This window comes from Thalassospira profundimaris WP0211 (assembly GCF_000300275.1).
GTDB classification, from domain to species: Bacteria; Pseudomonadota; Alphaproteobacteria; order Rhodospirillales; family Thalassospiraceae; genus Thalassospira; species Thalassospira profundimaris.
In genome coordinates this window covers 1-57,671 of sequence record NZ_AMRN01000005.1, presented here as the reverse complement: position 1 = coordinate 57,671, position 57,671 = coordinate 1, and the positions used below count along the sequence as shown (strand labels likewise).

Sequence of the window (57,671 nt, the reverse complement as noted above, 5' to 3'; positions counted from 1 at the left end):
ATGGGTCTGACCGTTAAGCACCGCATCTTCGACCGACCAATAGGCGTTTTCGGTCGCCTGATCATGCGATGAAATTTCAAGAATGTGGCCGGGTTTCAGCATCTTGGCATGGGCATAGATCGAAAGCCCGGACGGCACATAGCCAAAGCGCAAATAGGCATCAAGGCCGGTCTGGTTGACCTCGCGCGAAATCGCATCACCTGCCAACAATCCTTTGACCTCGGACGCGAAACCGATATGGCCATCATAGCGCGACCAGTAAAGCGGCTTGATGCCCAGTCGGTCACGCACAAGGAACAGTTTTTTCTTCTGGCGGTCCCAAAGGGCGATGGCAAACATGCCAATCAGGCGCTTGATGGTATCGCGCAGCCCCCAATGGGCAATGCATTCAAGGATGACTTCGGTATCGGAATGGCCGCGCCACGTGATGTTGGCCGAGGCAAGCTTTTCACGCAGTTCCGGGGCGTTATAGATCTCGCCGTTATAGACCATGACATAACGGCCATTGGCGGAATGCATCGGCTGTTTGCCGGCATCGGAAAGATCAATGATGGCAAGGCGGCGCTGCCCAAGGGCAATACCCTCTTGCTCATCAAGCCAGACATCACCGCCATCCGGGCCACGGTGATACAGCGCATCATTCATGCGCGACACACGATCGCCCAAGCGCGTTGCATCAGCTTGTTCAGACAGCCATAAACCGGCAATTCCACACATGAAAATATCCTGTAAAGCCCTGCCGTTACTTAAAACAATAACGGTGTGCCCTACAATGAAAACATTCGCAAAAGCCGGGTAATTCGACGATTTTTAACGCCGATTGATCCCAAGCCGCGCCATCCGGCGATAAAGCGTGTTGCGCCCAATGCCCAGCGCCTTGGCGGTGTTGCTGATGTGCCATTGCTGATCATCAAGGACTTGGCGCAGGGCGTCGGCCTCCGCCCGTGCGATGGTCTGGCCCGGCGATGGCGGTGCAACATCCTGCATCGCAACGAAATCATCAGGCAGATGATGGGGTCCAATCACCCCGTCTTCGGCAAAGACCGCGGCATATTGCAAAACATTGATCAGTTCGCGCACATTGCCCGGCCAGCGGTGAGCCGTCAAAAGCGTCAGAACATCATCACTGCATGCGACATACTCATCGGACAACGCCGCCAATAGCCGCCCGATCAGATCAGCCAGATCACTGCGTTCACGTAACGGCGGCACCGCAAGGCGCGCCCCCTTGATGCGATAAAGCAGGTCTTCGCGGAATTTGCCCTCAGCCACCGCCGCATTCAGATCGACATTGCTGGCACAGATCAGGCGGAAATCGACCGGCACAGATTTGGTGCTGCCAAGCGGCTCGACCGTGCGGCTTTCAAGGACACGCAGCAATCGGCCTTGGGCGGCCAGCGGCATATCGCCGATTTCATCGAGAAACAGCGTGCCGCCATTGGCCTCGCGGATGCGGCCGCCAAAACCATCGCGTGCCGCGCCGGTAAAGGCACCACCGGCATGGCCAAACAGTTCGTTTTCAATCAACCCTTCGGGAAGGGCGGCACAGTTGATCGCAACAAATGCCTTTGATTTGCCGAGGGTGGCATCATGAATGTGGCGGGCCAGATATTCCTTGCCGCTGCCAGTTTCGCCCGACATCAGAACATTGATGTCCTTGGCGTGCAGACGTGTACCGATTTCAAAAATACGCCGAAGGGCGGCGTCCGTATCGGGGATATCAGTCGTGCGTCGGGCTGGCAGGGTTGGTGCCTTGCGCGCCACCGGCGTTGAACGCCCGACATAACGGCGGCGCATCCGTTGCGGGATGGTGACACTGCCAAACAGAACACCACCACCCGCGATATTAAGCGGGGTTGCAGATGGTCCCTGCCCGTCCGGGCTTGCCAGTTTGGCAATCAGATTATCAACATCCATCTCGAACATATCGGCGATATCGGCGGAATTATCACACGCCGCCAGAATGCGCCGCGCAGTCGATGTCGCCCCACTGATTGTGCCATCTGGCGCAATCGAAATCATCGCATCACGGGTTGATCCTACATGGCGGGCATCGGGATGCAGATGGACAATCACATCACCGGCGCGTTCATCAAAAAACAGGATACGCTCAAGCGCATCGGCATAATCGGCCACCATGCCGCGCACGCGCAGGCAATCGGGGCGTTTGATATCTTCGCGCACAGCCGACACATCCAAGACCGAGCACACCTTGCCATCGGGATCAAACACCGGGGCCGCTGTGCAGGTCAGAACAGAATGCTGGGCCAGGAAATGTTCATCCTTGTGGATGGTGATCGGGCGGCCTTCGACAATACAGGTACCAATGCCGTTCGTACCTTCGCGTTCCTCGCTCCAGACCGCGCCGGGCAAAAGGCCGTTGGTGCGAAATGACGGCAAAAGCGAATGGGCCGCGACACTGTCAAGGATCACACCGCTATTATCGGTCAGAAACACCGCATAGCCGGATGCATCGATCTTGCGATACAGCGTGCGCACAAGGTCATGGGCATGATGATAAAGCCGCCCGTTGCGATCACGCAATTGCCGGGTCTGGCTTTCAGATATGACTTCGGGACGGCGCAAGGTGTCATGAGCCAGACCAAAGCGTTGTTCACACCGTTGCCAGCTTTCAAGCACCGCACGATTTTGCGCCCCGCCGCTCAGCTGCAGGGCTGCTTCTATCCGTCCGCCGGGAATGTTTCCTGACATAGACGCTATCTCCCTTGTGTCGGTGTTTTTGCCATTGTTTTGGCCCGGATTTTTCCGGTGCGTGACTTTTGCCACAGCCGATCACAGGCCAAATCGTAACACATTTGACGTCCCCCACGCCAAACAGTTTCGCCCGCCAAATCCGGCAAAACCGTGAGTGTTCCATTTTTGGAACAATTTGTCCCAATCGCCCTGTTCCAGTCATGCCGATGGCACAAAACCCGCGGCTCAACCGGGAACGCGCAACCATCTGAAAAACAGGTTCTTTCTGACAAAGCGCCATCGAAATCGGCAAGTGGCACGACCTTTGCGGGTAACGGATCGTCATAATCAAAAATGCGGGCGGCAAATCGCCCGTTATCTCGGAGGAACCCAAATGATCTACAAGAATCCAAATGACTCTGGCAGCAAGGTCAGCTTCAAAAGCCGTTATGAAAACTTCATTGGCGGTGAATGGGTGGCCCCAGCCAAGGGTCAGTATTTTGAAAATGTCTCGCCGGTGAATGGCAAGCCGTTCTGCGAAGTCGCCCGATCGAGCTCTGCAGACATTGAAAAGGCACTTGATGCCGCCCATGCCGCCTTCCCGGCCTGGGGCAAGACCTCGGTCACGGAACGGGCCAATATGCTCAACAAGATTGCTGATCGTATGGAAGCCAATCTTGAAATGCTGGCAGTTGCCGAAACCTGGGACAATGGCAAGGCCGTGCGTGAAACGCTGGCAGCCGACATTCCACTAGCCATTGACCATTTCCGCTATTTCGCGGGCGCCATTCGCGCACAGGAAGGCTCGCTTGGCGAGATTGACGACAACACGGTCGCCTATCACTTCCATGAACCGCTTGGTGTGGTCGGTCAGATCATTCCTTGGAACTTCCCGATCCTGATGGCGGTCTGGAAACTGGCCCCGGCCCTTGCCGCAGGGAACTGTGTTGTTCTGAAACCGGCCGAACAGACCCCGGCATCGATCTGTGTTCTGATGGAACTGATTTCCGATCTGATCCCGGCGGGTGTGGTCAACGTTGTGCAGGGCTTTGGCGTGGAAGCCGGCAAGCCGCTGGCACAAAGCAACCGTGTGGCCAAGGTTGCCTTCACGGGTGAGACCACCACCGGTCGCCTGATCATGCAATATGCATCGGAAAACATCATTCCGGTCACCTTGGAGCTTGGTGGCAAGTCGCCAAACATCTTCTTTGAAGACATCATGGCGGCGGACGATGATTTCCGCCAAAAGGCCGCCGAAGGCATGGCAATGTTTGCCCTGAACCAAGGTGAAGTTTGCACCTGCCCGTCGCGCGCGATCATTCAGGAAAGCATCTATGACAAGTTCATGGACAGCGTGCTATCGCGCATTGCCAACATCAAACAGGGCAACCCGCTTGATACCGACACCATGATGGGTGCGCAGGCCTCGACCGAGCAGATGGAAAAAATCATGTCCTATCTGGATATCGGCAAACAGGAAGGTGCCGAAGTCCTGTGTGGCGGTGACAAGGCCGATCTTGGTGGCGATCTTTCGGACGGTTTCTATATCCAGCCGACCATCTTCAAGGGCCACAACCGCATGCGGATTTTCCAGGAGGAAATCTTTGGCCCGGTCGTATCGGCCACCACGTTCAAGGACGATGCCGAGGCGCTGCATATCGCCAATGACACGCTGTATGGCCTTGGCGCTGGTGTCTGGACGCGGGATGCCAACCGTTCATATCGCTTTGGCCGCGAGATCAAGGCCGGTCGTGTGTGGACCAACTGCTATCACCTCTATCCGGCGCATGCGGCCTTTGGCGGTTACAAGCAGTCGGGCATCGGGCGTGAAAACCACAAGATGATGCTGAACCACTATCAGCAGACCAAGAACCTTCTGGTTTCCTACGATCCGAAACCGATGGGCTTCTTCTGATCCGATCCTCTTCACAGCCGGACGCGAGGCCAACCTTGCGTCCGGTCGCCTTTCGCAAAGAAGGAGGTGACATTGAACGGATCAGAAAACGCGCCTGACAGGGTGGTTGCGACAGATGCCGCGATTGAGCTGATCAGGAAACTAAAAGACATCCACGGGCCGGTGATGTTTCACCAGTCGGGCGGCTGTTGCGATGGCAGTGCGCCGATGTGCTTTCCCGACGGGGAATTCAAAACCGGTGATCAGGATGTATTGCTGGGCGAGATTGAAGGCAGCCCGTTCTATATCGGGCGCGCCCAGTTCGAATATTGGCGTCATACCCAACTGATCATTGATGTGGTCGACGGGCGTGGCGGCATGTTTTCGCTGGAGGGACCGGAAGGCAAACGCTTCCTGACCCGATCACGCATCTTTAGCGACGATGAATGGAACGCCCTTAAGGCGCATGAAGAAAAGGCACCAATCACGGTTTAGCAAAGCCAACGCTTTTTGATCCTGGATCTACCCGGGCGTTTCGTTTCCGACATCTCCTCCCATGGTGTCCACCCCCAGCGAAACGCCATAAGAAGCTGCCAGCTTATCCGGCGCATGTGCGGCTTCTTCCCCCTTGCCCGCTGCTTCCCCATTTGGGCAGCGGGCATTTTTTATGCCAGAACCACAAGCACCACCCCCGAAAGGGCACAGAGAAACATCAGGGACAACAGGGCCGCCATCACCACCCGCCCGCCAACATGCAAGACATTGCGGATATCAACACTCAATCCAAGGGCAGCCATGGCAAGGATGGTCAGAAATGACGAGGTCGTTTTGATCGGCGCGCGGGCAATATCGGGGATCAGATCAAACGAACAGGCCACCATCATGGCGATAAAGCCTATGATGAACCATGGCACGACCTGCGCAATCGGAAGCTTCGTCTCACGCGCCCGTCCGCCAATCACAGCCAGCGCAAAGATCACCGGCCCCAGCATCAAAACCCGGATCAGCTTGACCAGTGTGCCGACCTGAACCGCAAGGGTGCCGGCCGGTGCGGTTGCCGCCAGAACCTGCGGCACGGCATAAACCGTAAGGCCTGAAAAAATCCCATATTGGGTTGCTGATAATCCAAGTCCGGCATGAAGCATCGGCAGGACAAAAACAAACAAGACACCCAAAACCGCCGTAAAGGAGATTGAGGCCGCCACATCATCTGATTGTGCCTCAATCACCGGGGCGGTTGCCGCAATTGCCGAATTGCCACAGATCGAATTGCCGCATGCGACGAGCATCGAAAGATGGTTGGAAAGACCAAGCGCACGGCCAATGTGATAGCTGACAAACAGGCTGATACAGACGACCGCGATGATGGCCGCAACCAACCCGCCCCCGGCCGACCCGATGGCCTGCGCGCTGATCGATGCGCCCAGCAGTACAATGGCAATTTCAAGCACCGTCTTGGCACAAAACCGAACCCCGGCAAAATAGCGCGGCGCCAATCCAAACACCGATCGCACCACCACCCCGATCAGAATGGCAAAAACCAGACTTTCCACCCAGCCACGCCCGAACAACACACGCTCGGCATGTTCGGCCAGTTTGGCGGCAAGTGCGACCAAGATGGTCACGGCAAGCCCGGGCAGGATCGGTTTGAGGTGGCTGTAAAAAAACATGGTTTTCCTGTGTTTTGATCACAGGCAGAAAATCTCACGCCCAACCATTTACTTCCATCGAATAAAAACTCATATTTCATTCGATTAAATTGAACAGTTGAGCATAACCATGATGACACTCGAACAGCTTCAGATCTTTGTCGCGGTTGCCGAACGCGAACATCTGACCCGCGCGGCCGAGGCGATTGGGCTTACACCATCGGCCGTCAGCTCCGCGATCAAGAACCTTGAAGGCTTTTATGGTGTGGCGCTGTTTAACCGGGTGGGACGGCGGATTGAGCTGACCCAGACCGGGCGGCTGTTCCTTGATGAAGCCAAATCAACGCTGGCCCGCGCGCGGGCGGCCGAACTGACGCTGGCTGAACTGGGCGGCATGCAACGCGGGGAGCTTAATGTTTATGCCAGTCAGACGATTGCCAGTTACTGGTTGCCGCCGTTTCTGATGAAGTTCCATGACCAGTATCCCGGCATCGAAATCCGCCTGACGATTGGCAACACCAAAACCGTATCCGATGCGGTACGCGGCGGGGCTGCCGATATCGGCTTTATCGAAGGCGACATTGATGAACCGGCCCTGGCCAAACGCGAAGTCGCCGAAGACGCCCTGGTGATTGTTGTGTCGCCCAATCACCCTTGGGCCAATGGCCGGGCGCTGAACCCGCAGGCCCTTGTTACCCAGACCAACTGGATCCTGCGCGAAGCCGGTTCAGGCACCAGATCGGAATTTGAAACCGCCTTGCGCGATCTGGGCGTTGATCCCGCGCGCCTACGCACCGCACTTGTCTTACCCAGCAACGAGGCCGTCATTACCGCGGTTGAAAACGGCATCGCCGCCACCGCCGTTTCGCAGTTCGCCGTCAGCTCGCTGATCGCGCAAGGCCGCCTTGCGCGCGCAAACTTCCCGATCCCACCACGTAAATTCATGGTACTCCGCCACAAGGAACGCCAGCAGACGCAAAGTTCGCTGGCGCTGGAGAAGCTGTGCCTTTCGCCCCTGAATACCTAGATCGCAACAATCGAATTTAAAAATATTCCAAGTGTAAATTGCGCATTCGCAATGCAGCATTTTGGTGTCGGTTCTAATGGTCGGTCTGACAGGGCAACCTGTGCATGCGCCACCCGAAACCGACACATGCATCCGTCAAAGGGCACTTCCGTTTGCGGAAGATGCAGAGTTGTCCCGAGGCTTCGCCACCTTAGAGGACCCTGCCAATGCTTGATGCAGAACTATTGGCGCGCATACAGTTTGCCTTCACCGTCTCGTTCCACATTATCTTCCCGTCCTTTACCATCGGACTGGCAAGCTTCCTGTTTGTGCTCGAAGCCCTTTGGCTGCGCACCAGGGACGAGACCTATCTTTCGCTTTACAAATTCTGGATGAAAATCTTTGCCCTGGCCTTTGGCATGGGCGTCGTATCCGGGATTGTGATGTCCTATCAGTTCGGCACGAACTGGGGACCGTTTTCCGAATTTACCGGCGGTGTGATCGGCCCGCTTCTGGCCTATGAGGTGCTGAGCGCCTTCTTCCTTGAGGCCGGTTTCCTTGGCATCATGCTGTTTGGCTTGAACCGTGTCGGGCCGAAGCTGCACTTTACCGCCACCACCATGGTTGCGGTTGGCACGCTTTTCTCGGCCTTCTGGATTTTGTCGGCCAATAGCTGGATGCAAACACCGGACGGCTATGTGATTGAAAATGGCCGGGCGGTTGTTTCAAGCTGGATCGACGCGATTTTCAATCCAAGCTTCCCGTATCGTCTGGTGCATATGGTGCTGGCCGCCTACCTCACCACAGCCCTTGTGGTTGGTGCGGTTGGTGCATGGCATCTGATGCGTGATCGCGAAAACCGGGCGGCCAAAATCATGTTTTCCATGGCAATGTGGATGGCGGCCATCCTTGGCCCGATCCAGATTTTTGCCGGTGATTTGCACGGGCTTAATACCCTTGAACATCAGCCCGCCAAAGTGGCCGCGATGGAGGGGCATTTTGAAACCCGCGAAGGTGCGCCCCTGATCCTGTTTGGCATGCCCGACATGGAAGAGGAAGAAACCAAATACGCGCTCGAAATCCCCAAGCTGGGGTCGATGATCCTGACCCATGAATGGGATGGCAAGATCACCGGTCTTAAGGACTTCGCACCCGAAGATCGCCCGAATGCGGCGATTGTATTCTGGACGTTCCGCATCATGGTCGGGTTGGGTGTTTTGATGGCACTTCTGGGCATTGCCAGCGTCATCGCACGTCTGCGCAAGAAACTTTATAGCTGTGGCTATTTGCATCGCTTTGCCCTTCTGATGGGACCAAGTGGCTTTGTTGCCATTCTGGCCGGCTGGTTTACCACCGAAGTCGGGCGGCAGCCCTGGGTGGTCTATGGCCTGATGCGAACGTCCGAGGCCGGGTCGCCCGTCGCCCCGACCGCCATTGCCGGATCGCTGATCGCCTTTGTGGTGGTTTATGCCATCGTGTTCGGGGTCGGCACGGCCTATATCCTGCGCGCCATGATCAAGGACCCGCGCTCGGCCCACATCCCTGAAGAAACCGAAATCTTGCGGGCCGGTGGCCGCCAGTCCACCGCTGCACATCCGCCTGTGGCAGGAGAATGATCATGGATTATCAACTGATCTGGGTTCTGCTGATTGCTGTTGCCGTCTTTGCCTATGTCACGCTGGATGGCTTTGACCTTGGAATCGGCATCCTGTTCCCGTTCATCAAGAACCCGAAAAATCGCGGCCGGATGATGAATACCGTGGCCCCGGTTTGGGATGGCAATGAAACCTGGCTGATCCTGGGCGGGGGTGGGCTTTATGCCGCCTTCCCGCAGGCCTATTCATTGCTGATGACAGCGTTTTATATTCCGGTCTTTACCATGTTGCTCGCCCTTGTTTTCCGTGGTGTGGCGTTTGAATTCCGGTTCAAAAGCAAGAACCACCAGAAACACTGGGACTTTGCCTTTTCCGCCGGATCGATCATCGCAGCCGCGATGCAAGGCGCAATGCTGGGCGGCTTTATCGAAGGCATTGCGGTTGAAAACGGGCGTTTTGTTGGCGATGCATTTGATTGGCTGAGCCCGTTTTCGGTGTTCTGTGCAACGGCGGTTGTCGTCGGCTATGCCCTGCTCGGTACCGGCTGGCTGATCATGAAGATGGAAGGCGACTTTCAGGGCAACTTGCGCCGTCTCGCCAAACCGGCCGTGATCTGGATGGCGGCCAATCTTGGCGTGGTGTCGCTGATGACGACCTATGTTAATCCGGCCTATGCCCAGCGCTGGTTTGAATTGCCAAACATGCTTTACCTCGCCCCGATCCCGATTGTGACGGTTGGTCTGCTCTATTGGTTGTGGCATGCGGTCAAGAAGCGTGAAAAGACCGTGTTTGGCATCACGCTGGGTATTTTCTTCCTGAGTTATCTTGGCTTCGGGATCACGCTTTATCCCAATATCGTGCCGCCGATGATCACCTTCCGCGATGCGGCCGCGCCGGAAAACAGCCTTGCCTTCATGCTGGTGGGGGCTGTGGTTCTGCTGCCGATCATTCTGGCTTACACCGCCTATGCCTATTGGGTGTTCCGCGGCAAAACCGGGGATGAGGGGTATCACTGATGGCCAGTCTCAAATCACCTCTCAAATCCCCAAAAGCCCGCAGATGGCTATGGTTTGTCGGCCTTTATGTCGGCGGGATTGTCGTCCTTGGCGCAGCATCCTTGTTGCTGCGCGCCCTGATGGGGCAGGCATGACCATGCACATACCCTGACCTCTGACCTGACCCATGCAAACTCCCGTGACCTGCTTCATACCCCCGACAGCAGGTCTTTACCCGGCAGCATTCCCCACCCGCTGCCGGGTTCTTTTTTTCTTACTGGTTATCCTTGCGCCGGATCAGCAGGGCCAAACGTTCAATACCATCGCGGATACGTTCGCTGCTTTCGGTGGCAAAGCTCAGGCGCGCGGTATTGATCCCGCTTTGATCACAGAAGAATGCCTGACCGGGAACAAAGGCGACCTTGGCATCCTCCATCGCATCGATCAGAAGTTCGCGGCTGTTGATTTTGTCGGGCAATGTTAACCAGACAAACATGCCCCCTTGCGGGCGCGACCAACTGACACCTTCGGGCATGAAGTCCTCAAGCGCGCCCAGCATCACATCGCGTTTGGCGCGATAGGCATCCTGCAGGGTTTCCAGATGGCTTGGGAACAGTTTCGATGCGACACGCAGTGCGATTTCCTGATTGATGGTTGATACATGCAGATCCCCTGCCTGCTTCATCAGAACAAGCTGTTTGATCACTGGCCGCGGTGCCGTGATCCAGCCAATGCGAAGGGCCGGTGCCAGCGTTTTGGAAAAGGTGCCCAGTTGGATAACTGTTCCGAAATCCGGATCGCCATGGGCGTCATCAAGTGCTAGAAGCGACGGCAGGCTTTCACCTTCATAGGCAAGCTTGCAATAGGCCGCGTCTTCAAGGATCACCGCGCCGTATTTGCGGGCAATCTCCAGCACCGCCAAACGGCGATCAAGCGAATAGGATCGTCCCGTCGGGTTCTGGAAATCTGGCGACAGATAGGCAATCCGCGCGCCCTTGGTAAAGGCGGCATCAAGTTCGGCAATCACCGGACCTTCATCATCCATGGCAATGCCGACATAGCTTGGCCGACGCATTGAAAAGGCCTGCATCGCGCCGAGATAGCTTGGCTTTTCCAGAACGATCTCGCGCCCCGGCTCCAGCAACAGGCGGGCGAGCATATCCAGCCCCTGCTGCGCACCACAGGTGATCAGGATATTATCAATATCGCGCACGGCCCCCGTCGCCGCCAGATCATCCGCAATCCATTGCCGCAACCCGGGCAGGCCTTCACTGATGGAATATTGCAGGCTGCGACGCCCGGCCTGCTCATCGCCGGTCAGATCGCCATAAACATTGTTAAAGGTCGCAAGCGGGAAAAGCTTGGGATCGGGCACGCCACCGGCAAATGAAATAATCTCTGGCCGTTCAGCCACTTTCAGCAGGTCACGAATTTCAGACGCCCGCAGGGCACGGGCATCGGGGACGATCATTTCATTCCATTGAACAGACATGGCAGCACTCTTTAGGTCAGCAACATTGCCGTTATTTGGCAAGCAACACTGACCTAAATCAAGTTTATTTTATCAGACAATCAAAATTTGAAATAAAATTACAATGGGTTCTATCGTCAAGCTTATAACAGCCCCATGCGATTTTGCTCTGTGCCCTTTATTTTGCCAGCAGCCAGGCCCGACAAAAGACCACGGAAACCAGTACAACAGCGAAACAGCCGATCAACGCGGAAAATGCAGCACTGACGATCAGAAATGCCGGATCGGCGGGGATGCCAACGGCAACCAGTATCGCCACCACCTGCCCCATGACTGGCAACACCAAGGCTGAGAGAATGGGCAGGAACAGAACCACCGCCAAGAGTCGCACAAACAGATAGAAGAAGCATCGCCGTCCGACGGCCAGAACATCGCCAAACCTTGTCTGCCCCGTTTGAAGACTTACCGCCCCCCACGCGCCCAACAGCACAAACGGCGCAAAGACCAGAAGGGCCATCACTGCCCCCGCACCAAGACGCAACGCCGCCGACGCATCAACGCGGCCTGTACTCATCAATAGAAGGTCGGACACGAAAACAAGCTGATAGAGCGTGCCCAAAACCGCCACCACCAATGCAGCAGCCATCATGCCCCGCGCAAAATTCAGCACCCCGGTCAAATCTTGCACGCGCATGGCCGCAACCCCGACCTCGCCCCTCAGGACAGCGATATGGCTGACATAGGCAACAGGGATCAGCGGAATGGCATAAATCGCAAACCAGATGACTTGCCAGATCGCACCGATCAGACTTGGCGTACCCTCAACGTCCAGCAATGCCGGGCGGGGCATGACAGCGCCAAGCCCGCTGATCAGAACCGTCAGCAGCACCGAAATGGCAACAATGCCCCGCCCCTGCCACATCAGGGCCATACCATCCTGAATAATCCAGGTCTTGAATGGCTGTGCGTTTCCGTTCATCGCCCCCACATATCGCCGCCGCAATTGCGTGTGATTGATATGGCGATGAATGGGGTATCTGGTCAATGCATCTGGCTTACTCTGGCTTGGAAGGTAAAATTTAGGTCTTCCTCCCCGAACAGAGGCCCTGCGATGCAAATAAACTTGCCCTGCCACGCCTTTCAAATTAAACACTATTAAAAGTGTTAATAATCATTCGACTACAAAATTTTGTGTAAAAATAGAAATCACACTTGCGTTGCGGTGCGTTCCATATTACCCATCAAAGCTAAGTGAAATACTTTTATAAACACTAAATTATGTGTTGATTGCCACAGTTATGATTGATCGGCAGGAAAGAGAATGCAGCCTAATCTGACCCATCTCCGCCAGCTTGAGGCAGAGAGTATCCACATCATCCGCGAGGTGGCGGCATCGTTCGAGCGGCCGGTGATGCTTTATTCCATCGGTAAGGATTCATCAGTTCTGCTGCATCTGGCGCGCAAGGCGTTTTATCCGGCCCCGCCGCCCTTTCCATTGATGCATGTCGATACCACCTGGAAATTCCGCGAAATGATCGAATTTCGCGACCGGATGGCGGCTGAATACGGCTTTGATCTGATTGTCCATATCAATCAGGACGGTGTGGAGCGCGGCATTGGCCCGTTCACCCATGGATCCAGCCTGCATACCGATGTCATGAAGACGGAATCGCTTAAACAGGCGCTGAACAAATACAAGTTCGATGCGGCCTTTGGCGGCGCACGCCGTGACGAGGAAAAGGCACGTGCCAAGGAACGTGTATTCTCCTTCCGGACCGAAACCCACCGCTGGGATCCGAAAAACCAGCGCCCGGAATTGTGGGATATCTATAACGCCCGGATCAACAAGGGCGAAAGCATCCGTGCTTTCCCGATCTCGAACTGGACCGAGCTTGATATCTGGCAATATATCTATCGTGAGCAGATCCCGATTGTGCCGCTGTATTATTCCGCCAAACGCCCGGTGGTCGAACGCGACGGCATGCTGATCATGGTCGATGACGACCGCATGCCGCTGAACCCGGGCGAGACCCCGGAAATGAAATCGGTGCGTTTCAGGACCCTTGGCTGCTATCCGCTGACGGGTGCCGTTGAGTCCGAGGCAGCCACCCTGCCCGACATTATTCAGGAAATGCTTCTGACCCGCTCAAGCGAACGTCAGGGCCGCATGATTGACCACGACCAGGCCGGGTCGATGGAGAAGAAGAAGCAGGAAGGTTATTTCTGATGTCCCATAAATCTGACCTGATTGCTGAAGACATTCTTGGTTACCTCAAAGCCCAGGAAGAAAAAAGCCTTCTGCGTTTCATCACCTGCGGCAGCGTGGATGACGGCAAATCGACCCTGATCGGGCGTCTGCTTTGGGATTCCAAACTGATCTTTGAAGATCAGCTGGCCGCCCTTGAATCAGATAGCCGCAAGGTCGGGACGCAAGGTGGCGAAATTGATTTCGCCCTGCTGCTTGATGGCCTGCAAGCCGAACGTGAACAGGGCATCACCATTGATGTGGCCTATCGCTTCTTCTCGACCGACAAGCGTAAATTCATCGTCGCCGATACCCCCGGCCACGAACAATATACCCGTAACATGGCGACCGGTGCATCGACCGCCGATGTTGCCGTCATCCTGATTGATGCGCGTAAGGGCATTCTGACCCAGACCCGCCGCCACAGCTTCATCACATCCCTTCTGGGCATCAAGCATGTGGTGCTGGCGGTCAACAAGATGGATTTGATCGACTATGACCAATCCAAGTTTGATCAGATCGTTGCCGAGTATCTGAAATTCGCTGAACAGCTGAACTATAGCTCGATCACCGCGATCCCGCTTTCGGCCCTGCGTGGCGACAACATGATCGAGCCGAGCGCGAATACGCCCTGGTATTCCGGCCCGACGCTTCTGGCCCATCTTGAAGATGTGCAGGTCGAACAGGATGCGATTGAAAAGCCGTTCCGTTTGCCGGTGCAGTGGGTCAACCGCCCGAACCTTGATTTTCGGGGCTTTTCCGGCACCATTTCATCAGGCCGCGTCAAACCGGGTGACGAGGTTGTCGTGACCGCATCGGGCCTGACCAGCAAGGTCAAGGACATCGTCACCTTTGATGGTAACCTTTACGAAGCCATTGCCGGTCAGGCGATTACCCTGACCCTTGAAGATGAAATCGACATTTCGCGTGGCGACGTTTTGGCGCATGCGGATGCCAAGCCCGACTTTGCCGATCAGTTCGAAGCCCGCATCATCTGGATGCATGAAGATCACCTTCTGCCCGGCCGCCCCTATCTGATCAAGATGGGCGCACAGGTTGCCAATGCACAGATCAGCGACCTTAAATACAAGGTCAATGTGAACACGCTTGAACATGTGGCGGGCAAAACGCTTGAGCTTAACGAAGTCGGGATTGCCAATATCTCGGCCGACAAGGCGCTGGCGTTTGATCCCTATGATCAGAACCGTCATTCGGGCCGCTTCATCATCATTGACCGCTTTACCAACGCCACCGTTGGGGCGGGCATGGTCAACCATTCTCTGCGCCGTGCGACCAACATCAAATGGCAGGAAATGGACATCAACAAGGGCGCGCGTGCCTATCAGAAAGGCCAGAAATCGGTCATTCTGTGGTTCACCGGCCTGTCGGGTGCGGGTAAATCGACCGTCGCCAACCTGGTTGAGAAGAAGCTCCATGCCCTTGGCAAACATACCTACACCCTTGATGGCGACAATGTCCGTCATGGCCTGAACAAGGATCTTGGCTTTACCGATGCTGACCGGGTGGAAAACATCCGCCGGGTTGGTGAAACCGCCAAGCTGTTTGTCGATGCGGGCGTGATCACGCTGGTATCCTTCATCTCGCCGTTCAAAAGCGAACGCCAACTGGCGCGCAGCCTTGTTGAGAAAGACGAGTTCATCGAGGTGTTTATCGACACCCCGCTTGAAGTCTGTGAACAGCGCGATGTGAAGGGTCTTTATAAAAAGGCCCGTGCAGGCGAGATCGCAAACTTCACCGGGATCGACAGCCCCTATGAACGGCCAGAAAACGCCGAGATCACGGTCAATACATCCGATCAGACCGCCGAAGAAGCAGCAGAGGCGATTGTCTCCAAGCTTGAAGAATTCGGTGTTCTCGGGGCCTGGTTCCCGGAAATCTGATCTGCACTCAGACATGTATTCAGGAAAACCCGGCATTTGCGAATGCCGGGTTTTCTTTTGCTTCAACCACATATTCCCCGATCCTGAAAAACCCGATTGGATACGCCTTGACTCCTGTTCCGCTTTGACCACATAAAATAGAACAAAACAGGAACACTAAAATGTCAGACAGACGCATTCATCAGGCACGCGCGGCTTTGGCGCGGGCTGAGCAGCAATGGAAAGTTCAGGTTTCCTGTCTGTCCGGTGGGCCAGATCGGGCAGACGGGGTGATTGCGCGTGCCTTTGGCGGCACGTTCCTGCGCGATCATATCAGTATCGGCGGCCTTGCCCCGATTGGCCTGCATGAAGTGTTGTGCGGCCATGATGATTGCGCGGCATCCCTTTTGGCGTGGTATCTGGCGACATTGTCTGTGGAGGCACCCTCTGATGCCTCTAATCACCCATCTGCCCCGCCACCCGGCAAGGGCATCTTCTGGATCCGGCAGCGTCGGGCCCTTGATCAGGGCGGGTTTTATGCCCTGTCCCTGCCGATGACGGCGCTTGAACCCGAACCGTTGATGATGACGGTCGATCAACAGGCCACCGCCCTTTGGACCTGCGAGGAAGTGGCAAAATCCGGTCAGGTCCGTGCGGTGATCATTGAAACCACCGACTATGACCTGACCACGGCAAGGCGCCTGCAACTGGCCTGTGAAAGTGGCGGCACACGCATCATTGTTTTGCGCCCGCTTGCCAGAAACGGGCGCATTCCAACCTCAAGCGCGTGGACACGCTGGCAAATAACACCTGTAAACGCCTTGGAACCAACAGAACGACCAACAGGAAACGACCATCATCTCAGCCTGATCGGGGGACGCGGGGTCCGACCGGGAAGCTGGAAAGTCAAAACCGATGCAACAACGTTTTCTTTATCTGTGGCTGACCCACTGGAAAACCGACTGTCAGAAGCCTCAACACAAGACAGGCACGCTCACGCCTGATCAGCCCCGCGATGCTGACAGTCCGAAAACTGTCCCACAGGCCTCAAAGCCACAAGACACCTCGCACGTGATCACGCGCAGCGATCACAAGGGCGTGCTCGTCTGCGGCCTGAATGCAGCGGCACAAAAGGCCGGACTTCATGGCGGCATGCGCCTTTCTGATGCGCGCAGCATCCTGCCCGATCTTCAGGACAGCCTCGAGGACACTGATCTCTGCGATGGTAAATTTGTCCGACTGGTGCGCTTCATGGACCGCTATAGCCCGTGGATTGCGCCGGATCGGGACTTGCATGCGCATGGGCTTAATGGCGATGCCGGCATGTGGCTTGAAATCACTGGCGGCAGTCATTTGTTTGGCGGCGAAAGTGCGATGATCAAACAAATCCTGCGCGACATGAAAGCCCAGGGCATTGCAGCCCGCGCCGCCATTGCCGATACCGCCGGGGCGGCATGGGCGGCGGCCCGTTGCCATACAGGGGGCCATCCGGGCGCGTCAGATGAGCGCATTTTATCCCTGCCGCGGGATCACGGGGTTGCGGCCGGGTTTCCGGTATCGTGCCTGCGGCTGTCTGATGACATTATCGCGGTTCTGGCCCGTCTTGGCCTGAAACAACTGGGTGATATCACGCCCCTGCCGCGTGCCAATATCACCACCCGCCTTGGCCCGGATGTGTTGCATCGCCTTGATCAGTTTTATGGCCGCCTGCCCGAACATCTGAATTTTGAACTGCCCGATGCGCCGTGGCTGATCAAACAAAGTTTTGGTGAACCATTGGGGAGTGCTGACACGCTGGCACATGCGATTGAAAGCATGGTGGCCGAGCTTTGCGCCAAACTGCGTGATGAAAACCTTGGTCTTAGGCGCCTGATCGTCCGGTCCATCCGGGTCGATGGCCATGCCCATACCATCACGACCACAACCGGCACACCCTGCCAGTCCGAAAGCCATATTTTGCGATTGCTCGCGGAAAAGATGCCCGGGGTGGATACCGGCTTTGGCATCGAACAGGTGATTGTCTATGCCCCGTGGGTCGAACATGTTGCCTTTCGTCAGGTCCGCCTTGACCGCAAGCAGGATGACAGCAGCGATGCCATCGCACTGGCGCAGCTTCTTGATCGCATTGCCCATCATCTGGGGCCAAAGGATATTTTGTACCGCCCCGCCCACCACGCCAGCCACCTGCCCGAACGGGCCGCCATCCGGCAATCGCCGACCGGGGCTGCCAAACCGGCACGTCTTGCGGATGCGCCGCTGCCCAAGCGTCCGGTCCGTCTGATTGATCCGCCCGAACCGGTCGATGTCATGGAACGCGGCGCCAACGGCGCGCCAACAAAACTGCGCTGGCGCAAGATGATGATTGATGTTCTGCGTACGGACGGGCCAGAGCGCATCTGCCCGGAATGGTGGACCCATCTGGACCGGGATAATTACACCCTGTCGCATATGACACGCGATTATTTCCGCATCTGCGATCAGAAAGGACGCTTGATCTGGCTGTTTCGCAGCGGCCATGCCGGACAGGATATCTGGTCGGTGCATGGTTTGTTTGCCGGGTGATGTGATTTGATGCCATGACCAAGCAAACCAACAGTACAGCCGACCCGGCCTATGCCGAACTGCATGTCAGCAGCAATTTTTCATTTCTGCGCGGGGCATCGCATGCGGAGGAACTGGTGCTGACCGCTGCCACCAAGGGCCTGCATGCAATTGCGATCACCGATCACAACACGCTGGCCGGGGTGGTGCGCGGCCATACCGCCCATCGCAATTATGCCGACCGGTTGAACTACATTGTTGGCTGTCGGCTTGATCCGATGGACGGTCCATCCTTGCTGAGTTATCCGACGGATCGGCAGGCTTACGCGCGGCTGTGCCGGCTGCTGACCCTTGGCAAACGGCGCGCGCCCAAGGGATCGTGCGAGATTTATCTTGCCGATATCGTCACCCATGGCGAAGGCCTGCTGTTTATCGCCGTGCCGCCACAGGTGCCGGGTGACGCCTTTCGCTCTGAGCTGATCAGTTTGAAAGCGCATTTCGAAGATCGCCTTTGGCTGGCCATCGGGCGGTTCATGGACGGGTTTGACAGCGAACGTCTTGAGTTTACCGAAATGGTCGAGGCCGAGCTTGGCATTCCGGCCGTGGTGACCAATGACGTGCATATGCATTTACGATCGCGCAAACCATTGCAGGATGTCCTGACTTGCATTCGCCATCACTGCACGATTGAGGATGCCGGATACCGTTTATTCCCCAATGGCGAACGCCATATCAAATCGCCGCGTGAAATGGCGCGTCTGTTTCCGGGTCACCCGCACTGGTTGGCCCGCACCGTCGAGATTGCCGATCAATGCACCTTCAGCCTTGATGAGTTGCGCTATGAATACCCCGACGAAAATGACGGATCGGGCGAAGGCACCCAGGAACGTTTGACCCGCCTGACCTGGGAAGGTGCGCATAAACGCTATCCCGATGGTGTGCCCGACAAGGTCAAAAACCTGATCGAGACAGAGCTTAAACTGATCGACGAGTTGGGCTATGCCCCCTATTTCCTGACCGTGCATGACATTGTCGCCTTTGCCCGGTCCCGTGGCATTTTGTGTCAGGGGCGCGGGTCGGCTGCCAATTCATCGGTGTGTTTTTGTTTGCATGTCACCTCGGTCGATCCCAACAAGGTGGAATTGCTGTTTTCGCGCTTCATCAGCAATGCCCGCAACGAACCGCCTGATATCGATGTCGATTTTGAACATGAACGCCGCGAAGAGGTTATTCAGTTCATCTATGAACGCTATGGCCGCGACCGGGCCGGGTTGACCGCCACGGTGATTTCATACCGATCACGTAGCGCCATTCGCGATGTTGGCAAGGTGTTTGGTCTGTCGGAAGACACCATTGTCAAACTGACCAAAACCATTTGGGGATCAAGCAGCAAGGGCGCGCATGACAATATGATGCGCCAATCCGGCATTCATCCCGATGAACCGCGCCTGAAGGCGGTGCTTGATATCGCGGGCGAGTTAACCGGCTTTCCGCGCCATCTGTCGCAACATGTTGGCGGTTTTGTCATCACGCGCGGGCCGCTTTGTGAACTCTCCCCGATTGCCAACGCCGCGATGGCGGACCGCACCACCATTGAATGGGACAAGGATGACATTGATGCGCTGGGCATCCTTAAGGTCGATATCTTGGCCCTTGGCATGCTGACCTGCATCCGAAAAGCGCTTGATGAGCTGCGCAATCACAAGAACATTGATTATGATCTGGCGACCCTTCCCAAGGAAGATCGGGCGACCTATCGCATGCTGGAAAAGGCCGACAGCATCGGCACCTTTCAGGTAGAATCGCGCGCACAAATGAGCATGCTGCCCCGCCTTAAACCGCGAAGCATTTATGATCTGACCATTCAGGTCGCCATCGTCCGGCCCGGCCCGATCCAGGGCGGCATGGTCCACCCCTTTTTGCAGCGGCGCATGGGCCGCGAAAAGGTCGACTACCCGTCCCCGGAACTCGAAGCGGTATTGAAACGCACCTGCGGTGTGCCGCTGTTTCAGGAACAGGCAATGCAGATCGCCATTGTCGCCGCTGGCTATTCCGGCGGAGAGGCCGATAACCTCAGGCGTGCCATGGCGACGTTCAAGCGCACCGGCACCATTGGCGAACATCGCACCAAGTTCATCAATGGCATGCTGGGTAACGGCTATGACATGGACTTTGCCGAACGCTGCTTCAAACAGATCGAAGGCTTTGCTGATTATGGCTTCCCCGAAAGCCATGCCGCGAGTTTTGCCATTCTGGCCTATGCGTCGTCCTGGCTGAAATGCCATCATCCGGATGTGTTTTTATGCGCGCTTTTGAATTCCCAGCCGATGGGGTTTTATGCCCCGGCACAGTTGGTTAATGATGCGCGCAATCACGGGGTGCGCGTGCTTGAAATCGATATCAATCACAGCTTCTGGGACAATCAGCTGGAACGCGAATTGGGCCGCACGGCGGGATATCATTCGGTGCGGCTTGGTTTTCGCCAGATCAAGGGATTTGGCGAGCTTGATGCCCTTGCCCTGATTTCCAACCGGCCCGCTGGCGGGTTTCAGGATGTCTATCTGATGGCGCGCCAGACAGGACTATCCCCGGCCGCGCTTGAAAAACTGGCTGAGGCCGATGCGTTCGGATCGCTTGGCTTATCAAGGCGCGAAGCGCTTTGGGCTGTGCGACGGTTTGGCAAGGGGCGCAAGGCCCCAGCAAGCCTGCCGCTGTTTGAGGCGGCCCAGAACTTTAACCACAATATGGGGGTCTCGGCCGAATTTGGCGCCGAAGCCCCGGTCGATCTGCCGATCATGGGCCCGGGCGAAGAGATCATCGAAGATTACGCCAGCCTGCGCTTGTCGCTTAAGGGCCATCCGATGGCGATGCTGCGTGATGCATTGGGTGCCGCCGGGGTGTGTACCGCCAGTGATCTGCCCAATGTACGAAATGGGGATCGTTTGACCCATGCCGGCTTGGCGATCGTTCGCCAGCGCCCCGGCACGGCATCCGGGGTTGTTTTCATCACCCTTGAGGATGAAACCGGCATCACCAACCTTGTGGTCTGGAGCAAGGTGATGGAACAACACCGTCGCGAAGTCATGACCGCCACCGTTCTGGGCGTGACCGGCAAATTGCAACGTGAAGACGGGGTGACGCACATCATTGCCGACAAGCTGGTCGATCTGACCCATATGCTGCAATCGATGAGCGAAAACACCAAAATCGCGCGCGATGCCAACAACCATCCACGCAACCTGCGCTGGGCCAGCCCGCGCACCGCCCTGCCAACCGGGGAAGCCGCCTCACCCACAGCATCTCGAGTTGCCGGTGATCTGGATCAGCTGGGCTCAAAACCGGAAACACGCACCGCCAGTCACAAGCGCCTTAAGATCGACAGCCATGATTTCCACTGATCTGACCGTTTGACCCAAACAGGTATCGACCAATCCAACTCACGGAGTCTGTCTTTTTGCCCTTGGACCGGCACATCACGCATCCAACACCGGGCTTAAGAGCCACAAGAAGTCGCCTGTAACTATTTTTATTAAAAACAGCAAACTAGCAGATCGCGAAAAAGGGTCTGACACGTCTGAAAGTGCAGAAAATACGATTTGAACTTCAAAAAAAGACAAAACGTTGACAAAACGTCAGATAAATGATGATGATTGTGTATAAATTATAAATCGCTCAACCGCGATCAGGGTTGCTGAACTCTATTATCTGGAAAAAGGTACGTGCTGCCGGTGCAGCAAACATCGGGATTATCGCCCCCCACGGCGTCCCAACACCCCTTTATCAGATGCCAACCATCCCCAGCAATTCCGGGTCCCGGTCTGCACGGTACGCGCCACCCCGCGTTCCGACACTTGATAGTCGAGGATAATCGCGTGACTGAACATGCCCCGATTCTGCGTATTGAGGATCTGTCTGTCGAGTTTGGCGCATCGCGCGTCATTGAAAACCTGACCCTTTCCGTTTCACCGGGCAAAACGACGGCCATTGTCGGAGAGTCCGGATCAGGCAAGTCAGTGACCTCTCTTTCGGTGATGCGTCTGGCAGAAATGATGGGGGCAACGTACCCGTCCGGGAAAATCATCTTTGAAGGTTCAGAGGGCAAAACGGATTTGCTCGCCCTGCCGCAAAAAAAGATGCGTGCGATCCGTGGCAAGGACATTGCCATGATCTTTCAGGAACCGATGACGTCGCTGAACCCGGTATTCACCATCGGTGATCAAATTGCAGAATCGCTGATCCTGCATGAAGGCATGTCCAAGAAGGACGCTCTGAAAGAAGGGCTGCGGCTTCTTGAAATGGTGCGCCTGCCAGATGCAGCACAACTTCTGAACCGCTATCCCCACCAACTTTCCGGTGGCATGCGACAGCGCGTAATGATCGCCATGGCCCTTGCCTGCCGGCCCAAAGTGCTGATTGCGGACGAACCGACCACCGCCCTTGATGTCACCATTCAGGCCCAGATCCTGACCATTATTCGTGATCTTCAGGCCGAACTCGGCATGGCGGTTATTTTCATCACCCACGATATGGGCGTGGTGGCCGAAGTTGCCGACGACGTCATGGTGATGTGGAAAGGCAAAAAGGTCGAGGAAGGCCCGGTCAAAGACCTGTTTGCCAACCCAAAGCACCCCTACACCAAAACACTTCTTTCGGCGGTTCCGCGTCTTGGTGCCATGGCGGGGGAGAAATTCCCCAAACGGTTCCCGGTTGCCGTCATGGATGGCGACACCCCGCGTATCGTCGGCAGTGAGCACATCCAGAACACGGCAAAATACGATGCCCAACCACTTTTGCAGGTGCGCGATCTTGTCACCCGCTTTGACATCAAAAAGGGGATTTTTGGCGGCGTCACCCATCGTGTGCATGCGGTCGAAAATGTAAGCTTCGACATTTACCGCGGCGAGACCCTTGCACTGGTCGGAGAGTCCGGATCAGGCAAATCGACGATCGGGCGGACCATTCAGCAATTGCAAAAAGCCACCAGCGGTAACATCACATTTGATGGCCGTCCCTTTGCCAGCATGGGCAAGGCTGATCAGCAACGTCTGCGTCAGGAAATTCAATATATTTTCCAGGACCCGTTTGCCTCGCTTGATCCGCGCAAAAAGGTCGGTTTTTCAATTGCCGAACCGATCCATACCCATCATCTGATGGATGGCACCAAACAGATCAAAATGCGCGTTGACCAGTTGCTTGAACGTGTCGGCCTGACATCGGCACATGCGGATCGCTATCCGCACGAATTTTCCGGCGGTCAGCGCCAGCGCATCTGTATTGCCCGAGCACTTGCCTCGAACCCGAAACTGATCATCGCGGACGAAGCCCTTTCGGCCCTTGATGTGTCGATCCAGGCACAGATCATCAACCTGTTCATGGAACTGCAGGAAGAACACGGCCTCGCCTACTTGTTCATCAGCCACGACATGGCCGTCGTTGAAAAGATGAGCCACCGGGTCGCCGTGCTGTATCTGGGCCAGGTCGCCGAACTTGGTTCGCGCCAGCAGGTTCTTGAAAACCCGTCACACCCCTATACGCAGCGCTTGCTCAGCGCCGTACCAGTGGCCGACCCCACACGCAACGTTAATCGCACCATGCTTGACGGTGAAATTCCAAGCCCGGTGCGTCGTGTCGGGGATGAACCGGCCATTGTCAGCTATCAGGAAATCGCACCCGGCCATCTTGTGGCCAACGCGGTCTGATCGGGCTTTCGGGACGTCACCCAAAAAAACACCAGAAAATCAAAAACCGGTGTTTTCCGTGATGCCCCAAAAGCCGGCCACCAACCAAAGGAGAAAACTTGATGATTAAACAGGGAATGCGTACCGCCCTTATGGCGCTGGCTCTTGCCGGTGGCATGATGGCGTCTGCGCCGGCACACGCCGAAGGCACACTCACCGTTTCCTCGCCGCAGGATCCGGGCAGTTGGGATCCGGTCGATACCTTTCTGGTTAACTGGGCCTCGGTTGCAACCAACATTTATGATGGTCTGACCTATCGCGGGCCGGATACCAAACTGGTACCAGGTCTGGCAACCTCGTGGGAGGTTCTTGATGACGGTTTGCGTATCCGCTTTGCGCTGCGTGAAGGCGTTACCTTCCATAATGGCGAACCGTTCAACGCCGATGCTGTAAAATTCACCTTTGATCGCCTGATGGGCGAAGAAGGTAAAAAAGGCCCGCAGCGTTCGAACTATGCCGCGATTGACAATGTCGAAGTCATCGACGACTACACGGTCGACATGCACCTCACTCAGCCTGATCCGGTTCTGCTGACCAAGCTTGCCGGCTATGGCGCAATGATCGTGCCGCCGAAATATATCGCTGAGAATGGCGAAGACTATTTCAACGCGCACCCGGTCGGCACCGGTCCGTTCAAATTCGTATCCTATGAACCGAAGGTCGGCATCAAACTGGAAGCCTATGACGGGTTCTGGGGCGATCAGGCCAAGATTTCCGATCTTGAATACCGCTTCATCAGTGAACCGTCGACGGCTGTTGCCGAATTGCAGGCTGGTCGCGTTGATCTGGTGATCCCGCCGACCATTCCGATCGGCATGATCCCGACCATCGAAGAAGACCCGAATATTCAGGTCGTCACCACCGCAAGCCCGACCGTCTATGCCCTGCGCTTTAACACCGCGAACGGCATTACCAAGGATGAGCGCGTGCGCAAGGCCATGATTTATGGCGTTGATCGCAAGGCGATCATTGATGCGGTTCTGGGTGGTCAGGCATCCGAGATCGTCAGCTTCCAGGGTGAATTGTCGTTTGGTTATGATCCCTCCCTGGAGCCGCTTCCTTATGATCCGAACAAAGCCAAGGAACTTCTGGCCGAAGCGGGCGTCGCACCGGGCGCCAATGTTCAGATCAATATTCGCGGCAATGATTCAACCTTTAACGAAGTAGCACAGGCTGTTGCCAGCTACCTTCAGATTATTGGCCTGAACGCCACGATCAAGCCTTACGAAACCAACGTTCTGCTAAACGACATCATCCCGCAGGGTAAAACCGGCGAGATGTTCCAGCAGTCCTGGGGTGGCTGGACGCTTGATTTCGATAACACGGCTTATTTCATGTATCACACGGGTGAAAAATGGAACCCGTATGACAGCGACCCCAAAATGGACGAGCTGCTTGAAAGCCAGCGCGCCATCACCGATCAGGCCAAGCGTGAGGAAATCCTGCGCGAGATTGCCAATTACGCAGCTGATCGTGCGCTGGAAATGCCGCTTTACAACCTCAATGCGATCTTTGGCCTATCCAACCGGGTTAAAAACTTCACCCCGGTTCCTGATAGCCGCCTGCGCCTGAACGAAGTTTCAGTAGACTGATCCTTTACGGGATGCCGCCTGCCCCGCATTACGGGCGGCATCCCACCTTCTGTTTGCTTAAGGAATTAAGACCTTGGCCGGATTTCTGATTAAACGCATTTTGCAGGCTGCCTTTGTGATTGTCGCCGTCACACTGGTCGTCGCCTTTGCCGTTCGCCTGACCGGTGACCCGGCACTCATGCTTTCGCAGGGTGCAGGCAGCATCACCGAAGAGGACCTTGCCCGTATTCGCGAGGCACTGGGCGTCAACAAGCCATTTCTGGTGCAATATACCGATTTCTTCCTGGGAATTTTCACCCTTGATTTCGGCCGCTCTTTCCTTGGCGGAACACCGGTGATCGACCTGATTGGCAATGCCCTGCCGGCAACGTTGATGCTGGCCTTTGCCTCGATGTTCGTCTCCATCGCGGTATCGATCCCGCTTGGCATCAAGGCCGCCGTTTCACGCGGCAAATGGGCAGATCAGTTTATCCGGATCATTTCGCTGATCGGGTTATCCTTCCCGAACTTCTGGTTGGCCATCATGCTTGTTCTGTTGTTTTCCATTACCCTGCAATGGCTGCCGCCAAGCGGAATGGACGGATTTGCAAGCTTCCTGATGCCCGCCATTACAATGGGTATCATCCTGACTGCGACCAATGTGCGTCTTGTGCGGACCTCGATGCTCGAAACGATGCAGTCGCAATACATCATGGTCGCCCGGGCCAAGGGGCTTTCCGAAAGCACGGTGCTGTACAAACATGCGCTGCGCAATTGTGCCATCCCGCTGATTACCTATTTCGGTCTTCAGTTTGGCGGGCTTCTGGGGGGCATCGTCGTGGTCGAGCGCGTTTTCAACTGGCCTGGTCTTGGTACCCTTGCCTTTGATGCTGTGGGGGCGCGTGATTACCCCGTGCTTCAGGCGGTGATTACGGTTCTTTCCATGCTGATTGTTGGCGTGAACCTTTTGGTCGACATTGCCTATGGCCTGATCGATCCGCGGATCAGAACGGAGTAATTCCATGACAGCCATTGCCAAATCCGCCCGTTTCAAGCGGTATAAAAATCTGGAATTCATTCTTGGCGTGCTTCTGACCGGCGGAATCTGCCTTGCGGTTCTGTTTTCCGACCTGCTGTTTCCCGACGGCGGTGACAAGATCAACCTGATGGCCCGTTTGACAGCGCCCTTTACCGACACGGCCCACATACTGGGCACCGACCCGCTGGGCCGTGATGTGCTGGCCCGCGTCGTCATGGGGGGCAAAATCTCGCTTCAGGTTGGCATTCTTTCGGTTGCCGGTGCGGTTGTGATCGGCGTGATCATGGGGCTTGTATCGGGCTATTATCGCGGCTTCTGGGACATGATTGTCATGCGCTTTGCCGATGTGCAGCTTGCCCTGCCCTTCATCCTGCTGGCGATCACCTTTATTGCCATTGTCGGCGGCGGTTTGACCAACATGATCATTTTGCTGATCGTCTCGCAATGGGTGCAATATGCCCGTCTGGTGCGCGGTTCGGTCTTGTCGCTGCGCGATCGGGAATTCATCCAGTCGGCACAGGCGATTGGCGTGCGCGATATTCACATTTTGCTCCGTCACCTTTTGCCCAACCTGATCGGCCCGGTCATTGTTCTGATGACGTTGAATGTCGCCAATAACATCCTGCTCGAAAGCAGTCTGACCTTCCTTGGCCTCGGCGTTGATCCGCTGATCCCAAGCTGGGGTGGCATGCTTGCAGATGGCCGTACCTATTTGCAGAATGCCTGGTGGGTTTCGGTCTTCCCGGGACTTGCCATTCTTTTGACCGTGCTTGGCCTGAACCTTCTTGGTGACTGGCTTCGCGACAGCCTTGACCCCACAGGTAGGACTTCACGATGACCCGTATTTTCGCCACCGCCCTTCCACGGACCATCGACACCCTGATCAGGGATTTCGCAACACCGGCACACAAAGGGCAGGTGATCGAGGCATGGCTGTTTGACGATGCCCCTTCCCGCCGCGCGGCAGAGGCCGCCTTTGCCGAGCACGGTATCACCGCGAGGATCCGAAGTTCCTATAAGCCGCTGCTGCATTTCTTCCTGGAAGAAATTGATCTTGCTGCGCAGCCTTATTCTGACATCCGCGTGACCTATCCGCGCCATGAAGCCGCAAACGATAACCGGTTCCTACTTGAAACCTATCCACTGGGCGCACTTGTCGGTGATGCGCAGATCAGTTTTCACGCAGGCCCCCGGACCGACGGGGTATATGAACTTGTTCTGACCGACCGGAACGGTGCAACAGCCAGTCATGAAGTCTTTGCCCCGAACCGCGTTCATCGCGATATGGTCAATGAAACTCACCTGTCACCAACTGGCTGGCTCCGAGTGACGGATGGCGATGGCACCACGCTGACGGATAAGCAGATTGATACCGACTACGAAACCCTGTTTCATCAAACCATGGCGGCCATTGCCGCCCATGACTGGGGCAATCAGGAACCGTATTTCAATGAACTGAACATCACGGTCGAGCTGCCCGGTAAGGATCACCCGATCGCACACGGGCATGAAGCAATCAGCCTGCATGAAGCCCTCCACGAAGATTTCTATTTCTCACTGCTCGAACTGTTTCAGGTCAAATCCGGTCGCCCGTTGGGCGATCGAGGTCTGCAACCCGGGCAGATCGTCCCGGAAATCAAGTCAGGCACCGACAAACTGACGGTGACGGTTGAAAACCGCGCGCTTTCAACGACGGAAATTACCGGACCGGCACAGGACCTTGATACCGCGACCAATCCGCTCACCAGTGCCCAGATCGCCGACGAGCTGGGTAAAATTGATGGTGACGTCTTTACAGCGCAATCGCGTTCGGGACGGACGATCAGCGCGCGTTATCACAGCGGAACCGATATTCCTGTGATGATCAGTGGCGGGCAGCATCCAAACGAAATCACCGGTCCGTCCGGTGCGCTACGCGCTGCCAAGGCACTGGCCAAACGCGATGGTGCGCATTTCACCATTTCGCCACTGGAAAACCCCGATGGCTATGCCCTGCATCAACGGCTCATTATCGACAATCCGTGTCATATGCATCATGCGGCACGCTATACGGCACTGGGTGATGATCTTGAATATCGTACTGGCGCCAACCTGCTGGAAAAGGAAATTCGCAAGAAGGCCCAAGATATCAGCAAGGCACAATTGCATGTAAACTTGCATGGTTATCCATCCCACGAATGGACGCGGCCGTTATCAGGATATGTTCCGCGCGGGTTTGATATGTGGACCCTGCCCAAGGGGTTCTTCCTGATCATGCGTCATCACGATGACTGGACCGATCATGCCAATGCCTTTATTGATCTGGTCACCAAGCATCTGGCAACCATTCCGGGCCTCCTTGATTTCAACAATGCCCAGATCGAACTGTATCGCACCCATGCGGGCGATACCGGCTTTGACATCATCAATGGGTTCCCGTGCATGATTTTCATCGATGATCGCCATGATGTTCCGCTGACTCTGATCACTGAATATCCCGACGAAACAATCTATGGCGCGGAATTCATTGCGGGTCACACAGCACAGATGGAAACCGTGATCGCGGCATACGACGCCCATCAAAAACTGATGGCGCAAAAGGGATAGTCACGACCCTTCATATTACCGACAAACACAAACTCCCTGTCAAGCCTCCTGCCCCCGCATTACCCGATGCGGGGGTTTTATATTGGCACCATCACATTTGTAAAACTGGCACTGGAACAGAGGACCAATTCCAACCATCCTGCTGATTAGAAACCACACTTTATCAGACCAACAGGAACCACTATGACCACGCCCCACAAAGATATCTTTGGCAAACCCGTCGGCCACCCGGTTGAAAACTGGACCGGATGCGCATTGCCACCGCGCAACGACATGATCGGCAGCCACGTCATCGTAAGCCCGCTTGATATTGCCCGCGATGCAAGGCAACTTTTTGAGGCCAACGGCAAGGCGTCTGACGGATCACGCTTTACCTATCTTCCGACCGGGCCGTTCGCGGACTTCGATGCCTACAAGGCATGGCTGGACGGCATGACCGCCAACGATGACCCGATGCTGCATACCATCATCGACAAATCCACCAACATGGCCGTCGGGGTTGCCGCCTTCATGCGGATGGATCGGAACAATGGCGTGGTGGAAATCGGCAATATCAATTATGCCCCGGCCCTTTCAAAGACCATCGGCGGGACAGAGGCGATGTATCTGATGATGAAGCGCGCCTTTGATGAGCTGGGCTATCGCCGCTATGAATGGAAATGCGACGATCAGAACGCCCCGTCGCGTGCCGCCGCCACACGCTATGGCTTTACCTATGAAGGCACGTTTCGCAACCACATGGTTTACAAAGGGCGCAACCGCGACACCGCATGGTTTTCCGTCATCGTTGAAGAATGGCCTGCCGTCAAGGCCGCGTTCGAGGCGTGGTTGGCACCCGACAACTTTGACGAGGCAGGAAAACAGCGCAAACGTCTTGAAGATTTTCGCCGTTAAACCCCAAAGCATGGTAGCATTCTGATCCTGCACCGATGTCAGGTCAGATCAGCGAGGCACACCATGTTTAAACGTGTCCTGATACGCACATTTTCCGTTCTGGCGGTTGTCACCTTTGGGATGGCCGCGGGTCTCCTTCCCGCTGCACGGGCGGATATCCTTCTGCCGACGCCCGACCAAAGCGACGTTATCCGCATTGAACTGAATGGCTATGAACAGCTTGAAAAGCTGTTTGAGGATCTTGGCTATACCGCAGAACGCTGGAACGCGGGGGAACGCATTGTTCCCCGGCTTTTCCTGCAAACCATCCCGACAAGATGGCGCGACGAACTTGCCGATCAACTGACGGTCACGGCCAAGAAACGCACATTTTTCCGGACACTTGGCCCGTTGACCCTGCTTGCTAACGAGGAAATCGCCCTGCAAAGCAGTGTCCTTCGTGATGCGATCCGTACCAACGATCTTTCGATCATTGCCGAACTGGCCGAACAATACCGTGTTGAAACAGCCCCCGAAGACCCGGCAACCATTAGCGAACTTGAAAAACGCATCGCACCAGTTCCCCCGTCACTTGCCATGGCGCAAATGGCCATCGAAAGCGGCTGGGGCACATCGCGCTTTGCCGCCCTTGGCAACGCATTGTTTGGTCAATGGACCTATGGCGGCGACGGCATCACGCCCGAAGAACAGCGAAAGCACCTTGGTGATTACAAGATCGCGGCTTTCAAGACACCGTTCGGTTCGGTCCGGGCCTATATGATGAACCTCAATACCGGGTCGGCTTACACGGAATTTCGCGATTTGCGCGCCAGAATGATCGCCGATCAGAAACCCCTTTCGGGATCTGTTCTGGCCGAAACACTGACCCGATATTCCGAACGCGGCAGTGTCTATATCGAAGAAATCCAGGCGGTCATTCGACAAAACAAACTCAGCCCCGTCGATGACGCCGTGCTTGACGAAAGCCCCTATTACCAACTGATCCCGTCCGGTGAATAGCCATCTCACCCGCAATCAACAAACTGGTGATTTTCATTCCATCGAACTTGCGCTTATAGTCGCTGTTTCAACGAGATAACCGGAAACACCAGATGTTTGATGCCCGCCTGCGCCCGCTGATTGATGTGCCATTGAATGCGATTGCGCGTACGCTTTCGGGCACGGGCATTACGCCAAACTTCATCACCGGCGTTGGTTTTTTCCTTGGCCTGCTGGCAGCTGGCTGTCTTGTGCTGAAACTTGATTACGCAGCACTTGTTTTTATCCTTGGCTCACGGTTCATGGACGGGCTTGATGGCGCAGTTGCACGCCATGCCGCCCCGCGGTCGCGTCACCCCAATGCAAAAAGCCAGGAAAGCGATCTTGGCGGTTACTACGATATCGTCTCCGACTTTCTGTTTTATTCGGGAATCATTCTGGCCTTTGCCATCGGCCGCCCGGAACATGCCCTGATGGCGGCGTTTCTGATTTTCTGTTTTGTCGGCACCGGGTCGAGTTTTCTGGCCTATGCGATCATTGCCGCCAAACAGGGGCGCACGGATGGCGATGCCCAAGGCAAGAAAAGCTTCTTCTATCTGACCGGCATCACCGAAGGCAGCGAGACCATACTGGTCTTATGTCTTATTTGTATTTTCCCGGCCTCGTTTAACATGATCGCCGCCATTTTCGGTGCCTTGTGCCTGATGACCACAATGGGACGGGTGCTGCAGGCCAGACGTGACTTTGGCTAGGAGTGGCACGGCAAATATCGCGATATCAACCGCTTGAAACGCATTCGGGGAACTGCCATATCGGTTTTGTCGCTTGATCTTTGGCTATCGTGACAGGATACAGCAATAACAAAGGGCCAGCCTATCCGGCCGATCAAAAAAGCTTCAAGGAATAAAATGCGGTCCATCAGGTTTCTGTGCTCTGTCTTTGTCGGATGCTTCTTGCTGGTTGCCTGTGATCAATCAGGCCCGATCAAAATCGGTTTCATTGCCGGCCTGTCCGGCCCCGGATCGGATGCCGGAACGGACGCGCTTGATGCGCTGAAACTGGCCGCCCAACAGGTCAATACCGATGGCGGCATCAATGGCCGCATGGTGGAAATCATTCCGCGTGATGATCTGAAAACCCCGGAAGTCGCCCAAAACCACGTGCGCGAGCTCAAGCGCCTTGGCGTTGATGCGATTGTCGGCCCGATCATCAGTTCGATCGGCATGGCGATGCTGCCGGTGATCAATGAATTGGGTGTCGTGACCATTTCGCCGACGGTCTCTGCGGCCGACTTTGCCGGTTTTCGTGACAACCTGTTTCGCATGAACACCACGACGCGTGAAAATGCGCGCGCCTATGCCCGTCGCTATATCGATCAGGGCTATGAACGGGTCGCCCTTGCCCTTGATGGCCAGAACCAGGCATTTACCGACAGCTGGTATCGCGAGTTCCTTCTGGAACTTGATGCCCTCGACGGGCGGGTCATCTCCAAAATCTGGATCAATACCGACAATATCACCCACGCCGAAGCAGCGAGCCAATTGTTGGCCGACGATCCCGACGCGATCGTTCTGATCACCAACAGCACAGACAGTGCGATGATGGCGCAAGAAATCCGCAAGCTGTCATCAAGCGTTCCGCTTGCTGTCTCAGAATGGGCAGGCTCACAGGCCCTGATCGAGGTCGGTGGCGAGGCGGTCGAGGGCGTGGAACTCGCACAGGCCTATGACCGCTATGACACCAATCCGCGCTTCCAGAAATTTGTCGCGGCGTTCAACGAAATGTTTGGTCGTCAGCCCGGCTATACCGCGGTTCTGGGCTATGACGCGGCGACCGTCCTGTTTGCCGCGCTCCGCACCAAGCACCCGGATCAATCGCTTGCCGATGCGCTGACCAATCTGCCACCGCAACAGGGATTGCATCAGGAACTGGTGTTTGATGCCTTTGGTGATGGCAATCGCAACATCTATTTCGTGGCCATCCAGGACGGAAAATTCATCCGGGTCGACTAAAAACGCACATCATTGCCAAAACAAAAGCCCTGCACATGCAGGGCTTTTTCGTCTCAGGTTGGTATAGCTATCAACCGATCCTAGTGATCGCTTTCTTCCAGGAAATGATCGCCAAGGCCGGTATCATATTCCATGCCTTCCTTGGTCAGAACGATGCTGGCCGGATAGCCTTCCTTGACCAACCCCTTGCGGGCAAGGGCAACCCAAACAGCCGGGTTATCGAACCCGCTGGCATCGCGGGCGGCCACGGTGAATTTGCCAACGTGAACATGGTCGCCGTGTGCATGGGGGACACGCAAAAGCGTTGCTTCGCCGGTGGCCTCGTCAATCTTGCCCGAATTCGGGTCCTTGGCAATCACCTGTGCAAGCACAAGGGTGCGCAGCTGCAGATTGTTCAGTTTCAGTGGATTTTTGCGAACGAATGCCATGATCGATAGTACCCCGGTTTAAATGCGTTATTTGCTAGAGCCTGTTGCGATTAGCTTGTACCGCTTTTGCCGAGGGCTGAGGAACGTCCCGGCCCGAAGGGTTCGCGAAACGCGAACAAAAGTTATGCAAGCTAATCGTAACAGGCTCTGGGACATATCTGTCACTTGGCGCAATGATGCAAGCCCTGATTTGTCTCCAAATCAACCGACCTATCCGCCTGCCAGCATCTTGCGCAGCTTGCGATCACGTTTAAGATGCCATTCCCGGCTCATCGCCTGCCCGAAGGTGCGGAACCGTTCGACATACACCAGTTCCCAATGGCGCCCGCGCGTCGTCTTTGCCCCCTTGCCGCTATTATGCGTGGCAAGCCTGGCCTCGACATCGGTCGACCAGCCGACATAGGTCCGGGGCAAAGCGGCATTGCCCTGCCCCGGCCTGAAATCACATTCGCGAAGCACATAAACAAAGGTGAATGACGCCATGCTAGCACCACCCTTTGTGTTGGGCACTTGGTGATATGTTGGATTTCGTCACAGGGCGTGTCGAAAATGCCTGTTTGCGAGAACCGGCGCGCAGCGTACTTAACGTACGTGAGCACCGGAAGCGCAGCAAATGGGTGTTTGCAGACCGTTCTGTGACGAAAGGCGACATATCAGCCCATGGTGGAGTTGAAGGCTCCGCCATCAAGCAGAACATTCTGCCCGACCATGAATTTCGCATGCTCGCTGCACATGAATGCACAGGTCGCCCCGAAATCAAGCGGATCACCAAAACGTCCCGTGGGAAGACCCGCCTGGGTTTTGGTGCGTGCCTCTTCCAGCGAAATGCCTTCTGCCTTGGACTTGTTGGTCATCAGCGCATTGATACGGTCCGTATCGTGCTGGCCCGGCAAAAGGTTGTTCATAATCACGCCATCCTTGGCCACCTGACGCGAGGTCCCCGCGACAAAGCCGGTCAGACCGGCACGGGCCCCGTTCGATAGACCCAGATGCGGGATTGGCGACTTAACAGAACCCGACGTGATATTCACAATCCGGCCCCACTGGCGCGAAATCATGCCCGGCAGAACCGCAGTCGCAAGCAGGATCGGTGTCAGCATGTTGGACTGAACGGCGGCTTCCCATTCCTTCTGGCCCCAGTCGGACCACACTCCCGGGGGTGGACCACCGGCGTTATTGACCAGAATATCCGGCGCATCTACAGCCGCCAGAACCTTGTTACGGCCTTCTTCGGTGGTGATGTCGCAGGCGACCGTGGTGACATTCACGCCATAGGTATCACGGATATATTCCGCAGTTTCATTCAGCGGCCCTTCGGAACGCGCATTGAGCACAAGATCAACACCGGCTTCGGCCAGTTTGATCGCGCAGCCACGACCAAGCCCCTTGGATGACGCACACACAATGGCCTTGCGGCCCTTAATTCCAAGATCCAATGGATCCTCCCATGTTCAGGAATTCAGACAATGGCAGGAATTTAGCCCGCACGCCCCCAAGGGTCAAACGCACTTCCATAATTTGGAATTATTTCAAAACCGAATATTTCGGAACGGGCCCTTCAGCCAAACACCGCATCATGCGCGCGGACATAGGCCATCGCCGCCTTTGAGACATCACCCGCCGTCATGCCGGGCTTATAGATGCCCGAACCAAGGCCAAAGCCATCGCAGCCCGCCTTGGCATAGACGCTAAAATCATCCGGGCCGACACCACCAACGGCATAAACCGGCACATCTTTTGGCAGGACAGCGCGCATTGCCTTGATGCCCTCAGCGCCGATGATGCTTGCCGGAAAAATCTTAAGCCCGTCTGCCCCGGCCTTGATCGCGGCAAAGCATTCGGTGGGCGTCAAAACACCAGGCCAGGAGCCCATGCCGAGTTCCTTGGTCTTGGCGATCACCTCGATATCGCAGTTGGGCGATACAACGAATTCACCGTTCGCCGCCTTCACATTGGCAACGTCATCCGTGGTCAAAACCGTGCCCGCCCCGATCATCGCGGCATTCCCGACCGCATCTTTCATGGCAGAAATGCTTTTAAGCGGTTCGGGGGAATTCAACGGCACCTCGATCATCGTGATCCCGGCATCGACCAGTGCGCGCGCCATATCAACGGCCTCGTGGGGCTGCACGCCGCGCAGGATCGCGATCAGGTTGCGATGCCCAGCACCTGAAACGCTATCGGTGATCTGGTCATTGACGGATGTCGGATAAGCCATAACTGTCTTCCTGTTTGTTAAGCCCGCTTGCATTTCATGCATCCGGGGCCTGAATAGATCGGGATTTAGCCCGTCACAACGCCGTAAGCACGCGACAGCCCGGCAAGCGTAATCGCAGCCCCGTCCTTCGGCGTTGCCTTGTGGTTATGAACGGCCAAGGCCGCCTGATAAAGCGATGCCAGCTTGCCCGCCCCGATCAGGGCAATGTCATCCCCCGGTGCAAGGCGACTTAACACATCGGCAATCTCGGCCCCGATAACCGTGCCTGACAAAACCGCCGCCCCCGGCGCAACAGATGCATCCCCCTTGGCCACCAACGCCCCTGCCCGCACGGTAAACAGACTATGCAGGAAGGCGGTTGGCTGTTCGGATGCCGTGCGCACCGCATCGGCAAAGGCAGCATTGTCCCAGCCATCATCCACCGAATGACGCAGGATGGATTGCTGCGACAGCAAGGCAAACACCTCGCCACTCATATAGGTGCGAAATGCCTTGATCATGCCATCACCAACCTGTGCCCATTTCGAATGGGTGCCGGGCAAACAGACCCAGCCGGAAAAATCCGGGTTCTGCGCCATAAAGCCGACAAGCTGGGTTTCCTCGCCGCGCATGACATCAGGGTCACCGCGCTGACAAAGCCCCGGCAGGATAAAAACAGAAATGCGAGGATCGCTCACATTTGGTGTTACCGCCCCCTTGGCCAGATCGGATGGCCGTGCCGGCACATCGCAATAAGGTGCCTCGATCCAACCCTGCTTGGCCCCAGCCATGCCACAAATCACCACCGGCAGCTTTGCCGGATCAGCGCCAAGCCAATCTTCGATCAGGTCGATCAAAACCGCCTCAAACGAAAGTTTGGGGTCGCCTGCAATCGCATTCATGCCCAGCGGACTTTCCGCCGAACCAAGGATGTTAGCGGTATCATCCATCGCCCAAAGGCGCAGGTTTGACGTCCCCCAATCAACCGCGATCCAGCTCGGGAAGATCTTTTTAGTCATGTTCGAACGCGTCCCTTCCCGTAAAATTCCTTATTGGTTTTATTCCTCATACTATTTCGCGCACGCCAGTTCAACTGCAACCAGCGCACACGCCAATAGCATCGCCGCGTTAGGCCGGGTGGGTTAAGGGGGCGGCATCGGGGTTGCTGCCCAATTCATCGAGAAGCTTCTGATGGGCCCGCCAGTTTTGTGCTTCGATAAACACTTTGGATACTTCGGGAATTTCGGCGCGAATATCGCTTTCAAGCCGCGATACGGCGGCCTCAAGTGCGACCGATGTAACCGTATCTTCAAAATCAACACTGACACACACAATCAGGCTTTGCGGCCCGTGATGCAGGGTAATGATCTCGTTGACCTTAAGGATGCCGGGAATGGCGGCGACCATATCATTGATCTTCTTGCGGCTTTGGCTGTTGGCACTTTCACCGATCAAAAGCCCCTTGCACTCAACCGCCAGCATAAAGGCCGTCACCGCCAGAATAAGCCCGATCATCACCGAAGCCAGACCATCAAGAACCGGCATTTCAAGCAAATAGGCCGCCGCAATCCCGACGCACGCCACCACAAGCCCCAAAAGCGCTGCTGAATCCTCAAACAAAATGACGAATACGGTCGGGTCCTTGCTGCTGCGTACTGCCTTGATCAGCGGCACATTCGGATGCTGTGCCCGGAAGGTGATATAGGCCGTGCGAAACGCCAGGCCTTCCAGCACAATCGCAATCATCAAGATCGAAAACACCACGTGATAGGTGCGGATATCAAACCCGCCAAATGTCGCCACCACATGCACATCAAGCGCATGCGGATGAATGACCTTGTCCACCCCTTCCCAGATCGAAACGCCTGCACCCAGCCCGAAAATCATCACCGCCACCAGAAACGACCAGAAATAGGTTTCCTTGCCATAGCCCATAGGATGGCGCTCATCGGGTTCACGCGTCGAAAGCTTCAAGCCCAAAAGCAAAAGCCCCTGATTGCCGGTATCGACAAGCGAATGAATGCCTTCCGACATCATCGCGGCCGATCCGGTGATCGCCGCCCCGCCAAACTTGGCCACAGCAATCAGCAAATTGGCCGCTGCCGCCATATAGATGGCACCTTTTGAAGAATGAGACATGTCGGGATTTCCGCTTTCTGTGGGGCGATGATTTGGCCTGGCAACATTCGGGATCAGGGAAAATCCCGCACGTTAAAGGCCTTAAGACTGTGAACTCGAACACAGTCTACCCGACTGATTGCAAATGTCACGGCCCCAACCGCCCCCGGCCAAAACCGGCACTTTCACCGCCCCGGATCAAATCATCGATAAAAACTATCGAAAACACATGAAATAACTATTTCCCCTATTACATGTATCGTTGTTAGCCTTCTCAAAGCGATGGGAAAGCCGTTGCGCAAAATTGATTACCCCGTGTCGCATTGCGATCCCTGAGTTGATGATTACCTTCAACATGAAACCGTCACGCATAACTTCTGGTTTCATGGTGCTGGTTTTGGTTAAACTAGGTCAGGGAGAAACAACAAACGGACGCAACACATCAACGCGTCCCACGACCGCGCGATACACGCGATACGGGTCCAGGAGCTGTTTAAAACATCTCAGCCACGACGGAGAGAGAAAAAATGGACGGAAAACATACCGCAGGGAAATGTCCGGTAATGCATGGTGGCATGACCGAGACGGGCAAATCAGTAAGCGACTGGTGGCCAAAGACGCTTAATCTCGACATTCTTCACCAGCACGACACCAAGGTGAACCCCTATGGTGAAGACTTCAACTATGCCGAAGAATTCAAAAAGCTCGACCTTGAAGCGGTCAAGACCGACATCAAAAATCTCATGACCGACAGCCAGGACTGGTGGCCGGCCGACTGGGGACATTATGGTGGGCTGATGATCCGCATGGCTTGGCACTCTGCCGGTTCTTACCGCTTGGCCGATGGCCGTGGTGGTGGTGGTAAGGGCAACCTTCGTTTCGCCCCGCTGAACTCCTGGCCCGATAACACCAACCTTGATAAGGCGCGCCGTCTTCTCTGGCCGATCAAAAAGAAATACGGCAACAAGCTTTCCTGGGCCGACCTGATCATTCTGGCCGGCACCATGGCTTATGAGTCGATGGGTCTTAAGGTCTTTGGCTTTGCCGGTGGCCGCGAAGATATCTGGCACCCGGAAAAGGACACCTATTGGGGGGCCGAACGCGAATGGCTGGCCCCATCTGACAATCGTTATGACGATGTCTCCAAGCCAGACACCATGGAAAACCCGCTGGCCGCAGTCCAGATGGGCCTGATCTATGTGAACCCGGAAGGGGTGAATGGTCAGCCAGACCCGCTCAAGACCGCCGCCCAGGTCCGTGAAACCTTTGCCCGCATGGCAATGGATGACGAAGAAACCGCTGCCCTCACCGTTGGTGGTCACACGGTTGGTAAAACGCATGGCAATGGCGATGCATCCCTGCTGGAAGCCGAACCCGAAGCCGCCGATGTCCATGAACAGGGCTTTGGCTGGATGAACCACACCAAGCGTGGCATTGGCCGCGATACCGTGACGTCTGGCATCGAAGGTGCCTGGACCACCCACCCGACCAAGTGGGATAACGGCTATTGCAAGCTGCTGCTGGGTTATGAGTGGGAACTCAAGAAAAGCCCGGCCGGTGCCAACCAGTGGGAACCGATCGGCATTAAAGAAGAAGACATGCCGGTTGACGTCGAAGATCCGTCGATCCGCCGCATGCCGATCATGACCGATGCCGACATGGCAATGAAGATGGACCCGACCTATCGCGCCATCATCGAGAAATTCAATAACGACTTTGAATATTTCTCCGATTGCTTTGCCCGTGCATGGTTCAAACTGACCCACCGTGATATGGGCCCGAAGGCCTGCTATCTCGGCCCGGATGTCCCCAAAGAAGACCTGATCTGGCAGGACCCGATCCCCTCAGTTGATTACACCCTCTCGGACTCCGAGATCGCCGATCTCAAATCCAAGCTGCTCGGCCTTGGCGTTTCCGCAACCGATCTGATCAACACCGCGTGGGACAGTGCCCGCACCTTCCGCGGTTCGGACCGTCGTGGTGGTGCCAACGGGGCGCGTATTCGCTTGGCTCCGCAGAAGGACTGGGAAGGCAACGAGCCGGCACGTCTTGCCAAGGTTCTCAAAGCACTAGAAGACTTCCAGGCAGGCCTTGCCAAGAAAGTCTCGATTGCCGACCTCATCGTTCTGGCCGGTACGGCCGCGGTTGAAAAGGCCGCGAAGGATGCCGGGGTTAACATCACCGTCCCGTTCGCACCGGGCCGCGGCGATGCGACCGATGAAATGACCGATGCCGACAGCTTCGACGTCCTCGAACCGTTGGCGGATGGCTTCCGCAACTGGTCGAAAAAGGACTATGTCGTCTCACCGGAAGAAATGCTGCTCGACCGCGCGCAGCTCATGGGCCTGACCGCCCATGAAATGACCTGCCTGATCGGTGGTATGCGGGCGCTTGGCACCAACCATGGCGGCACCAAGCACGGTGTCTTCACGGACCGTGTTGGCGTTCTGTCAAACGACTTCTTCGTCAACCTGACCGACATGGGCTACAGCTGGAAACCGGCTGGCGACAACCTTTATAACATCGTTGATCGCAAGTCCGGCGAAACCAAATACACCGCCACCCGCGTGGATCTGGTGTTTGGTTCCAACTCGATCCTGCGCGCCTATGCAGAGGTCTACGCCCAGGACGACAACCACGAGAAGTTCGTCAAGGACTTCGTCGCCGCCTGGACCAAAGTCATGAACGCCGATCGCTTTGATCTGGCGTGAGAGGCTGATCGTCTGATGTAATTTGGAGCTTTAGGGCTCTGATGTGAGAACACCCCCGGTCGTTAGGCCGGGGGTGTTTTTTTGCTATAGTTCCTGAACGACTTTTTTCCATTGCTCATTCTCTAGCAAAGTGGATCTGTAAACCTTCAAATCTGCACATCCATCAATCTGTTTTATTGCCTTTTTAACCGAATTTCTTAAAGGCACAGGAAGCCATGGGCTCAGCGTAATTCGCTGTATTGCTGCTAACTCAATCGGCAGATCAAATGTAGAACACTTTTCTTTTTCGCTCGCATAAATGAGCCGAATTTCTTTCTCCGCGTTATACGGATATCTTTTGGTAAAGGGAAGTTGATCAAGATCAGGAGGGAATTTCCTCGCATCTTTGATCTGAACATAATTCACGGGACAGATCTGCATTCCCATCACTTGGCTTGCAGCATCGCTTAGGGCATCGCTGTTGAATTCAATGCAAACTCCTTCTCCCCCTGATGAGAACACTTTCCAGTGATGAAAGGTTTCATTCTCTTCACAAAGGCATAACGCGACCAAGGTCTGCAGCCCTTTCTTTTTCTTATACATTTCCATGAAGTATCGGTCATTGCGATCGTCCCATCCACTGGGGTCTAGCAGGGTTAACTTTCGTTCGAACAGTATGTGGACCAGCGATGCCAAACTCGTGTACCGGCGTAAACTCTTTGTTCCCATTTTATTAAGACTCCTCCCCGCAAAATCACTCTGAAGTTGCCCTCTTAACATATTTGCAATTGTGGGTAGACATCTTTAACCAGACGCATCAAGCTTGATGTACTCCCTGCATGACAGTTTGAAACGGAGAAACAGTCTTGTCTGATAGAAGGAAGCGTCGTGTCAACGCGCCTCAAGCTGTGGTGTCGTCTGTCTTAACAAAGGCTTTCTACCGATGCGCAGTTTGCCCTGAACATCGTAGAATGGCTGACATACACCACATAGACGAAGATCCATCTAACAACGATGAGCGCAACCTAATTGGAGTTTGCAAAGAGTGTCATGCTGACATCCATGAAACTTCAACTATGCGGCGTAAAATCGCTCATGGTGATTTGGAAATTATGAAAAAAAATGGGAGGATGAGTGCGTAGTTCTAAAAGGTCTGATAAGCCGTCAATCAAATCCGCACCAATGGGTATACGCGCACCTTCATCGCCTTGGACCACTGTACAAGGAAATAACAGGTAAAAACATTCTAAGCGCATTGAGTCATCGGTTCAAAGAGAATGGACGTTGCCTTAACACTCTATGGCATAATGAGAAAAGTTCGATCTCATGGCAGAACCATATGGTACTTCGGGATTCTATCGATCAATGCATTGAAACAATTATGCAGTCTGCCTCGACAATTGACATAGCCTTAATGGAAGCTGGCGCGTTAGACCCTCGTGATTACATTGGCAACTATATCTCATTCACGGGACATTTCGCCGGGAAGGACATCCCAGCACAGCAGGAATTTTTAGAAAATAATGGAAAAATTTTGGGCCCACCACCAACATTGCGACGAGAAGTCTATGAGGATGAAGATCCTTCATGCCATCTATACATAGAAACTTGCCTGATGCTTGACGCACACTATTTCTACTCTAGCAGCGCGTTCTTTCATTTAGGAGAAACGGGCTGCTGGACTGGGATCGGACTTCTAAACTCCTACAGAAGAATAAATTCCGCAAATGGCATACACATGAGATATCAGCTCAATGTTACCCCATTATGCATAGCTTCATCTGCACAACTTCCAGCTCTAAATAACAACTCTAACTTAAAGAGACTTTATGATCAGCATGACGTACAGTTAGTTCATCTGGATGCAGAAGAAGATGATTTCGAACTATAGTTAGAAAGATTGGCGGAAGTGCAAATCTCTAAAAAGATAGTTCATTTCCAGAAATACATTGCAAAATCCCGCCACAATGCAGAGCCAGTAACGGGAAGATATTCGCTTGGCGCTCTAGCGCAGCCTTCGCGCGGCTCTGCTTAGCTCAACCGTCAGACTAAAACGCTCCACTGGCACGTTTTCTGTATGTTTTTAGCCTTCAAGTTATGCGCACAGTCTCGTACCACAGGAAGCCTAAAGGTAAGAATGTCGGCCTAAGACCGTGATAGGTCGGGTTCGTCTTCATAACCTTGTCGGCATCGGTCATAATCAGGCAGTCGACGGGTCGACGAGCCTTCGACGTCAAACGGCTCTATTTAGAGCAGCAATAGAATTATATCGTGCAAAAAGAAACTGAATTCTCTTAAGGAAAGATCGCTTGCGATATATCCGGGATCATTGGCAAGGAAAGCACGCGCTGCTATTCGCGCTGTGCGTCAACCTGATCCTGATCCGGGCTCTGATCCTGTTTGCCGATCGTTATACACTCCCCCCCTATATCCCTGATCGCATCCCGGCGCTGATCGCGACGATTGCGTTTATTCTTCTTTTTCATGGTGTTGTTTTTGTCTGGCAGGTGGTTGGGGTGCTGCGCGCCAGGCCCAGACATCCACTTCGATGCGATCTTTCTGAATATCGGCTCCCGCCGTCAAAAACAGACCGCCCTCTGGTACCGTTCCCGGCGACCATTGCTGGCGTTGATCGTACAGACGCTCCCAATCGGGGGCTTCGCCGGTTTCAACCCAGGTCTCACCGAGAGAGGTGTTGACAAAGGTTTTCATGCCCTCAGCCCCTTGGGCTTTGGCAGACAAAAACGCCCTCACCATGTTTTCCAGTCGAACCCATGGCGAATAGATTTCATTCAGATGGAACCCTGCGATCCCGGCAAAAGGGTTTTCTGCTCGCCATTCACCATGACGAATTACGGACCACCGCTGTGCATCAGACCAAACCGAGCCACATTCCTCGCAAACGTAGTGAGCTGTTTCCGGCAGGTGCGCACCAGCAGCGTCCTTTTCCCAATGGACCTGTTCCCACCTCAGAATCTGATGGGTTCCGCAATCCGGGCAAGGAACCCAAAACCGTCGTTTATCACTTTCTTCCCAAGCCGCATCAACTGTCGGCTGCCGCATGATGGGCTTCGTCAATTACCAGAAGCTCAAGAGCGGGCATGGCGGCAAGGTTGGATTTACGCGCCAAGGTCGGAACCATGGCGAACGTGGTCCGCCCCTGCCAGGATTTGGTTTTGGCATCGACGACCGACGTACTCAGGCCCGGGTTGACCCGTTTAAACTTTGCCTCGTTTTGGCTTGTCAGCTCATCGCGATGGGCAAGCACACAGGCCTTAGCATCATTGCCTTTCAGCAGCTGACCGGTGACACCGGCCAGCGCGATGGTTTTTCCAAATCCGGTGGAGGCAACAGCCAGCGTGTTGCCGTGTTCGTCGAGCGCTTGAACACTGCGCTCGACGAAGGTTTTCTGGCGGGGACGGAGTAACATGACCAGCCTCCCCTACTGAGCCCAAGATGGGCGATTGGGGTTTGAAGCCGGTTGCGTCTCTGTGTTGGCATGGGGCATCGGTTGGGCCGTTGCGGCAGAAGCCGATTGGCTCGGCGTCCAGAGACCGCCGCCAGACTTGAACGTATCCCAATCCTTGTGGTTGGGAGCCACTGCAAACCGGATATCGTTTTTCGGGTCGCCATTGGCATCCTTTCCGACATCAATCTTGGCCAGAAACTCAATGCCATCCAGATCCGTAAAACCGTTGATACGGCGAGCAGCCTGCGCCTGCGGGGAATTGTCTTTGTCGGAAAGGCCCCGTGACGAGTTCAGGATACCGCGCACAAAAGAGCGGCCCATATTGCCCCATTCCGGCCCCTTGAGGCTGCGAAGACCAATCAGGCTCCAGACCTTACGCTTGGCAAACGGACCTTCGAGGATGACAAACTCGGCGTTCAGATAGACTGAACCGGTCGTATCGTTGTGGGTTGCGTATCCACCCGTCCAACCCTGAGCCGGATCGTCATAGCCACCGGGTTTGATGGTCATACGCACCGGCACAATGGTGCCCTTTGGGATCAGGTCGTAGGATGTTTGGGATTCCGCGTCGTTATAGTCGTTCCATGCACCAGTCATAATTACTGTGCTCCTTTGTCGTCTTCAGGGTTGGGGATCTCGGCTGGTGGCACGGGGCGACTAAAAGTCAGCCTTTCACCTGCCGGTTTTGCGGGGCCGCCGATCTTTTCCATCAGACGGCCAAGATGGGGTTCTTCGATTTGATCAAGCCGTCCGCTGCGATCCTTTGCGGGAAAGCCGAACGGGTTCAGCGTGTGGCAAACAAACGCTCTGTAGGGATCCGTGCCATCCGGGCTGACTTCGGCCATGGCGATGACTTCATCGACGATGCCGGGGAGTTCGTTACCAGTCTTGGAGCCGTCGATTTGGGGAACGAAGGTCTTGCGATTGAAATCATCAAGCTTCTCGTCGAGGATTCCGACAAACCAAACGTTCTTGCCACGGGTGTGCTGAAGGTGCGTGAGCCAGGCGATCATCTCCTGGCCGTGGAGACCATAAGCACCACGCATGTCAGGCTTGCCGGTGCGCTCAGAAACGGCCTGCGGCTGGCCTTTGGCCCATTGGAAACACAGACGTCCAGCAACCGTGATGCTGTCGATAAAGACGGTCTGGTACTTACCCAGAGCTGCCGGATCGCCAAACTGCTCACAAACCGCGTCATAGTGGGCCAGGCTATAGACTTGATCGTCACGCAAGGCCGGGTTTGGACCGCCGATGAAGACCGCGAAATCACGGCATTCAATCCAGGTGCGAGGGCGAATGGTATCTCCGGACCAGCCTTCGATCGCCAGATCCCCTGCCTCTAAATCGAAGAACAAGGTGGACTGGGCATCCAGCGTCCAAAGCAGTGAGGTTTTGCCGATACCGGATTTGCCGAAGATGCAGCCTTTAATGCCGCGCTGCTCAGACAACCGTTCGTCGGCGGAAATGATGGGGAGCGTCATCACTTGCCCCCCTTCTTCGAAGTCACCGCATCCAGGGCATTGTCTGCCCCCAAGGATCCGTTCTTGCGGGCCATGTCGTAGACCCGACGCAATGCATCGATTTCTCCGTAAAGCGCAGAGGATTTGGCCTGCAAAGCCAGTTGAGCAAAAGCAAGGTCATCAATGGACGCCGCTTCAATGGGTTTGATCACCTCTTCTTGGCGATCGCCCAAAGGCGGAATCCGGATGGTATCGGGAAGATCCGCGAGATAGCTGTTGTCTTCGCGCAGGCGTTCAAGTTTGGTCTTGGCGGTCATGATTGCACCTCATCGTTCAGGGAAAGTTGGTAGGAGGCTTTACCGACACGCACGGTCCTTGCGCCCTCAAACGCCGAGCGGATATGGCTCGGCCAAGCGGCGTATTTGCGTTCGGAAACCTTGATGGTGATATCGACGTATTCAGCCGGGTCATCGCCCTCGGCCTTCATGCGCTCGACAAGCTGAGAAAGCTGGGATTGGTCCCAGGCGACCTTTTTGGGAAGATCGGCAACGACCTGCGCCAGACCTTCATTGAAGCGAACCGTACCCGTGTCTTTGCCGAGGGCTGCGCGGACTTCTCTCGCCTGAAGGGAAAAACGGCACTCAAGAGCACTGTCGAACCGGTCCTTCATCAGCTTTGTGATGGTGAGGCGTTCGGCGATTTCACCTTGCAACGCGATCAGCTGTTCGACGGGCAGAGAGGCAATGTCCGCCACCTCCATGGCGCTCAGGTCATCAATCTGAATGCGGTTGGGGATATTCATGGCTGCCCCCTTACGCATAGAGATCGTTCGGGGTTTCGGTGGTGCTTTTGCAGAGGTTGTCTGCTTCAAAGGCTTCCACGTCTTCAAGCCGGTAGACGACCCGTCCACCGATTTTGAGATAGGCGGGGCCTTCGCCGGTCCACCGCCAGCGCTCAAGCGTGCGCTCGCTGATATTCCAGCGATCGGCCAATTCGATCTGATTGAGATGTTTAATAGCCATGGAGTCCTCCTTGGGGGCTGTTCGAAAACCTGGGAGGAGAATGGCGGTTGTGGGGGGAGGAGCCGGGGAGGCGGAAGGTAGGGCAGAAGGTAGGAATCACCTTTTCGATGCCGGAAACGAAAAAAGCCGCCCCAATGGGACGGCTCATAGATGATTTAAAAGACTTTCAACGGATCAGATATAGGACTCTTCGAGCTCAATTTCGGGCTCGGATTTACCAGACCACGTAAACCGATATCTGGCGCTTTTGCGAACATTGCCGACAAGGGCTGGGCGGAAGCAGGCTAAACAAACACCCCCTGGATGGCGCACACTTGGATAAATCACTCCTGGAGACCCCTCTCCAAGCAATCTTTCAGCAAGCCCCTGAGAGGCCACATAGCTATCCGGTATCAAACAATCCATAAAGGAATCGGCTTCTCGGATATCATGATACTCGCCGCCGAAGTCAGCCAGGTAATCGTCATAAGTAACGCTTTCGTTCTGCCAATCGATTTCGGCAAGCTCCAATGATTTGTGCCAAGCGACTTCAGCATGTGATGTTTCCAGCGCAAATCCTGCATACCATGCGCCCCGATCCGGACCATTGAAGCGACTTCCCAATGGATGAGCATGCGTGAATGCTGCATTGATGATCCTGTAGGACGGCACACTGAACACCAACTCATCAACGCCGATGCCAGGCAGCAAATCGTTTTCTGCCAACAGGCGGTCATTGGTAGCGTGGTCTAAATCAAAGATGCTTTGAAGGTGATCGTCATCATCAGCAATGCGCACGAGGACACTGTCCCCGTTCTCACTGTATTTAGACGGAATTAGCCGATGTGTATCAAGTTGGCGGATCCGGGATGTTTCAGGAAAACTCAATGGCCACCCCGCCGCGCATCAAGAAGTTTCCTGACCGTTGCGAAAGCCGGTAGCCCACCATGGATCAAATAGTCGTTCGGGGTCATCCCGCCAAAGATCCGGTTTTTGTTGGGAAGCTGCATCCATTTATCGGCAAGCTCCTCGCTATAGATGATGTTTAAAGCTTTGAAGATACCGACCAGATAGGAAATTCGGCGCAGCTTGTCTTCGTCCAACGCGCGATCTCCACCCTTTTTCAAGGCGTAAAAGGCCCCATTGGAGACCCCACCGAGCAATTGCCTGGCCGCTTCATCGCGAACCTTCCACTGCTCCATGATATTGAAAAATGCCCGGATAGCCCCGGAGCTCAGACGATCACGTTCAGCTCGATCAGATAAATCGATTAATGGGGCAATCTGGTGCCGAGTAGCGGGATAAGCATGAGAGAGAGCCATTTGAACCTCCATTTCTGAATTCAATATAACTCCATTTATGGAGTATTTCAATATCCATTTTTGGAGAATTTATTTCTTCATCTCAAAGCGAAATCCAACAATATCCATCCTTTTCCTGGATAAACTCCCGCCAATCTGACCTCCCAGAGAAGGCTTTTGCGAGTGTATTCACCGAAGCACCACATTCCGCAGTCTCAAAGACAGCCATCTTCTGGCATTTAGGTTCGCCGGATTGCCATGCTTGGTACAGATGACGAATGATGGCCCGTTGTTTCACACCGGTGAAAGAATACACTTTACCCCTAACATTAACCGAAGCGCCGTCCGCATTAACCACGATCGGGGCATCGGAGATCGGGGCTCCAGAAGAAACCCGAGCTGCTAAAACATCTGGATCGATTTCCAGACCAGTTCCGATGACGTCATGAAGATTGATGATCTCATGGCCTCGGAAAGTCGCCTCGTTCACACGGCCTGCCGTCAAATTTATGACTACCCGCAAACCTGGAGCTGGTCTCTCCTTCGCAGTATTAGCAAACGCCGACCAGACAGCTGGGACCGCAAGTCGCCGAGCAATCCAGATCGGGATCCGCTTGGAACGACCGGGCAAGCGGACATCCCCTACTTCCCAAACCAGACCTGGCACCAGTTCTTCCGGATCGTTCCGTGACGAAACACCCAGAGCCTTCAACACAAGCTCAAACAATACGGAATAGTTGATCGAAAAGGATGTGAGCCTCTCGGAAGGCACTGACACCCATCCGGCAGACGGACTGAAATAGCCGTAGCCGCCCTCCTCCGGCGACCAAGTTAGGGTGACGGCTTCATCATCATGGTCAGAAAGCGAGACTGCTGCAAGCTGATGCCCGTCCGGTTGCAAGACACCTGATACCTTCAGCGCTTCTGCCGAACGACTATGAAATCCATCCAAAGCCGCACCAGTGATCAACGCATCAGGCGTCTGCAGGATTGACTGCACCAATTGGACATCTGATCGGGAAAACGAAACGATATCAGTCAACGTCATTCAGGATGCCCCAACGGCGCAGGTACTTCTCACCAATCAACTGCTCCTCTTCCGTTTGATCCTTCAAGTTACACCCGTGCGGCATGGTGATCGTCAACGGCAAAGTGCGTCCACGTTTTGACGAACCCTTCGGATGGAATTTGATGGTCAATTTGGCCTGGGTTGCGACCCAGCCACCAGCCAGCGGGTCGTTTGCGCCGAACCGGTCTGCCGACATTTTCCAGATGGTCCGATCCGCTTTGCGCAGGCATTCGAGAGTGACGCGCTCGCCATTATTGTCGAACGGCATCAAACGCAATTGCTTCACCTCCACAGACTCAATCCCGTCATCCGGGTCCGTCTGGAACGGATGCGGGGCCAAGAGAACCGACAGGTCATAGTTCCGAAGCGGAACCTTCTCGCTCTGAAACTCCACGCCGAGCAGGTCACGCGCCATGTAACGCGCCATTTCTTCGCGGCTTTCGCGGTCATTGGCCACAACCTCAATCACGCCGGTTTCCGGTTCATAGGTCATCGCCGCTTCAAACACAGGCCGACGCGCACGGCGCACCAATTCACCTTCATCATCGAACGCCAAAAAGGCATCGGGAAGCCCCTCCCGGTAGATGACGATCTGCACCAATTCACAGTCTTCACCATCAAAGGTCGGGCGATGACGGCTAAAAATATCGATGTGAATGTTGTTGGAGGAAAACCGCTCCCGCAGAGCTGATTTAAATGCCTCAAGAGCGACGGCATCACGGTTCAAATCAAGGTTGGCTGGGGCCATGAAGCCATCCCAGCTACGTCCGCGCCGACGTTCATCCGTGAAACGCACCTCTTCGGCGAAGCGAAACAAGGTCGGTGCATTCAGGAACATCCACAGTGACCGCGCATGGCCGTTGACCAGATCATCCAGAACGGTTCGGTCTTCGGCGACGCTGTAAAGGGCAGTCTGCCCGGCGTCATCGGCCAAGGCGCTAACACGCTCAGCATCATTGAGGACACGGGCGCGTTCATCGTCTGTCATGTCATCGACAGCCCGGAGCGTTCCTTTAACCACTTCAGGCTCAGGGCCATCCCAATTAATCGGGTTCGAAATTTTAATGCCCGTGTGTTCAAAGTATGCCTGCAGCGACGAAGCAGGCGTGTTGCGAATGAAGGTCGTCACTGAGGCCATGCTTAATCTCCTTAGCCTTTAATGTTGCGGGGATCGTTCCCGTGAGAATCGGACTGGGAAATCCGCCCATCCCGATTATGGATCTTGAATTCCGTTTTGGCGTTGCGGCTGATCTCGCGACCGCGATCAATCGCTTCACGTTTGGTGTCAAAATGACCGCTGCTGCGGTCAGAACCGCCGCGCCGGACATCCCAGCCTCCGTTTGAGTTAGGGGTCACATGATGTGTACCCGGGGTACGCTTAGCCATATTTCGAATCTCCTTAATAGCACGTTTTCGTTCGGTATATATCGAACATTTTTGCAATTCTCTTGTCAAGCACCAATTTGTTCGTCATATATCGAACACGGTCGAAAAACAAATTGACCGACCAAGGGAGATGACATGACGACCTCATTAGGCGAGAAAATCCGCCATCATCGGCAGGAAAAGGGCTATTCGCTCGATAAGCTGGCTGAGCTCACAGAATCCAGCAAGAGCTACATTTGGGAGCTTGAGAACCGAGATACTCGTAAACCGTCTGCGGAGAAATTGACCCGAATCGCTCAAGCCCTATCCGTGACGACAGATTATCTGTTGGACGAGAAAGCGACTCCCGATGAAAAAGTGCTCCAAGAGGCCTTCTTCAGAAAATTCAGCAAGCTTGAGGATGAAGACAAAAAGAAGATCGAGCAGATGATCGATATGTGGGGGAAGAAAGATTGAACCTACCTAATACGCCTGAGAAATGGGCAATCCACCTCAGTAAGCTGATCAAAGTCTTCCATGAAGCCCACGGACTGGACCGCTTCCCAATCAACGTGGCTGGGATAGCGCGGGATTATTCAAAACAGGTTTTCCCGGATGCTCCTATCACCATGATTGAAGGCATGGATCTCTCTCGTAAATTCGAAGGCGCAATGCTTCCCCACCCAAGCGGCAATGGCGAATGGGGCATCATCTACAATGAAAGCATTGAATCTAAGGGCCGCATAAACTTCACCCTTGCCCATGAACTTGGGCACTATCTGCTTCATAGAGAAATCTCGGCAGAGGGCCTCAAGTGCAGCAGCCGCGACATGCACAAATGGAATTCTGAATACGGTCAGATCGAAGCACAGGCAAATACCTTCGCTTCTTATTTGCTGATGCCCCTGGACGATTTCCGAGACCAAATCTCAAGCCACCCCATTGATCTTGATCTCATGTCGCATTTGGCTGACCGCTACAACGTTTCTCTGACGGCAGCCATTCTCAAGTGGTTGAGAATGACGCACAAGCGGGCGATGATCGTCGTCGGCAAGGACGGCTTTATTGATTGGGCATGGAGTAGTGAGCCGCTTATTAAATCAGGAATTTTCTATCGCGGTCGTCAAGAGGTCATCCCGCTACCTGTTTCTTCCTTAGCCGAAAAACAGGATATGCTGATCGATAACCGAACAGGGATTCTGCATCCAAAAGGCATTTGGCTGGGCGAAGAAGAGGTTCGGGAAATGACCATATTCTCGGAACTGCCCGATCAAACCCGCATGACAATCTCTCTTCTCCTATATCCTGATGACGCTCCAGGAAAATGGGACCGCGATTTGGACGAGCCGCCCGAACACGATACATACGATCAGTTCGTTATTGGAGGTCAAGTATAACGCTAAATCGCAGACCTTTTCATTTCAGATGTTACGAACGCATAATTCTTCGTTTCGCAAACATATTATGTCCCGCGTGGTCCCCAAAGAATTATTGCCGCCCCCAGAAGGCAGATCGCCGCCCCAACTAAATCCCACCGATCGGGTGTTCGGTTTTCAACCAGCCAGAGCCAAAGGATCGACGCAGCTATGTATATGCCGCCATAGGCTGCGTAGGCTCGACCTGCAAAGTCACTGTCCACACGGGTCAACAGATATGCAAATAGAACGAGACTGACTAAACCCGGCGCAAGCCAAAAAACACTTTTACCTAACCGGAAATACACCCAGAAGGCAAAGCAACCAGCAATTTCGGCCACGGCTGCGCCGACGTAAAAAGCGACCGTTCCAATCAAGATCCCAGTGCCTCTAATACGGGACATTCGGGCACCCGTTCACCGGAGCATTGTGCTGCTGTGGCAGCAAGCACCTTCTCAATGCGCCTTAAATCCTCAATCTTGGCACGCACGTCCACCAGGTGTTTTTCCGTGAGCACCTTCACATCGGCGCATGTTTGAGTACCCCGGTCAACCAGCAGTAAAAGTCCCCGTAATTCATCAATAGAGAATCCTAGCTGTCGCCCTCGGAGTATAAATCCAAGTCGTTCAGCGTGTGTATCATCATATACACGATACCCTGATGACGTGCGCGGAGGATCCGGCATAAGGCCAATTTTCTCGTAGTAGCGTATCGTTTCCAAATTGCAGCCAGTTCTCTCCGCTAATTTTGCTCGCTTTAAGCCCTTCACTGAAACGTGACCATTCATCAAAAAAACCTCTTGAGTCTGTAGTTACTACAGACTTTATCCTAATTTTTGAATGAATGCGAGGATCAACCGCCATGAGCACAACAAAATTGCATGCCAGTTCCGCAAATGCGTCAGGAAGCATTGATGATGGAAAGATGCGTGTATTCGCAACGGGAGGGGTCATAGGCGCGATTTTAGCATCTTCATGCTGCATTATCCCCCTGGCACTCTTTAGCCTTGGTGTGGGCGGGGCTTGGATCGGTAACTTGACTGCGCTGGCACCCTATCAACCAATACTCGTTATTATAACCTTGGGTTTTCTCGGGTACGGATATTTCCTGGTCTACAGAAAACCGCAAAACGAATGCGCTGACGGTGCAGCTTGCGCACGGCCATTGCCCAATCGGATTGTTAAATTGGCGTTATGGTTTGCAACCGCCTTGATCGTTCTAGCGCTCGCGTGGCCATACATCCTCCCCATTATTATCGGAAAATAAGGAATTCCACATATGAAGCAAATCCTCGCTTTTGCCATACTGGCAACGACAGTCATGTTCACCAGCCCATCCACAGCCGCCGACCAGACCATCAAGCTTTCAGTCCCTGGGATGAATTGCGCCAGTTGTCCGTATATGGTCGAGCAGGCAATCTCCAAGGTTGATGGTATTAAGACCGTTGAGGCCACCATGGATGATCGCACTGCAACAGTGATATTTGATGACGACCTGACAACGGCCAGCGAAATTCAAGCGGCGACGGCATCGATAGGGTACGAATCGACAATCATTCAAGATGACAAAAAGTCATGAAAAATAGAACTTTACTAAAAACTGGGATCATTGGATCAGCGATTGCGGCTATCTGCTGCTTCACACCTGCCTTGGTCTTGTTGTTGGGAGCCATCGGGCTCTCAGCTTGGCTGGCATGGTTGGATTATGTTCTCCTTCCCGCATTGGTAATTTTCCTTGGCATTACGGCTTTCGCATTATTTCGCCGTTCACGAATCCCAAAAGCAAATGTCGGTTCCGGAGACATGCTATGAACGAAGGCTGTTGCAACACTACGTCAGAAGGCCAGGAAAAATTCGATCTTATTGTCGTCGGAGCCGGTTCGGCAGGATTTTCGGCTGCCATTACCGCAGCTGAGCAGGGAGCTCGTGTAGCACTCATCGGCTCCGGGATGATTGGCGGCACTTGCGTTAATGTTGGTTGCGTACCGTCAAAGGCCATGATCCGTGCCGCTGACGCTCTCCACCACGCAAAAGCCGCATCGCGTTTCGCAGGTATCAAGGCTGAGGCATGCATTGAGGACTGGAGAGCTTTGACCGCCCAGAAAGACGAATTGGTGACGACGCTTCGCCACTCTAAGTACAGCGACATTCTTCCCTCCTATAAAAACGTGGCCTATATTGAGGGTGCAGCGAAACTGGCGGAAGGCGGCGTTTCCGTCGATGGGAAACTTATCTCGGCGGACAAGGTGATTGTCGCTACGGGTACTTCAGCGGCAACTCCCAATATTGAAGGCATTGACGGCGTTCCCTACCTGACCAGTACCGAAGCGCTTGAACTCGACGCCTTACCGAAATCAATTCTGGTAATCGGAGGTGGCTACATCGGATGTGAACTGGCGCAGATGCTTGGGCGGTCGGGTGTTGATGTCACCATCGTTTGCCGGTCCCGGCTGTTGCCAGAAGCTGAACCTCAAATCAGTAAAGCCCTGGCGGAGTATTTTCGGGACGAAGGAATAACTGTTCGCGATGGACTGGGCTACAACAGCATTCGTAATACCGATGGCGGGATAGCCCTAGACGTCACGGAGGGCGGGCAGGATGTGACCATTGTAGCTGAACAGGTTCTCATCACAACAGGCCGCATACCGAATACATCCGGCATGGGGCTCGAAGAGATCGGTGTCGAACTTCTACCCAACGGCAGCATCAAGGTCGATGACCGCATGCGTTCGACGCGTCCCGGTGTCTATGCCGCTGGTGACGTAACCGGCACCGACCAGTTCGTTTACATGGCTGCCTATGGTGCAAAAATCGCAGCAAGTAATGCCATGAACGGCAATTCTCTTTCCTACGACAACTCGGCGATGCCTGCTGTTGTGTTCACCGATCCACAGGTTGCCAGTGTTGGCCTAACAGAACGGCAAGCCAAAGAACAAGGCATTGAGGCGCGAACTTCAATTTTGACCCTCGACAATGTGCCTCGTGCTCTCGCCGCTCGAGATACACGCGGATTGATCAAACTCGTTGCAGACGGAAAGACGAAAAAGCTCATTGGAGCGCACATTTTAGCTCCTGAAGGCTCAGACAGTATCCAAACGGCAGCTTTGGCGATCAAAACAGGCATGACCTATGATGATCTTGGCTCAATGATTTTCCCGTATCTCACAACTGTTGAAGGATTGAAGCTCGCTGCTCAAACCTTTGACATGGACGTGAAAAAATTGTCCTGCTGCGCAGGGTAATCAGTCGCAAAAACCATGGCTTGCGCAACATTCGATAAAGGCGCTATGCGCGCACCCGCCATTGATACTCCCCCAACTGGAAGGATAAGCATCAAGAAAGGAGAGAATTTAATTGGTATTCACAACGCTGGAATTTTTGCTGCTGCCAGTCGGCTTAGGACTATTGGGTTTTATCGAGCCCTGTACGATTGGCGGCCATTTACTCTTTCTTGAAACGCAAAATAACCGCTCAAGTCGTGAAAAGCTGAATGCTGTTCTAACGTTCATCGCCACGCGCTCCCTTGTATCAGGCTTAGTCGGTGGCTTGATTGCTTTTCTTGGGCAGAAAATCATCGCCGCACAAACAGGCGTTTGGCTGATTTTCGGCCTGGTCTATCTGGTCATTGGAATGGCATTTCTAGTTGGCAGAGGGCACTTTGTGAAGCGGGGGTTTAACCTCTCTCCCACCGCCTGGAAGAGCGCACAAAATCCATTCATATTGGGGCTGGCGTTCGGCCTCAACATCCCTGCTTGCGCCGCACCTATTCTATTTGGTTTGCTCGGATTGGCAGCAACCACAGGAACAGTCGCGACCGGGTTCACGATGATGTTTCTTTTCGGCCTTTTCCTTTCATCGCCGCTTGCACTTTTTGCAGCGGTTCCGAAACTCGCCACTTCGCTCGATGCATTGGGAGAACGATTGAAGCAAATGCGGTGGCTTGTTGGCGTCATCTTCGCACTACTCGGCCTGTGGTCCATTTGGTTCGGACTCTACGTTGATCCCGCAAACTGGGCTGGCAAATGACCACTCGGAGCCGATTTGCGCGAGTTGCTGGTGCGGGCATCACTTTTCAAGCTGGCTCGGCAGCGATTGACTCAGCCACCATTATGTCGGCTCTGGTTTTCCAACTGACCGGCAAGAGGGGCAGTGCCCCGCTTTTCAATGCACAATAAGCAAACAGTAGTAGATAGATCCAATTTCCGTATTCTTGAATCAGTTCAAGCAAGCCGTTCATGAGGATTCCCAGTGCGCTTACCTTATAGGTAACGGCGTACGTTTAGTTTGTATTCCTGATATGGTGCGCCATATTTTTCTTGCAACCACGGTTCTTCCGCGAGAGGCGCAATCAGCAAGACAGCCAAACCAATCGCAAGCACTGGCAACACCCAAAGGGATGCGGTAAGAATACCCCATCCAATCAGGATGATGGCCAGACACGCCGCTTGGGCTGGACTATAGACCACAGCAACATTCCAAGCATATACGCGCCCGCTAAAAGCCCAACCACTAGAATGAGATAGTAGGTTTCAATGGGCATGGTCATGCCCGTGATTTTGCAGAGCACCCAAGTCTTCGCCACTACGATATTCCTGCCATGCTTGAACAAGAATGAGTTGTGACGAGCGGAGGAAAAGCCCTGCCATAACGGCGGCAACAATCAGGTCTGGCCACGCCGACACGGTGAACCAAACGGCTATACTTGCGACCATGACGGCCACGTTCCCGATTGCATCGTTACGAGAGCAGAGCCAAACAGAACGGACGTTCGCGTCACCGTCCTTATAACGCATGAGTAGCAAAACGCTTGCAAGGTTTGCGGCCAGTGCCAGTAGTCCGATTGCCCCCATGATTTCAGCTTGAGGCACACCCAGTACAAGGACCTGATAGGCTGTCGAGCCAAAGACCCACAGCCCCATCAACATGAGGCTCATGCCCTTTACAAGTGCCGCCATAGAGCGGGCTTTCAAACTCATGCCAATGACAGCAAGGCTTAACCCGTAAGTCAGGGAGTCACCGAGGAAATCGAGTGCATCCGCTTGCAACGCTTGAGAACCAGCCAGCTTGCCAGCCGACATCTCCACGAGAAACATTGCCGCATTGATTGCAATAACAACCCAGAGGATGCGTTTGTATACAGGGTCTACTCCGTCAAATGTCGGGTTGCCCGAACAGCCGCAGGCTTCGTTTACGTCGCTCATGTTTGACCTTTCAAATTTTTGTCCAAACAAATATAATCCCTCTAGTAGCTATAGGTTCAAGAGGTGATTTTCATGTTTTCGATAGGCCAACTTTCCAAGCTGACAGGCGTGAAAATTCCGACCATTCGATATTATGAGCAGATGGGATTAATTGCTGCGCCAGAGCGTTCCGAGGGCAATCAACGCCGCTATACGGCGGATGGTCTAGGTCGCCTTTCGTTCATTCGACATTCGCGTGACCTTGGCTTTTCGATAGAGAACATCAAAGGGCTTCTGGAACTAAGCCAACATCCCGAAAGGCCATGCCAAGATGCTCACAGCATAGCCGTTGAGCATCTTAAGGACGTGCAAAACAGGATTGCCAAACTTCGCCGTTTGGAACGAGAGCTAAAGCGAATTTCTAAATGCGATGCAGGCAACATCGCAGATTGTGCGGTCATAGAGACGCTTGCAGACCACGGACTTTGTGAAACAGAGCATTAGCAACAGACTGACAATCATCAATGCGACATGATACCAAACTGTACAGCTTGCGACATTGAGCAGAGGTCTCAAATGTCCGCAAACCTGCCATTCGCTATTTCAAGGATTCAAATCTAATTTGGGATGTGATTCAAGTAGGCAGGAGGACTTGCCCATGTCTGATCACTATTGGCTCAACGAAGCTCAACTTGAGCGTATTCGACAATACTTTCCGCGCTCCCATGGTAGACCACGTGTTGACGACCGCCGTGTCATCAGCGGAATTATCCACGTCATCCGCAATGGCCTGAGATGGCGGGACGCACCTGACATCTATGGACCGCACAAGACCCTTTAACCTCCAAATGGATCAAGTTTTGGGGAGAGGGTCACCTGCAATCATTCAATTTGAAAAAGACCTGAGGAAGTAAATGATTCACACTGAAATTGCAGTACGCAGTTTTTCGCTCCCGCATGATTCCATAGTGATTCCAGCAGACCATTTCGGCACTTAGCCCAAGAATCAAAAAAGCCCCTAACTCATTGAGTTAAGGGCTTTATTTTGGTTGCGGGGGCAGGATTTGAACCTGCGACCTTCAGGTTATGAGCCTGACGAGCTACCGGGCTGCTCCACCCCGCGTCAGGGTGATATATCTGTTTTGGCTTTGTCTGCCTTCAAACAGATAACGCCGCTCATGTTTGAAGCGG

Annotated in this window: 58 protein-coding genes, 1 tRNA gene and 1 pseudogene (1 of these 60 running past the window's edge); 31 read left to right on the top strand and 29 right to left on the bottom strand. The window is 54.5% G+C overall.

Translation table 11 applies throughout. The annotated features are described in order from the left end of the window. Together asnB and TH2_RS10820 are read right to left on the bottom strand one after the other, a co-directional pair. A protein-coding gene (gene asnB, locus TH2_RS10825; RefSeq protein WP_008890470.1) for an asparagine synthase (glutamine-hydrolyzing) crosses the window boundary here: on the bottom strand, nt 1–717 show its start. The gene continues 1,218 nt to the left of window position 1, outside the view; the window shows 717 of its 1,935 coding nt (coding positions 1–717); its start codon is at nt 715–717; its stop codon lies off the left edge, out of view. A gap of 93 nt (nt 718–810) precedes the next feature. Further along, nucleotides 811–2,712, bottom strand: a complete 1,902-nt coding sequence (locus TH2_RS10820; RefSeq protein WP_008890469.1) for a sigma-54-dependent Fis family transcriptional regulator — start codon at nt 2,710–2,712, stop codon at nt 811–813. A gap of 376 nt (nt 2,713–3,088) precedes the next feature. On the opposite strand from TH2_RS10820, the gene adh reads away from it, so the two are divergent. Next, the gene (gene adh / locus TH2_RS10815; protein ID WP_008890468.1) at nt 3,089–4,609 is read left to right on the top strand and encodes an aldehyde dehydrogenase; all 1,521 of its coding nucleotides are present in this window, start codon (nt 3,089–3,091) and stop codon (nt 4,607–4,609) included. A 72-nt stretch (nt 4,610–4,681) separates the two neighbouring features. Next, a complete protein-coding gene (locus TH2_RS10810) occupies nt 4,682–5,083 on the top strand; it encodes a DUF779 domain-containing protein (RefSeq protein WP_008890467.1) in 402 nt (133 codons plus the stop codon). A 170-nt stretch (nt 5,084–5,253) separates the two neighbouring features. On the opposite strand, the gene TH2_RS10805 is transcribed toward TH2_RS10810, so the two are convergent. Continuing rightward, a complete protein-coding gene (locus tag TH2_RS10805; protein WP_008890466.1) occupies nt 5,254–6,258 on the bottom strand; it encodes a YeiH family protein in 1,005 nt (334 codons plus the stop codon). A gap of 109 nt (nt 6,259–6,367) precedes the next feature. Between TH2_RS10805 and TH2_RS10800 the strand changes: the two genes are divergently transcribed. The 4 genes from TH2_RS10800 to TH2_RS20775 all read left to right on the top strand — a co-directional run bounded on the left by TH2_RS10800 (nt 6,368) and on the right by TH2_RS20775 (nt 9,988). Continuing rightward, entirely contained in the window at nt 6,368–7,264 is an 897-nt protein-coding gene (locus TH2_RS10800) for a LysR family transcriptional regulator (RefSeq protein ID WP_202949016.1), read from the top strand. A gap of 206 nt (nt 7,265–7,470) precedes the next feature. Then, nucleotides 7,471–8,859: a cytochrome ubiquinol oxidase subunit I gene (locus TH2_RS10795; RefSeq protein ID WP_008890464.1), complete on the top strand. Its 1,389-nt coding sequence runs from the start codon at nt 7,471–7,473 to the stop codon at nt 8,857–8,859. A gap of 2 nt (nt 8,860–8,861) precedes the next feature. Beyond that, nucleotides 8,862–9,854, top strand: a complete 993-nt coding sequence (cydB, locus tag TH2_RS10790; protein WP_462933924.1) for a cytochrome d ubiquinol oxidase subunit II — start codon at nt 8,862–8,864, stop codon at nt 9,852–9,854. Next, complete coding sequence (locus TH2_RS20775) at nt 9,854–9,988, top strand: DUF2474 family protein (RefSeq protein WP_081579299.1); 135 nt, start codon at nt 9,854–9,856, stop codon at nt 9,986–9,988. The genes cydB and TH2_RS20775 overlap by 1 nt, the downstream gene beginning before the upstream one ends. Nucleotides 9,989–10,107: 119 nt before the next feature. Here TH2_RS20775 and TH2_RS10785 read toward each other — a convergent pair whose 3' ends face one another. Beyond that, nucleotides 10,108–11,325: an aminotransferase-like domain-containing protein gene (locus TH2_RS10785; RefSeq protein ID WP_008890462.1), complete on the bottom strand. Its 1,218-nt coding sequence runs from the start codon at nt 11,323–11,325 to the stop codon at nt 10,108–10,110. Between the two features lie 157 nt (nt 11,326–11,482). Next, nucleotides 11,483–12,283 carry a hypothetical protein gene (locus TH2_RS10780; protein ID WP_008890461.1) on the bottom strand — a complete coding sequence of 267 codons (801 nt, stop codon included), beginning with the start codon at nt 12,281–12,283 and terminating at the stop codon, nt 11,483–11,485. A 354-nt stretch (nt 12,284–12,637) separates the two neighbouring features. Between TH2_RS10780 and cysD the strand changes: the two genes are divergently transcribed. The 14 genes from cysD (at nt 12,638) to TH2_RS10710 (ending at nt 32,788) form a co-directional block, all read left to right on the top strand. After that, nucleotides 12,638–13,531 (top strand): sulfate adenylyltransferase subunit CysD, encoded by an 894-nt coding sequence (cysD, locus tag TH2_RS10775; protein ID WP_238538697.1) that lies wholly within the window; start codon nt 12,638–12,640, stop codon nt 13,529–13,531. Further along, nucleotides 13,531–15,450: a sulfate adenylyltransferase subunit CysN gene (gene cysN, locus TH2_RS10770; RefSeq protein ID WP_008890459.1), complete on the top strand. Its 1,920-nt coding sequence runs from the start codon at nt 13,531–13,533 to the stop codon at nt 15,448–15,450. The genes cysD and cysN overlap by 1 nt, the downstream gene beginning before the upstream one ends. 161 nt (nt 15,451–15,611) lie before the next feature. Further along, on the top strand, nt 15,612–16,433 hold the full coding sequence (locus tag TH2_RS10765; RefSeq protein ID WP_008890458.1) for an ImuA family protein: 822 nt from the start codon (nt 15,612–15,614) through the stop codon (nt 16,431–16,433). After that, nucleotides 16,345–17,991, top strand: a complete 1,647-nt coding sequence (locus tag TH2_RS10760) for a Y-family DNA polymerase (protein WP_238538692.1) — start codon at nt 16,345–16,347, stop codon at nt 17,989–17,991. The genes TH2_RS10765 and TH2_RS10760 overlap by 89 nt, the downstream gene beginning before the upstream one ends. Nucleotides 17,992–18,005: 14 nt before the next feature. Next, entirely contained in the window at nt 18,006–21,368 is a 3,363-nt protein-coding gene (locus tag TH2_RS10755) for an error-prone DNA polymerase (RefSeq protein ID WP_008890456.1), read from the top strand. A gap of 474 nt (nt 21,369–21,842) precedes the next feature. Then, nucleotides 21,843–23,669, top strand: a complete 1,827-nt coding sequence (locus TH2_RS10750) for an ABC transporter ATP-binding protein (protein WP_008890455.1) — start codon at nt 21,843–21,845, stop codon at nt 23,667–23,669. A 101-nt stretch (nt 23,670–23,770) separates the two neighbouring features. Next, the gene (locus TH2_RS10745) at nt 23,771–25,300 is read left to right on the top strand and encodes an ABC transporter substrate-binding protein (protein ID WP_008890454.1); all 1,530 of its coding nucleotides are present in this window, start codon (nt 23,771–23,773) and stop codon (nt 25,298–25,300) included. A gap of 73 nt (nt 25,301–25,373) precedes the next feature. Next, nucleotides 25,374–26,297 carry an ABC transporter permease gene (locus tag TH2_RS10740; protein ID WP_008890453.1) on the top strand — a complete coding sequence of 308 codons (924 nt, stop codon included), beginning with the start codon at nt 25,374–25,376 and terminating at the stop codon, nt 26,295–26,297. Nucleotides 26,298–26,301: 4 nt separating this feature from the next. Further along, nucleotides 26,302–27,156, top strand: a complete 855-nt coding sequence (locus TH2_RS10735) for an ABC transporter permease (RefSeq protein WP_008890452.1) — start codon at nt 26,302–26,304, stop codon at nt 27,154–27,156. Beyond that, a complete protein-coding gene (locus tag TH2_RS10730; RefSeq protein WP_008890451.1) occupies nt 27,153–28,904 on the top strand; it encodes a M14 family metallopeptidase in 1,752 nt (583 codons plus the stop codon). Before TH2_RS10735 ends, TH2_RS10730 begins: the two co-directional genes overlap by 4 nt. 183 nt (nt 28,905–29,087) lie before the next feature. After that, entirely contained in the window at nt 29,088–29,798 is a 711-nt protein-coding gene (locus TH2_RS10725) for a GNAT family N-acetyltransferase (protein ID WP_008890450.1), read from the top strand. A gap of 63 nt (nt 29,799–29,861) precedes the next feature. Next, the gene (locus tag TH2_RS20565; RefSeq protein WP_008890449.1) at nt 29,862–30,797 is read left to right on the top strand and encodes a glucosaminidase domain-containing protein; all 936 of its coding nucleotides are present in this window, start codon (nt 29,862–29,864) and stop codon (nt 30,795–30,797) included. A 92-nt stretch (nt 30,798–30,889) separates the two neighbouring features. Continuing rightward, nucleotides 30,890–31,528 carry a CDP-alcohol phosphatidyltransferase family protein gene (locus tag TH2_RS10715; protein WP_008890448.1) on the top strand — a complete coding sequence of 213 codons (639 nt, stop codon included), beginning with the start codon at nt 30,890–30,892 and terminating at the stop codon, nt 31,526–31,528. A 156-nt stretch (nt 31,529–31,684) separates the two neighbouring features. Beyond that, nucleotides 31,685–32,788 (top strand): ABC transporter substrate-binding protein, encoded by a 1,104-nt coding sequence (locus tag TH2_RS10710; protein WP_008890447.1) that lies wholly within the window; start codon nt 31,685–31,687, stop codon nt 32,786–32,788. 80 nt (nt 32,789–32,868) lie between these two features. Here the strand turns inward: TH2_RS10710 and TH2_RS10705 are convergent, their stop codons facing one another. The 6 genes from TH2_RS10705 to TH2_RS10680 all read right to left on the bottom strand — a co-directional run bounded on the left by TH2_RS10705 (nt 32,869) and on the right by TH2_RS10680 (nt 37,552). After that, a complete protein-coding gene (locus TH2_RS10705; RefSeq protein WP_008890446.1) occupies nt 32,869–33,216 on the bottom strand; it encodes a hypothetical protein in 348 nt (115 codons plus the stop codon). A gap of 210 nt (nt 33,217–33,426) precedes the next feature. Continuing rightward, nucleotides 33,427–33,699, bottom strand: coding sequence for a GIY-YIG nuclease family protein (locus TH2_RS10700; protein WP_008890445.1), 273 nt, complete (start codon nt 33,697–33,699; stop codon nt 33,427–33,429). A 170-nt stretch (nt 33,700–33,869) separates the two neighbouring features. Beyond that, a complete protein-coding gene (locus TH2_RS10695) occupies nt 33,870–34,652 on the bottom strand; it encodes an SDR family oxidoreductase (RefSeq protein WP_008890444.1) in 783 nt (260 codons plus the stop codon). Between the two features lie 122 nt (nt 34,653–34,774). Continuing rightward, on the bottom strand, nt 34,775–35,434 hold the full coding sequence (locus tag TH2_RS10690) for a 2-dehydro-3-deoxy-6-phosphogalactonate aldolase (protein ID WP_008890443.1): 660 nt from the start codon (nt 35,432–35,434) through the stop codon (nt 34,775–34,777). Nucleotides 35,435–35,499: 65 nt separating this feature from the next. After that, complete coding sequence (locus TH2_RS10685; protein ID WP_008890442.1) at nt 35,500–36,432, bottom strand: 2-dehydro-3-deoxygalactonokinase; 933 nt, start codon at nt 36,430–36,432, stop codon at nt 35,500–35,502. A gap of 109 nt (nt 36,433–36,541) precedes the next feature. Continuing rightward, nucleotides 36,542–37,552 (bottom strand): cation diffusion facilitator family transporter, encoded by a 1,011-nt coding sequence (locus TH2_RS10680; protein WP_008890441.1) that lies wholly within the window; start codon nt 37,550–37,552, stop codon nt 36,542–36,544. Between the two features lie 506 nt (nt 37,553–38,058). On the opposite strand from TH2_RS10680, the gene katG reads away from it, so the two are divergent. Continuing rightward, nucleotides 38,059–40,242 carry a catalase/peroxidase HPI gene (gene katG / locus TH2_RS10675; RefSeq protein ID WP_008890440.1) on the top strand — a complete coding sequence of 728 codons (2,184 nt, stop codon included), beginning with the start codon at nt 38,059–38,061 and terminating at the stop codon, nt 40,240–40,242. An 84-nt stretch (nt 40,243–40,326) separates the two neighbouring features. Here katG and TH2_RS10670 read toward each other — a convergent pair whose 3' ends face one another. Further along, a complete protein-coding gene (locus tag TH2_RS10670) occupies nt 40,327–40,950 on the bottom strand; it encodes a DUF2971 domain-containing protein (RefSeq protein WP_008890439.1) in 624 nt (207 codons plus the stop codon). 610 nt (nt 40,951–41,560) lie between these two features. Between TH2_RS10670 and TH2_RS10660 the strand changes: the two genes are divergently transcribed. Further along, nucleotides 41,561–42,112 carry a hypothetical protein gene (locus TH2_RS10660; RefSeq protein WP_008890438.1) on the top strand — a complete coding sequence of 184 codons (552 nt, stop codon included), beginning with the start codon at nt 41,561–41,563 and terminating at the stop codon, nt 42,110–42,112. 578 nt (nt 42,113–42,690) lie between these two features. On the opposite strand, the gene TH2_RS10655 is transcribed toward TH2_RS10660, so the two are convergent. The 12 genes from TH2_RS10655 to TH2_RS20770 form a co-directional block, all read right to left on the bottom strand. Continuing rightward, on the bottom strand, nt 42,691–43,284 hold the full coding sequence (locus tag TH2_RS10655) for a terminase gpA endonuclease subunit (protein ID WP_008890437.1): 594 nt from the start codon (nt 43,282–43,284) through the stop codon (nt 42,691–42,693). Continuing rightward, nucleotides 43,265–43,651, bottom strand: a complete 387-nt coding sequence (locus tag TH2_RS10650) for a DEAD/DEAH box helicase (RefSeq protein ID WP_008890436.1) — start codon at nt 43,649–43,651, stop codon at nt 43,265–43,267. Before TH2_RS10650 ends, TH2_RS10655 begins: the two co-directional genes overlap by 20 nt. A 12-nt stretch (nt 43,652–43,663) precedes the next feature. Next, nucleotides 43,664–44,287 (bottom strand): hypothetical protein, encoded by a 624-nt coding sequence (locus tag TH2_RS10645; protein ID WP_008890435.1) that lies wholly within the window; start codon nt 44,285–44,287, stop codon nt 43,664–43,666. Nucleotides 44,288–44,289: 2 nt separating this feature from the next. Continuing rightward, entirely contained in the window at nt 44,290–45,171 is an 882-nt protein-coding gene (locus TH2_RS10640) for an ATP-binding protein (protein WP_008890434.1), read from the bottom strand. Next, nucleotides 45,171–45,467: a hypothetical protein gene (locus TH2_RS10635; RefSeq protein ID WP_008890433.1), complete on the bottom strand. Its 297-nt coding sequence runs from the start codon at nt 45,465–45,467 to the stop codon at nt 45,171–45,173. Before TH2_RS10635 ends, TH2_RS10640 begins: the two co-directional genes overlap by 1 nt. Next, nucleotides 45,464–45,952, bottom strand: a complete 489-nt coding sequence (locus tag TH2_RS10630; RefSeq protein WP_008890432.1) for a hypothetical protein — start codon at nt 45,950–45,952, stop codon at nt 45,464–45,466. The genes TH2_RS10635 and TH2_RS10630 overlap by 4 nt, the downstream gene beginning before the upstream one ends. Before the next feature lie 10 nt (nt 45,953–45,962). Next, nucleotides 45,963–46,172: a helix-turn-helix transcriptional regulator gene (locus tag TH2_RS10625; RefSeq protein ID WP_008890431.1), complete on the bottom strand. Its 210-nt coding sequence runs from the start codon at nt 46,170–46,172 to the stop codon at nt 45,963–45,965. Nucleotides 46,173–46,346: 174 nt separating this feature from the next. Then, entirely contained in the window at nt 46,347–46,949 is a 603-nt protein-coding gene (locus tag TH2_RS10620) for an RES family NAD+ phosphorylase (RefSeq protein WP_008890430.1), read from the bottom strand. 86 nt (nt 46,950–47,035) lie between these two features. Continuing rightward, nucleotides 47,036–47,473: an antitoxin Xre-like helix-turn-helix domain-containing protein gene (locus TH2_RS10615; protein WP_040823625.1), complete on the bottom strand. Its 438-nt coding sequence runs from the start codon at nt 47,471–47,473 to the stop codon at nt 47,036–47,038. An 82-nt stretch (nt 47,474–47,555) separates the two neighbouring features. Beyond that, nucleotides 47,556–48,500: a hypothetical protein gene (locus tag TH2_RS10610; protein ID WP_008890428.1), complete on the bottom strand. Its 945-nt coding sequence runs from the start codon at nt 48,498–48,500 to the stop codon at nt 47,556–47,558. Further along, entirely contained in the window at nt 48,487–49,659 is a 1,173-nt protein-coding gene (locus TH2_RS10605) for a hypothetical protein (protein WP_008890427.1), read from the bottom strand. Before TH2_RS10605 ends, TH2_RS10610 begins: the two co-directional genes overlap by 14 nt. An 11-nt stretch (nt 49,660–49,670) precedes the next feature. Further along, nucleotides 49,671–49,907, bottom strand: coding sequence for a DUF2188 domain-containing protein (locus TH2_RS20770; RefSeq protein WP_008890426.1), 237 nt, complete (start codon nt 49,905–49,907; stop codon nt 49,671–49,673). Between the two features lie 135 nt (nt 49,908–50,042). Between TH2_RS20770 and TH2_RS10600 the strand changes: the two genes are divergently transcribed. Both TH2_RS10600 and TH2_RS10595 read left to right on the top strand, forming a co-directional pair. Further along, a complete protein-coding gene (locus tag TH2_RS10600; protein ID WP_008890425.1) occupies nt 50,043–50,363 on the top strand; it encodes a helix-turn-helix domain-containing protein in 321 nt (106 codons plus the stop codon). Beyond that, on the top strand, nt 50,360–51,283 hold the full coding sequence (locus tag TH2_RS10595) for an ImmA/IrrE family metallo-endopeptidase (RefSeq protein WP_008890424.1): 924 nt from the start codon (nt 50,360–50,362) through the stop codon (nt 51,281–51,283). Before TH2_RS10600 ends, TH2_RS10595 begins: the two co-directional genes overlap by 4 nt. Before the next feature lie 65 nt (nt 51,284–51,348). Here TH2_RS10595 and TH2_RS10590 read toward each other — a convergent pair whose 3' ends face one another. Together TH2_RS10590 and TH2_RS10585 are read right to left on the bottom strand one after the other, a co-directional pair. After that, a complete protein-coding gene (locus tag TH2_RS10590) occupies nt 51,349–51,705 on the bottom strand; it encodes a YnfA family protein (RefSeq protein ID WP_051007621.1) in 357 nt (118 codons plus the stop codon). Further along, nucleotides 51,675–52,088 carry a MerR family transcriptional regulator gene (locus TH2_RS10585; RefSeq protein WP_008890422.1) on the bottom strand — a complete coding sequence of 138 codons (414 nt, stop codon included), beginning with the start codon at nt 52,086–52,088 and terminating at the stop codon, nt 51,675–51,677. Before TH2_RS10585 ends, TH2_RS10590 begins: the two co-directional genes overlap by 31 nt. 74 nt (nt 52,089–52,162) lie before the next feature. Here TH2_RS10585 and TH2_RS10580 point away from each other — a divergent pair, with 74 nt between their 5' ends. The 5 genes from TH2_RS10580 to TH2_RS10565 all read left to right on the top strand — a co-directional run bounded on the left by TH2_RS10580 (nt 52,163) and on the right by TH2_RS10565 (nt 55,326). Next, nucleotides 52,163–52,567, top strand: coding sequence for a mercuric transporter MerT family protein (locus TH2_RS10580; RefSeq protein WP_008890421.1), 405 nt, complete (start codon nt 52,163–52,165; stop codon nt 52,565–52,567). Between the two features lie 12 nt (nt 52,568–52,579). Beyond that, entirely contained in the window at nt 52,580–52,879 is a 300-nt protein-coding gene (locus tag TH2_RS10575; RefSeq protein ID WP_008890420.1) for a cation transporter, read from the top strand. Further along, complete coding sequence (gene merF, locus TH2_RS20765; RefSeq protein WP_008890419.1) at nt 52,876–53,112, top strand: mercury resistance system transport protein MerF; 237 nt, start codon at nt 52,876–52,878, stop codon at nt 53,110–53,112. Before TH2_RS10575 ends, merF begins: the two co-directional genes overlap by 4 nt. Then, nucleotides 53,109–54,542, top strand: a complete 1,434-nt coding sequence (merA, locus tag TH2_RS10570; RefSeq protein ID WP_008890418.1) for a mercury(II) reductase — start codon at nt 53,109–53,111, stop codon at nt 54,540–54,542. Before merF ends, merA begins: the two co-directional genes overlap by 4 nt. A gap of 112 nt (nt 54,543–54,654) precedes the next feature. Next, nucleotides 54,655–55,326, top strand: coding sequence for a cytochrome c biogenesis CcdA family protein (locus tag TH2_RS10565; protein ID WP_008890417.1), 672 nt, complete (start codon nt 54,655–54,657; stop codon nt 55,324–55,326). 46 nt (nt 55,327–55,372) lie between these two features. Here the strand turns inward: TH2_RS10565 and TH2_RS21530 are convergent, their stop codons facing one another. Next, nucleotides 55,373–55,537 carry a hypothetical protein gene (locus TH2_RS21530; RefSeq protein WP_008890416.1) on the bottom strand — a complete coding sequence of 55 codons (165 nt, stop codon included), beginning with the start codon at nt 55,535–55,537 and terminating at the stop codon, nt 55,373–55,375. Between the two features lie 292 nt (nt 55,538–55,829). Beyond that, nucleotides 55,830–56,501: a cation efflux transmembrane domain-containing protein gene (locus TH2_RS10560; RefSeq protein ID WP_040823559.1), complete on the bottom strand. Its 672-nt coding sequence runs from the start codon at nt 56,499–56,501 to the stop codon at nt 55,830–55,832. Nucleotides 56,502–56,573: 72 nt separating this feature from the next. Between TH2_RS10560 and TH2_RS10555 the strand changes: the two genes are divergently transcribed. Next, the gene (locus TH2_RS10555; protein ID WP_008890414.1) at nt 56,574–56,984 is read left to right on the top strand and encodes a MerR family transcriptional regulator; all 411 of its coding nucleotides are present in this window, start codon (nt 56,574–56,576) and stop codon (nt 56,982–56,984) included. Between the two features lie 154 nt (nt 56,985–57,138). Then, a pseudogene (locus TH2_RS20760) lies at nt 57,139–57,318 on the top strand (transposase); the annotation flags it as partial. A gap of 208 nt (nt 57,319–57,526) precedes the next feature. On the opposite strand, the gene TH2_RS10550 reads toward TH2_RS20760, so the two are convergent. Next, nucleotides 57,527–57,603, bottom strand: a tRNA-Met gene (locus tag TH2_RS10550). Nucleotides 57,604–57,671: the final 68 nt, after the last annotated feature.

Bases quoted from the DNA above. Each gene is read 5' to 3' on its own strand.
- TH2_RS10820 (WP_008890469.1), bottom strand. From the start codon at position 2,712: ATGTCAGGAAACATTCCCGGCGGACGGATAGAAGCAGCCCTGCAGCTG.
- adh (WP_008890468.1), top strand. From the start codon at position 3,089: ATGATCTACAAGAATCCAAATGACTCTGGCAGCAAGGTCAGCTTCAAA.
- TH2_RS10805 (WP_008890466.1), bottom strand. From the start codon at position 6,258: ATGTTTTTTTACAGCCACCTCAAACCGATCCTGCCCGGGCTTGCCGTG.
- TH2_RS10800 (WP_202949016.1), top strand. From the start codon at position 6,368: ATGATGACACTCGAACAGCTTCAGATCTTTGTCGCGGTTGCCGAACGC.
- TH2_RS10795 (WP_008890464.1), top strand. From the start codon at position 7,471: ATGCTTGATGCAGAACTATTGGCGCGCATACAGTTTGCCTTCACCGTC.
- cydB (WP_462933924.1), top strand. From the start codon at position 8,862: ATGGATTATCAACTGATCTGGGTTCTGCTGATTGCTGTTGCCGTCTTT.
- TH2_RS20775 (WP_081579299.1), top strand. From the start codon at position 9,854: ATGGCCAGTCTCAAATCACCTCTCAAATCCCCAAAAGCCCGCAGATGG.
- TH2_RS10785 (WP_008890462.1), bottom strand. From the start codon at position 11,325: ATGTCTGTTCAATGGAATGAAATGATCGTCCCCGATGCCCGTGCCCTG.
- TH2_RS10780 (WP_008890461.1), bottom strand. From the start codon at position 12,283: ATGAACGGAAACGCACAGCCATTCAAGACCTGGATTATTCAGGATGGT.
- cysN (WP_008890459.1), top strand. From the start codon at position 13,531: ATGTCCCATAAATCTGACCTGATTGCTGAAGACATTCTTGGTTACCTC.
- TH2_RS10765 (WP_008890458.1), top strand. From the start codon at position 15,612: ATGTCAGACAGACGCATTCATCAGGCACGCGCGGCTTTGGCGCGGGCT.
- TH2_RS10760 (WP_238538692.1), top strand. From the start codon at position 16,345: ATGCAACAACGTTTTCTTTATCTGTGGCTGACCCACTGGAAAACCGAC.
- TH2_RS10755 (WP_008890456.1), top strand. From the start codon at position 18,006: ATGACCAAGCAAACCAACAGTACAGCCGACCCGGCCTATGCCGAACTG.
- TH2_RS10745 (WP_008890454.1), top strand. From the start codon at position 23,771: ATGATTAAACAGGGAATGCGTACCGCCCTTATGGCGCTGGCTCTTGCC.
- TH2_RS10735 (WP_008890452.1), top strand. From the start codon at position 26,302: ATGACAGCCATTGCCAAATCCGCCCGTTTCAAGCGGTATAAAAATCTG.
- TH2_RS10730 (WP_008890451.1), top strand. From the start codon at position 27,153: ATGACCCGTATTTTCGCCACCGCCCTTCCACGGACCATCGACACCCTG.
- TH2_RS10725 (WP_008890450.1), top strand. From the start codon at position 29,088: ATGACCACGCCCCACAAAGATATCTTTGGCAAACCCGTCGGCCACCCG.
- TH2_RS20565 (WP_008890449.1), top strand. From the start codon at position 29,862: ATGTTTAAACGTGTCCTGATACGCACATTTTCCGTTCTGGCGGTTGTC.
- TH2_RS10715 (WP_008890448.1), top strand. From the start codon at position 30,890: ATGTTTGATGCCCGCCTGCGCCCGCTGATTGATGTGCCATTGAATGCG.
- TH2_RS10710 (WP_008890447.1), top strand. From the start codon at position 31,685: ATGCGGTCCATCAGGTTTCTGTGCTCTGTCTTTGTCGGATGCTTCTTG.
- TH2_RS10705 (WP_008890446.1), bottom strand. From the start codon at position 33,216: ATGGCATTCGTTCGCAAAAATCCACTGAAACTGAACAATCTGCAGCTG.
- TH2_RS10700 (WP_008890445.1), bottom strand. From the start codon at position 33,699: ATGGCGTCATTCACCTTTGTTTATGTGCTTCGCGAATGTGATTTCAGG.
- TH2_RS10690 (WP_008890443.1), bottom strand. From the start codon at position 35,434: ATGGCTTATCCGACATCCGTCAATGACCAGATCACCGATAGCGTTTCA.
- TH2_RS10685 (WP_008890442.1), bottom strand. From the start codon at position 36,432: ATGACTAAAAAGATCTTCCCGAGCTGGATCGCGGTTGATTGGGGGACG.
- TH2_RS10680 (WP_008890441.1), bottom strand. From the start codon at position 37,552: ATGTCTCATTCTTCAAAAGGTGCCATCTATATGGCGGCAGCGGCCAAT.
- katG (WP_008890440.1), top strand. From the start codon at position 38,059: ATGGACGGAAAACATACCGCAGGGAAATGTCCGGTAATGCATGGTGGC.
- TH2_RS10670 (WP_008890439.1), bottom strand. From the start codon at position 40,950: ATGGGAACAAAGAGTTTACGCCGGTACACGAGTTTGGCATCGCTGGTC.
- TH2_RS10660 (WP_008890438.1), top strand. From the start codon at position 41,561: ATGGTACTTCGGGATTCTATCGATCAATGCATTGAAACAATTATGCAG.
- TH2_RS10655 (WP_008890437.1), bottom strand. From the start codon at position 43,284: ATGCGGCAGCCGACAGTTGATGCGGCTTGGGAAGAAAGTGATAAACGA.
- TH2_RS10650 (WP_008890436.1), bottom strand. From the start codon at position 43,651: ATGTTACTCCGTCCCCGCCAGAAAACCTTCGTCGAGCGCAGTGTTCAA.
- TH2_RS10645 (WP_008890435.1), bottom strand. From the start codon at position 44,287: ATGACTGGTGCATGGAACGACTATAACGACGCGGAATCCCAAACATCC.
- TH2_RS10640 (WP_008890434.1), bottom strand. From the start codon at position 45,171: ATGACGCTCCCCATCATTTCCGCCGACGAACGGTTGTCTGAGCAGCGC.
- TH2_RS10635 (WP_008890433.1), bottom strand. From the start codon at position 45,467: ATGACCGCCAAGACCAAACTTGAACGCCTGCGCGAAGACAACAGCTAT.
- TH2_RS10630 (WP_008890432.1), bottom strand. From the start codon at position 45,952: ATGAATATCCCCAACCGCATTCAGATTGATGACCTGAGCGCCATGGAG.
- TH2_RS10625 (WP_008890431.1), bottom strand. From the start codon at position 46,172: ATGGCTATTAAACATCTCAATCAGATCGAATTGGCCGATCGCTGGAAT.
- TH2_RS10615 (WP_040823625.1), bottom strand. From the start codon at position 47,473: ATGGCTCTCTCTCATGCTTATCCCGCTACTCGGCACCAGATTGCCCCA.
- TH2_RS10610 (WP_008890428.1), bottom strand. From the start codon at position 48,500: ATGACGTTGACTGATATCGTTTCGTTTTCCCGATCAGATGTCCAATTG.
- TH2_RS10605 (WP_008890427.1), bottom strand. From the start codon at position 49,659: ATGGCCTCAGTGACGACCTTCATTCGCAACACGCCTGCTTCGTCGCTG.
- TH2_RS20770 (WP_008890426.1), bottom strand. From the start codon at position 49,907: ATGGCTAAGCGTACCCCGGGTACACATCATGTGACCCCTAACTCAAAC.
- TH2_RS10600 (WP_008890425.1), top strand. From the start codon at position 50,043: ATGACGACCTCATTAGGCGAGAAAATCCGCCATCATCGGCAGGAAAAG.
- TH2_RS10590 (WP_051007621.1), bottom strand. From the start codon at position 51,705: ATGTCCCGTATTAGAGGCACTGGGATCTTGATTGGAACGGTCGCTTTT.
- TH2_RS10585 (WP_008890422.1), bottom strand. From the start codon at position 52,088: ATGAATGGTCACGTTTCAGTGAAGGGCTTAAAGCGAGCAAAATTAGCG.
- TH2_RS10580 (WP_008890421.1), top strand. From the start codon at position 52,163: ATGAGCACAACAAAATTGCATGCCAGTTCCGCAAATGCGTCAGGAAGC.
- TH2_RS10575 (WP_008890420.1), top strand. From the start codon at position 52,580: ATGAAGCAAATCCTCGCTTTTGCCATACTGGCAACGACAGTCATGTTC.
- merF (WP_008890419.1), top strand. From the start codon at position 52,876: ATGAAAAATAGAACTTTACTAAAAACTGGGATCATTGGATCAGCGATT.
- merA (WP_008890418.1), top strand. From the start codon at position 53,109: ATGAACGAAGGCTGTTGCAACACTACGTCAGAAGGCCAGGAAAAATTC.
- TH2_RS21530 (WP_008890416.1), bottom strand. From the start codon at position 55,537: ATGAACGGCTTGCTTGAACTGATTCAAGAATACGGAAATTGGATCTAT.
- TH2_RS10560 (WP_040823559.1), bottom strand. From the start codon at position 56,501: ATGAGCGACGTAAACGAAGCCTGCGGCTGTTCGGGCAACCCGACATTT.
- TH2_RS10555 (WP_008890414.1), top strand. From the start codon at position 56,574: ATGTTTTCGATAGGCCAACTTTCCAAGCTGACAGGCGTGAAAATTCCG.